At 62.5% G+C, this 54427-nt stretch carries 61 protein-coding genes (2 of these 61 cut by a window edge); 43 read left to right on the top strand and 18 right to left on the bottom strand.

The features are described from left to right. Positions 1-842, top strand: partial view of an NAD(P)-dependent oxidoreductase gene (locus NKJ26_RS18895; RefSeq protein WP_352696493.1) — the 3' portion only. It extends 76 nt beyond the left edge of the window; the window shows 842 of its 918 coding nt (coding positions 77-918); its start codon lies off the left edge, out of view; the stop codon is at positions 840-842. A gap of 90 nt (positions 843-932) precedes the next feature. Here NKJ26_RS18895 and NKJ26_RS18900 read toward each other — a convergent pair whose 3' ends face one another. Beyond that, positions 933-1871, bottom strand: coding sequence for a diacylglycerol/lipid kinase family protein (locus tag NKJ26_RS18900; RefSeq protein ID WP_352696494.1), 939 nt, complete (start codon positions 1869-1871; stop codon positions 933-935). Between the two features lie 837 nt (positions 1872-2708). Here NKJ26_RS18900 and NKJ26_RS18905 point away from each other — a divergent pair. From NKJ26_RS18905 to NKJ26_RS18915, 3 genes are all read left to right on the top strand, one after another. Next, positions 2709-3143, top strand: coding sequence for a hypothetical protein (locus NKJ26_RS18905; protein WP_352696495.1), 435 nt, complete (start codon positions 2709-2711; stop codon positions 3141-3143). Positions 3144-3149: 6 nt separating this feature from the next. Further along, complete coding sequence (locus tag NKJ26_RS18910) at positions 3150-4280, top strand: hypothetical protein (protein WP_352696496.1); 1131 nt, start codon at positions 3150-3152, stop codon at positions 4278-4280. Positions 4281-4427: 147 nt separating this feature from the next. Next, positions 4428-4934 (top strand): hypothetical protein, encoded by a 507-nt coding sequence (locus tag NKJ26_RS18915; RefSeq protein ID WP_352696497.1) that lies wholly within the window; start codon positions 4428-4430, stop codon positions 4932-4934. Between the two features lie 103 nt (positions 4935-5037). Here the strand turns inward: NKJ26_RS18915 and NKJ26_RS18920 are convergent, their stop codons facing one another. Together NKJ26_RS18920 and NKJ26_RS18925 are read right to left on the bottom strand one after the other, a co-directional pair. After that, complete coding sequence (locus NKJ26_RS18920; protein WP_352696498.1) at positions 5038-6660, bottom strand: FAD-binding oxidoreductase; 1623 nt, start codon at positions 6658-6660, stop codon at positions 5038-5040. Between the two features lie 336 nt (positions 6661-6996). Next, on the bottom strand, positions 6997-7239 hold the full coding sequence (locus NKJ26_RS18925; protein ID WP_027024515.1) for a DUF1344 domain-containing protein: 243 nt from the start codon (positions 7237-7239) through the stop codon (positions 6997-6999). A gap of 443 nt (positions 7240-7682) precedes the next feature. On the opposite strand from NKJ26_RS18925, the gene NKJ26_RS18930 reads away from it, so the two are divergent. Then, complete coding sequence (locus tag NKJ26_RS18930; RefSeq protein ID WP_352606530.1) at positions 7683-8177, top strand: YegJ family protein; 495 nt, start codon at positions 7683-7685, stop codon at positions 8175-8177. A 28-nt stretch (positions 8178-8205) separates the two neighbouring features. Here NKJ26_RS18930 and NKJ26_RS18935 read toward each other — a convergent pair whose 3' ends face one another. Next, positions 8206-9177: a hypothetical protein gene (locus tag NKJ26_RS18935; RefSeq protein ID WP_352696499.1), complete on the bottom strand. Its 972-nt coding sequence runs from the start codon at positions 9175-9177 to the stop codon at positions 8206-8208. Here NKJ26_RS18935 and NKJ26_RS18940 point away from each other — a divergent pair. Then, on the top strand, positions 9140-9442 hold the full coding sequence (locus NKJ26_RS18940; protein ID WP_352696500.1) for a hypothetical protein: 303 nt from the start codon (positions 9140-9142) through the stop codon (positions 9440-9442). The genes NKJ26_RS18935 and NKJ26_RS18940 overlap by 38 nt on opposite strands. A 54-nt stretch (positions 9443-9496) precedes the next feature. Here NKJ26_RS18940 and NKJ26_RS18945 read toward each other — a convergent pair whose 3' ends face one another. Continuing rightward, entirely contained in the window at positions 9497-10525 is a 1029-nt protein-coding gene (locus NKJ26_RS18945) for a CapA family protein (protein WP_352696501.1), read from the bottom strand. Between the two features lie 148 nt (positions 10526-10673). Here NKJ26_RS18945 and NKJ26_RS18950 point away from each other — a divergent pair, with 148 nt between their 5' ends. The 10 genes from NKJ26_RS18950 (at position 10674) to NKJ26_RS18995 (ending at position 21913) form a co-directional block, all read left to right on the top strand. Continuing rightward, positions 10674-11930 carry a hypothetical protein gene (locus NKJ26_RS18950; RefSeq protein ID WP_352696502.1) on the top strand — a complete coding sequence of 419 codons (1257 nt, stop codon included), beginning with the start codon at positions 10674-10676 and terminating at the stop codon, positions 11928-11930. A 497-nt stretch (positions 11931-12427) separates the two neighbouring features. Further along, the gene (locus NKJ26_RS18955) at positions 12428-14038 is read left to right on the top strand and encodes a DUF2778 domain-containing protein (RefSeq protein WP_352696503.1); all 1611 of its coding nucleotides are present in this window, start codon (positions 12428-12430) and stop codon (positions 14036-14038) included. A gap of 116 nt (positions 14039-14154) precedes the next feature. After that, positions 14155-17442 (top strand): excinuclease ABC subunit UvrB, encoded by a 3288-nt coding sequence (gene uvrB / locus NKJ26_RS18960; RefSeq protein ID WP_352696504.1) that lies wholly within the window; start codon positions 14155-14157, stop codon positions 17440-17442. A gap of 175 nt (positions 17443-17617) precedes the next feature. Continuing rightward, complete coding sequence (locus tag NKJ26_RS18965; protein ID WP_352605287.1) at positions 17618-18523, top strand: DMT family transporter; 906 nt, start codon at positions 17618-17620, stop codon at positions 18521-18523. 45 nt (positions 18524-18568) lie between these two features. After that, entirely contained in the window at positions 18569-18730 is a 162-nt protein-coding gene (locus NKJ26_RS18970; protein WP_352696505.1) for a hypothetical protein, read from the top strand. Between the two features lie 30 nt (positions 18731-18760). Continuing rightward, entirely contained in the window at positions 18761-20287 is a 1527-nt protein-coding gene (locus NKJ26_RS18975) for an ABC-F family ATP-binding cassette domain-containing protein (RefSeq protein WP_352696506.1), read from the top strand. A gap of 131 nt (positions 20288-20418) precedes the next feature. Continuing rightward, positions 20419-20700 (top strand): type II toxin-antitoxin system RelE/ParE family toxin, encoded by a 282-nt coding sequence (locus NKJ26_RS18980; protein WP_352696507.1) that lies wholly within the window; start codon positions 20419-20421, stop codon positions 20698-20700. Between the two features lie 13 nt (positions 20701-20713). Further along, positions 20714-21013: a HigA family addiction module antitoxin gene (locus tag NKJ26_RS18985; RefSeq protein ID WP_352696508.1), complete on the top strand. Its 300-nt coding sequence runs from the start codon at positions 20714-20716 to the stop codon at positions 21011-21013. Between the two features lie 136 nt (positions 21014-21149). Further along, a complete protein-coding gene (locus tag NKJ26_RS18990) occupies positions 21150-21332 on the top strand; it encodes a hypothetical protein (RefSeq protein ID WP_352605280.1) in 183 nt (60 codons plus the stop codon). 158 nt (positions 21333-21490) lie between these two features. Continuing rightward, on the top strand, positions 21491-21913 hold the full coding sequence (locus NKJ26_RS18995; RefSeq protein ID WP_352605278.1) for a VOC family protein: 423 nt from the start codon (positions 21491-21493) through the stop codon (positions 21911-21913). 184 nt (positions 21914-22097) lie between these two features. Here the strand turns inward: NKJ26_RS18995 and NKJ26_RS19000 are convergent, their stop codons facing one another. Both NKJ26_RS19000 and NKJ26_RS19005 read right to left on the bottom strand, forming a co-directional pair. Continuing rightward, positions 22098-23732 (bottom strand): tetratricopeptide repeat-containing sulfotransferase family protein, encoded by a 1635-nt coding sequence (locus tag NKJ26_RS19000; protein WP_352696509.1) that lies wholly within the window; start codon positions 23730-23732, stop codon positions 22098-22100. A gap of 306 nt (positions 23733-24038) precedes the next feature. Continuing rightward, positions 24039-24200 (bottom strand): hypothetical protein, encoded by a 162-nt coding sequence (locus NKJ26_RS19005; protein WP_352696510.1) that lies wholly within the window; start codon positions 24198-24200, stop codon positions 24039-24041. A 355-nt stretch (positions 24201-24555) separates the two neighbouring features. Between NKJ26_RS19005 and NKJ26_RS19010 the strand changes: the two genes are divergently transcribed. The 5 genes from NKJ26_RS19010 (at position 24556) to NKJ26_RS19030 (ending at position 25989) form a co-directional block, all read left to right on the top strand. Further along, positions 24556-24762: a cold-shock protein gene (locus NKJ26_RS19010; RefSeq protein WP_023809797.1), complete on the top strand. Its 207-nt coding sequence runs from the start codon at positions 24556-24558 to the stop codon at positions 24760-24762. A 207-nt stretch (positions 24763-24969) separates the two neighbouring features. After that, positions 24970-25239: a hypothetical protein gene (locus tag NKJ26_RS19015; protein WP_027024500.1), complete on the top strand. Its 270-nt coding sequence runs from the start codon at positions 24970-24972 to the stop codon at positions 25237-25239. Beyond that, on the top strand, positions 25236-25484 hold the full coding sequence (locus NKJ26_RS19020) for a hypothetical protein (RefSeq protein WP_352605273.1): 249 nt from the start codon (positions 25236-25238) through the stop codon (positions 25482-25484). The genes NKJ26_RS19015 and NKJ26_RS19020 overlap by 4 nt, the downstream gene beginning before the upstream one ends. Before the next feature lie 42 nt (positions 25485-25526). Then, the gene (locus NKJ26_RS19025; RefSeq protein WP_164482279.1) at positions 25527-25664 is read left to right on the top strand and encodes a hypothetical protein; all 138 of its coding nucleotides are present in this window, start codon (positions 25527-25529) and stop codon (positions 25662-25664) included. Between the two features lie 115 nt (positions 25665-25779). After that, a complete protein-coding gene (locus NKJ26_RS19030) occupies positions 25780-25989 on the top strand; it encodes a hypothetical protein (RefSeq protein ID WP_352605270.1) in 210 nt (69 codons plus the stop codon). 114 nt (positions 25990-26103) lie between these two features. Here NKJ26_RS19030 and NKJ26_RS19035 read toward each other — a convergent pair whose 3' ends face one another. Beyond that, positions 26104-26457, bottom strand: a complete 354-nt coding sequence (locus NKJ26_RS19035; protein ID WP_352696511.1) for a Kazal-type serine protease inhibitor domain-containing protein — start codon at positions 26455-26457, stop codon at positions 26104-26106. 546 nt (positions 26458-27003) lie between these two features. Between NKJ26_RS19035 and NKJ26_RS19040 the strand changes: the two genes are divergently transcribed. The 3 genes from NKJ26_RS19040 (at position 27004) to NKJ26_RS19050 (ending at position 28278) form a co-directional block, all read left to right on the top strand. Then, positions 27004-27216, top strand: a complete 213-nt coding sequence (locus tag NKJ26_RS19040) for a cold-shock protein (protein ID WP_006202520.1) — start codon at positions 27004-27006, stop codon at positions 27214-27216. A 244-nt stretch (positions 27217-27460) separates the two neighbouring features. After that, positions 27461-27673 (top strand): cold-shock protein, encoded by a 213-nt coding sequence (locus NKJ26_RS19045; protein WP_006202521.1) that lies wholly within the window; start codon positions 27461-27463, stop codon positions 27671-27673. A 182-nt stretch (positions 27674-27855) separates the two neighbouring features. Then, the gene (locus NKJ26_RS19050; RefSeq protein WP_352605266.1) at positions 27856-28278 is read left to right on the top strand and encodes a BA14K family protein; all 423 of its coding nucleotides are present in this window, start codon (positions 27856-27858) and stop codon (positions 28276-28278) included. A gap of 140 nt (positions 28279-28418) precedes the next feature. On the opposite strand, the gene NKJ26_RS19055 is transcribed toward NKJ26_RS19050, so the two are convergent. After that, on the bottom strand, positions 28419-29057 hold the full coding sequence (locus tag NKJ26_RS19055) for an MBL fold metallo-hydrolase (protein ID WP_352696512.1): 639 nt from the start codon (positions 29055-29057) through the stop codon (positions 28419-28421). Between NKJ26_RS19055 and NKJ26_RS19060 the strand changes: the two genes are divergently transcribed. After that, a complete protein-coding gene (locus NKJ26_RS19060; protein ID WP_352696513.1) occupies positions 29056-29289 on the top strand; it encodes a hypothetical protein in 234 nt (77 codons plus the stop codon). The genes NKJ26_RS19055 and NKJ26_RS19060 overlap by 2 nt on opposite strands. 5 nt (positions 29290-29294) lie before the next feature. Here NKJ26_RS19060 and NKJ26_RS19065 read toward each other — a convergent pair whose 3' ends face one another. Next, positions 29295-29609 (bottom strand): hypothetical protein, encoded by a 315-nt coding sequence (locus NKJ26_RS19065; protein WP_352605262.1) that lies wholly within the window; start codon positions 29607-29609, stop codon positions 29295-29297. 146 nt (positions 29610-29755) lie between these two features. Next, a complete protein-coding gene (locus tag NKJ26_RS19070; protein ID WP_352696514.1) occupies positions 29756-30649 on the bottom strand; it encodes a branched-chain amino acid aminotransferase in 894 nt (297 codons plus the stop codon). A gap of 261 nt (positions 30650-30910) precedes the next feature. Here NKJ26_RS19070 and NKJ26_RS19075 point away from each other — a divergent pair, with 261 nt between their 5' ends. The 4 genes from NKJ26_RS19075 to NKJ26_RS19090 all read left to right on the top strand — a co-directional run bounded on the left by NKJ26_RS19075 (position 30911) and on the right by NKJ26_RS19090 (position 34910). After that, positions 30911-31444, top strand: a complete 534-nt coding sequence (locus NKJ26_RS19075; RefSeq protein ID WP_352696539.1) for a MarR family winged helix-turn-helix transcriptional regulator — start codon at positions 30911-30913, stop codon at positions 31442-31444. Then, on the top strand, positions 31431-32150 hold the full coding sequence (locus NKJ26_RS19080; RefSeq protein WP_032919296.1) for a response regulator: 720 nt from the start codon (positions 31431-31433) through the stop codon (positions 32148-32150). Before NKJ26_RS19075 ends, NKJ26_RS19080 begins: the two co-directional genes overlap by 14 nt. A 45-nt stretch (positions 32151-32195) precedes the next feature. Then, entirely contained in the window at positions 32196-33611 is a 1416-nt protein-coding gene (locus NKJ26_RS19085; protein ID WP_352605254.1) for an ATP-binding protein, read from the top strand. 276 nt (positions 33612-33887) lie between these two features. After that, positions 33888-34910 carry a glycosyltransferase family 4 protein gene (locus tag NKJ26_RS19090; protein ID WP_352696515.1) on the top strand — a complete coding sequence of 341 codons (1023 nt, stop codon included), beginning with the start codon at positions 33888-33890 and terminating at the stop codon, positions 34908-34910. A gap of 72 nt (positions 34911-34982) precedes the next feature. Here the strand turns inward: NKJ26_RS19090 and NKJ26_RS19095 are convergent, their stop codons facing one another. The 3 genes from NKJ26_RS19095 to NKJ26_RS19105 form a co-directional block, all read right to left on the bottom strand. Further along, a complete protein-coding gene (locus tag NKJ26_RS19095) occupies positions 34983-35342 on the bottom strand; it encodes a tRNA-binding protein (RefSeq protein ID WP_352605250.1) in 360 nt (119 codons plus the stop codon). 17 nt (positions 35343-35359) lie between these two features. Beyond that, positions 35360-35860 carry a type III secretion system chaperone family protein gene (locus NKJ26_RS19100; protein WP_027024488.1) on the bottom strand — a complete coding sequence of 167 codons (501 nt, stop codon included), beginning with the start codon at positions 35858-35860 and terminating at the stop codon, positions 35360-35362. A 323-nt stretch (positions 35861-36183) separates the two neighbouring features. Then, a complete protein-coding gene (locus tag NKJ26_RS19105; protein WP_352605247.1) occupies positions 36184-36486 on the bottom strand; it encodes an accessory factor UbiK family protein in 303 nt (100 codons plus the stop codon). A 226-nt stretch (positions 36487-36712) separates the two neighbouring features. Here NKJ26_RS19105 and NKJ26_RS19110 point away from each other — a divergent pair, with 226 nt between their 5' ends. The 7 genes from NKJ26_RS19110 to NKJ26_RS19140 all read left to right on the top strand — a co-directional run bounded on the left by NKJ26_RS19110 (position 36713) and on the right by NKJ26_RS19140 (position 42851). Continuing rightward, positions 36713-36949 carry a BrnA antitoxin family protein gene (locus NKJ26_RS19110; protein ID WP_352696540.1) on the top strand — a complete coding sequence of 79 codons (237 nt, stop codon included), beginning with the start codon at positions 36713-36715 and terminating at the stop codon, positions 36947-36949. A gap of 149 nt (positions 36950-37098) precedes the next feature. Then, the gene (lgt, locus tag NKJ26_RS19115) at positions 37099-37959 is read left to right on the top strand and encodes a prolipoprotein diacylglyceryl transferase (protein WP_352696516.1); all 861 of its coding nucleotides are present in this window, start codon (positions 37099-37101) and stop codon (positions 37957-37959) included. Continuing rightward, on the top strand, positions 37956-39059 hold the full coding sequence (locus tag NKJ26_RS19120; protein WP_352696517.1) for a class I SAM-dependent methyltransferase: 1104 nt from the start codon (positions 37956-37958) through the stop codon (positions 39057-39059). Before lgt ends, NKJ26_RS19120 begins: the two co-directional genes overlap by 4 nt. 117 nt (positions 39060-39176) lie before the next feature. After that, complete coding sequence (pgeF, locus tag NKJ26_RS19125) at positions 39177-39971, top strand: peptidoglycan editing factor PgeF (protein ID WP_352696518.1); 795 nt, start codon at positions 39177-39179, stop codon at positions 39969-39971. After that, the gene (locus NKJ26_RS19130) at positions 39971-41122 is read left to right on the top strand and encodes a M24 family metallopeptidase (protein WP_352696519.1); all 1152 of its coding nucleotides are present in this window, start codon (positions 39971-39973) and stop codon (positions 41120-41122) included. The genes pgeF and NKJ26_RS19130 overlap by 1 nt, the downstream gene beginning before the upstream one ends. Positions 41123-41160: 38 nt before the next feature. Continuing rightward, positions 41161-41790, top strand: coding sequence for a hypothetical protein (locus tag NKJ26_RS19135; RefSeq protein ID WP_352696520.1), 630 nt, complete (start codon positions 41161-41163; stop codon positions 41788-41790). Between the two features lie 125 nt (positions 41791-41915). Further along, entirely contained in the window at positions 41916-42851 is a 936-nt protein-coding gene (locus NKJ26_RS19140) for a ribose-phosphate pyrophosphokinase (RefSeq protein ID WP_027024480.1), read from the top strand. Here NKJ26_RS19140 and NKJ26_RS19145 read toward each other — a convergent pair. Continuing rightward, complete coding sequence (locus NKJ26_RS19145; protein WP_027024479.1) at positions 42848-43738, bottom strand: AraC family transcriptional regulator; 891 nt, start codon at positions 43736-43738, stop codon at positions 42848-42850. The two genes, NKJ26_RS19140 and NKJ26_RS19145, sit on opposite strands and share 4 nt — an antisense overlap. 153 nt (positions 43739-43891) lie before the next feature. Here NKJ26_RS19145 and NKJ26_RS19150 point away from each other — a divergent pair, with 153 nt between their 5' ends. Then, the gene (locus NKJ26_RS19150; protein WP_352605229.1) at positions 43892-45130 is read left to right on the top strand and encodes an MFS transporter; all 1239 of its coding nucleotides are present in this window, start codon (positions 43892-43894) and stop codon (positions 45128-45130) included. A 75-nt stretch (positions 45131-45205) separates the two neighbouring features. Here the strand turns inward: NKJ26_RS19150 and NKJ26_RS19155 are convergent, their stop codons facing one another. Further along, entirely contained in the window at positions 45206-46063 is an 858-nt protein-coding gene (locus NKJ26_RS19155) for an alpha/beta fold hydrolase (protein ID WP_352696521.1), read from the bottom strand. Positions 46064-46213: 150 nt separating this feature from the next. Between NKJ26_RS19155 and NKJ26_RS19160 the strand changes: the two genes are divergently transcribed. Continuing rightward, on the top strand, positions 46214-46645 hold the full coding sequence (locus tag NKJ26_RS19160; RefSeq protein ID WP_352696522.1) for a MarR family winged helix-turn-helix transcriptional regulator: 432 nt from the start codon (positions 46214-46216) through the stop codon (positions 46643-46645). A gap of 80 nt (positions 46646-46725) precedes the next feature. On the opposite strand, the gene NKJ26_RS19165 is transcribed toward NKJ26_RS19160, so the two are convergent. Then, positions 46726-48717, bottom strand: coding sequence for a putative bifunctional diguanylate cyclase/phosphodiesterase (locus tag NKJ26_RS19165; protein WP_352696523.1), 1992 nt, complete (start codon positions 48715-48717; stop codon positions 46726-46728). 282 nt (positions 48718-48999) lie between these two features. Beyond that, positions 49000-50040, bottom strand: a complete 1041-nt coding sequence (locus tag NKJ26_RS19170) for a class I SAM-dependent methyltransferase (RefSeq protein WP_352696524.1) — start codon at positions 50038-50040, stop codon at positions 49000-49002. Between the two features lie 391 nt (positions 50041-50431). On the opposite strand from NKJ26_RS19170, the gene NKJ26_RS19175 reads away from it, so the two are divergent. The 5 genes from NKJ26_RS19175 to corA all read left to right on the top strand — a co-directional run. Continuing rightward, positions 50432-51076, top strand: a complete 645-nt coding sequence (locus tag NKJ26_RS19175) for a 50S ribosomal protein L25/general stress protein Ctc (protein WP_352696525.1) — start codon at positions 50432-50434, stop codon at positions 51074-51076. A 23-nt stretch (positions 51077-51099) separates the two neighbouring features. Then, entirely contained in the window at positions 51100-51828 is a 729-nt protein-coding gene (gene pth, locus NKJ26_RS19180; protein WP_352696526.1) for an aminoacyl-tRNA hydrolase, read from the top strand. A gap of 86 nt (positions 51829-51914) precedes the next feature. Continuing rightward, positions 51915-53018, top strand: a complete 1104-nt coding sequence (gene ychF / locus NKJ26_RS19185) for a redox-regulated ATPase YchF (RefSeq protein ID WP_352605215.1) — start codon at positions 51915-51917, stop codon at positions 53016-53018. Positions 53019-53115: 97 nt separating this feature from the next. After that, positions 53116-54021: an aromatic amino acid exporter YddG gene (yddG, locus tag NKJ26_RS19190; RefSeq protein ID WP_352696527.1), complete on the top strand. Its 906-nt coding sequence runs from the start codon at positions 53116-53118 to the stop codon at positions 54019-54021. 170 nt (positions 54022-54191) lie between these two features. Continuing rightward, on the top strand, positions 54192-54427 hold the 5' portion of the coding sequence (corA, locus tag NKJ26_RS19195) for a magnesium/cobalt transporter CorA (protein ID WP_352605207.1). The gene runs 739 nt beyond the window's last position; the window shows 236 of its 975 coding nt (coding positions 1-236); the start codon lies at positions 54192-54194; its stop codon lies beyond the right edge, outside the window.

A 54427-nucleotide genomic window follows, 5' to 3' on the forward strand; every position in this document is an offset into this window, starting at 1 on the left:
TTGCCGTCACCGTGTTCGACCGCGAGCCCACCGCCGTCGAGCGCCTCGTGGCGCTGGGCGCCACCGCTGCCCGCAGCCCCGCCGAGGCCGCCGCACGAGCGGGCAATGCCATAACCTGCCTGCCATCGCCGAAGATCAGCGAGACGGTACTCGCCGGTCCTGATGGACTGCTCAACGGCCTCCCCGCCGGCGGCACCTGGATCGAGATGTCGACCAATGGCCGCGACGAAATCGTGCGCCTCGCGGGCCTCGCCTCGTCGAAGGGTATCGAGACACTGGAATGCCCCGTCACCGGTGGCGTGCATCTGGCGGCGGCTGGAAAGATCACCGCGCTGGTCGGTGGCGATGCCGATCTCTACGAGCGCCATCGTCCTGCCATCGAAGCAATGTGCGCGAAGTCGTTCCTGATGGGGCCGATCGGCTCGGCGGCGGTGATCAAGGTCATCACCAACATGCTGGCTTTCGTTCATCTCGTCGCCGCCGGCGAGGCGCTGATGCTGGCCAGGCAAGGTGGTCTCGACCTCGCCCAATCCTATCAAGCCATCGTCGCGTCCTCCGGCAACAGCTTCGTCCACGAAACCGAAAGCCAGCTCATCCTGAACGGCTCCTACGATATCGGCTTCACCATGGACCTGGCGCTGAAGGACCTCGGCTTCGCGCTAGGCATGGGCCGGGATTTCGGCGTGCCGCTGGAACTGGCATCGCGTGTCCACGCGATTTTCGAGCAAGGCAAGGCGGCTTACGGCGGCGGTGCCTGGTCGACCCAGATCGTCAAATTGCTCGAGGATGAGGTCGGCGCCGACCTGCGCGCGCCTGGTTTTCCGTCCAAACTGGAAATCTGAATCCGGGAAACTTCAAGCGGTTTCAGATAGTTGAGCGCGCCTCCGGAATCAGGACCGGAGCGACCTGATCCAACGCCGCAGCCGCTTGATTCAATATCTGAGCATGAGCGCGCCGGGCAGGATCTCGAACGTCGCCGGTATGCGCCCGGGCGACTCGCCATCTATGTCGACCAGCGCGCCGTTCTTTTCCACATCGCCGAGTGGTTCGACAACCACTTTCCTGCCGCGCAGGATGGTGATGGCCGGATGATTGCGGTGACGGCCGCCATAAAGCAGGCGGATGTCCCAGATCAGCTTCAGCTTGCCGGCAGCGCGCAGGATGACGATGTCGAACTGGCCGTCGGTCAAATCGGCATCCGGCGCGATCATCATGCCGCCGCCGAAGAATTTTCCATTGGCCACCGCCACCAGCGCCATGCGCGCCTCGACCGGCGCGCCGTCATCGATGGTTATGCTGACAAGCTGGAAACGGTAGCGGATGAACTCGACCACGGTGCGCCAGAGAAACAGCGCCTTGGCCGACATTCGGCCCTTGCGTTTGTCGGCGTTGACCGCGCGATCGGTGGCGCCGGACAGGCCGAGGCTGGCGATGTTGATGAAGTGCCGGCTGGCCAGCGCGCCACGGTCGTCGATGTAGCTGATGCGGCCGGCATCGACTGCCCTCGCCTTCGCCCCGGCAATCCGTTTCAACGTCGCATCCACCGCCTTCGGCAGGCCGAGCCCGCGCGCGAAATCGATGCCGGTGCCGCAAGGCAGCAGACCGAGTTCGGTCGCCCGGCCGCTCTCCTCGAACGCTTGCAGCAGTCCGTCGGCCACTTCGCTGGCCGTACCGTCGCCGCCGGCCGCGATCACCAGATCGAAGCCGCTGGCGGCAAGGTCGATCGCCAACCGTTCGGCATCGCCCTCGGCCTGCGTCTCGCGCAGCTCGAAGTCGCCGAAATGCTTCTTCAACGAAGCGGCGACGTCGGGCCAATGCCGTTTCAGCCAGCCCCCACCGGCAATCGGATTGAGAACCACCCCGACTTTCAAGACGCACCTCCCCCGCAAAGCACCGGCATTGAAGCCCGCGCCCATCCGCAGAGCAAGGGGCGGTGCGGGGTCGAGCACCGAAAAGCGGGCAGGCTGTCTAAGCCAACCGGCGACGAAATTCCCGGAGTCGCGGAAATCGATCCCCGATAACCCCACTATCCACAGGCCCATGGCCATTCCCCAAGGTCCTTACCCGGCGTAGGTTTAACCCATCTCAGGCGGCTACCGATCGCCCAGCCGAAAGGCGAAAGCGAAAGGCGGATTTCCTGAGGCCCGTACGGCCCGAAGCGGAAGCAGGCTTGCCTGTTCGAGGGACGGATGCCGAGACCTACGGGGCCGCGGAAAGCGTGCCAACGCCGACGGCGGACCGATGCTGCCATGAAGGACGGCAAAAACCTTCGATGGCACGCAGGGCAAAGCCCGCAAGGGTGTAGACCGGCGTGGTCCCGAACGGACGTCACTCTCGGGTGGCGGACTGGCAGGACCGTCAAAATCAAGGCCGGCATGGCGCGACGACTTTACGGAAGTTGCTGCCGCGACCGTGTCCTGATCTGACAGGGAGGCGCTGGGAGAAATCCCGGCGCCGACTGTCTTTCTGGCCCTTGAATGTCCGTGCCGGTGATCTTGGGGCCGCGGCTTCACCCCGCGCTAAAATCGGTTAGTATCGCCCGGTCAGAGTCCGCTTGATAACGCGCTCTGCCGTGACGGATGGCGTGGTTTTCGAGAACCGAAGCGCAGCGGACATTTGGGTCCGAGGGCTTAGGCAAGCGCGGAAAATCGCGTCAGGCGGCCGGCAGAGCGGCGTTTGCAAACGGACTCTTCGAAGGGGGATACTTCATGACGCTGATCCAGAAGCTTGCCGTCGCCTATGCGTTCCTGTTCTTCGCCGTCGTCGCGATCGGCTACATACCGGCCTTCAACGATGCCAATGGCAATCTGTTCGGCCTGTTCTCGCTGCAATGGTATGACGACCTGCTGCACGCCTTCTCCGGCGTCTGGTCGCTGGCCGCCGCCTTCATCTCGCACCGCCAGGCGGTATTCTATTTCAGGCTGTTCGGCTCGGTCTACCTGTTCGACGGCGTGCTCGGCCTGGTCACCGGCTCCGGCTGCCTCGATGCCGGCATCTTCATCAACGGTTTCCGCTCCCTCAACGATATCGAATTCCCCGCCCGCTTCTTCGCCAACCTGCCGCACATCGTCATTGGCGGCATCGCCGTCTATGTCGGCTTCTGGTTGTCGAAGCGCATCTACGACCACCTCGCCACTGCCTGACCGGCCATGTTCCTGTTCCGCTGGCTGAAGCGCATCATGAAGGCGATCCTCTGGCTGATCGTCATCGCGATCCTGGTCCCGGTCGTCGGGCTGACCTATGGCTTCCTGACCACGCCGTCGCTCGACAAGGCGCCGCTGCCCGGCATCGCCGACGGTGCGCCGCCTAAGGCGCTGGCCGACAAGGTCCGCGCCGAGCTCCCCGGCTATCAGCGGCCGGAGGAATCGACCTTCCTCACTTACCCCGAATGGGCGATCGTCTATGCCGCGCGCGAATATGCCGGCTTCGTCGACAAGGACCAGCCGAGCGGCTTCCCTTACTTCGCTTACGTCGGCCGCTTCTGGCAGGACTATGCAACCGTGATCCGCGCCAGTTCTCCCTACAAGTTCAACTTCGCCAACCACCAGATGCTCGTCGTCATTGGCACCAGCCACAGCATCGAACACATATTGCAGTGGGCCTACGAGAATACTGTCGGCCGCATCACCGAGGCGATATCGGATAAGCGTACCGCCGCCGACATCTATCAGGCCAAGGTGGCGGCGGACTATGCAAGCTTTCTCGACCAGGTGCCGTGGTACCAGTTCCCCTATGCCGAAAAGCGCGCCGGCCTGTTCGCCGTGCAGCCGGCGCCGGGCGACAGCGCCATCCGCACCAGTGAACGCAAGCTCGCCTTCGGTCTCGCCGACACCATCAAGCAGGGCTATGCCGATCTGATCACCAGGGCGCTTGCCGCCACCTCCGACCCAGCCTTGCTCGATATTCACGTCTGGGCCAAGGGACCGGTCGGCGAAGCGACGCGCAACGAGCCCGACACTTTGCTCGAACGTGACTACGGCGTCGACGGCGTGATCTTCGTCACCAAGCGCTATCAGGTGTTCACCGACATGATCCCGCGCCTGATCGACAAGGGCGTTTCCTTCGTCGAGATCGGCGGCAATGACGAAATCATGGTCACCGTGCTGTCCACGGACTCGATCGCCGTTCCCGAGGGCATGCGTATTCTGTTCAGCTATCCGCTCCCGGCGGATCTGTCGACGCGCCGCACCGGCATGGTCGTCGCCGTACGCAAGCTGCATCTGGTGCTGGCGGCATTGATCAAGGCAGGCGCCAGGCTCGAACACGTCTACGATTACTGAGACCTTTCGGCCACGCCTGGCGGAGATCATGCGTTTGGAGCGTGCAGTCACGCTCATTCCACAATCGCGGCCAAATCCCGCCTTGTTCGCGCGCGATGGCGTATTGCGTGAATAAGCTGCCGGGGGGCATCTCGAAGGGACGAGACCGTGATCAAGACCGCCCTTGTCGCCATGACCATCGTCGGCTGCGACTGCGACGCCAAATTGTGCGAATATATCGGCGAGACGCCGGCCAAATGGTCGACCGTCGCGGAGTGCGAAGCGGCGATGAAGAGCCAGATTCTGCACGAGCGCAATTTCAGCTATCCGCTCGTCTCCGGCATCTGCCGCTCGAAGGGCTCGTCATCCTCCTCGCAGCTGGCCGCGGCCGCGTCCCGCCCCGAATTGAAGCCGGCCAGCCGGGCCGTTGAAAACCCTCTGCCACCTGAACTGAGCCGCCGGCCGAGCGTTCCAGTCGGCTCGCCGACGACGGCCATGGAAGCAGCCGCCGCCCGGCCCGTCGCCTATGAACAGATGGTCGAGGGCGGAACCGGCGTGCTCTACCGCACGAAAAACGGCTACGCCGTGGTCAAGACAGACCTTGGCCGCGCCGCGTCGGCCACCGCCGACATGGCGAAACGATCCGCCAACTGGCTGGCCGGACTGGTGCTGTAAGACCGGGATCAGGCTCGAAGACTGGCTGCGGACGCGACAGGCAGAACGGGTCAACGAAGCACTCTACGGAGTGCCACCTGCTCCGTATGAAGTTCTGCCCCCGCTACACCACTCCGCTCAGCGCCTTGATGGCACGGTAGAACGTCGAGGAAAACAGTTCCGTCGGGTCATATCGGCGCTTGGCGGCGAGGAAGGCCGGCAGTTCGGGATAGGACGCCAGCAATTCGCTAGCCGTGTAATGCAGCTGGTAGGGCAGGAAGAACCGCCCGCCATGCTTGATCGTGACGTCGATCAGCGCCCGGGTCAACGCCCGCATCCTGGCATTGCCGTCGGCATCGGTCGGCTGGTTGATGTAGAGCACCAGCGAATAGGCAGGTTCCGGCGCATAGGTCAGCGCGACATCCTCCTTGTGGACGATGCGTACCGATGCATTGAGCACCGGCAAGTCCTGGTTGCGCAGGATCTCGCGAGCCTCCGCGATGAATAAATTATAGGCGGCACGCGGAATAAAATATTCGTGCAGGATGTCGGTCTCGTCAGGCAGGTCGTTGAACAGATAAGGCACCGAATCGTGCATCGGATTGTTGCGGGTGACGAGGCAGGCTTCGCCTTCGGCCATGGCCGCTGTGCGTGCCACCGTGCAGCTCTCGAATTTAGGCTCCAGCGTCTTTTCGGTGAACCACTTCAGCTCCTGGAAGGCGCTGCCCCATTTCGCCATGTTCATGATCACCCGCTTGAGGCCGACACCGTCCGGTTCGCCGAGCAACGGCTGGTCGGCCGGCGACTGGTCGGCCACCTTGTCGTAGCGATAGACGATCATGTCTTCGAGGAAATTGCCCGGCGCCGTCGACAGATGGCCGTAGAACAGGCCGATCTCCTTGTTCGGCTCCAGCACCTCGACGAAGAATTTCGGGAAATCATCCGATTTGATGATCTCGCGCGAGGTCCGGTAGACCGCGTTGTCAACGATATCGAGCGTCGCCTCCAGCACCACGCCGAACAGGCCGTAGCCGCCGACGACGTGGCGGAACAGGTCGGGGTTCTCGCTTGCTGAGCAGGTGGTCACCGAGCCATCGGCCAGCATCACCCGCATCGAGCGGATCGAGCCGGCCACCGAGCCCGCCTGATGGTCCATGCCATGCGCGTTGACCGACAGCGAGCCGCCGACGGAGAAGATGTCGGTCGACTGCATCGCCTTCACCGCGAAGCGCGGATGCAGCATGCTCTGGATGTCGTGCCAGCGCGCGCCCGGCTGCAACGTCATGGTTTTTGCCGCCGCGTCGACGGTGACCTTGTTGAACTTTCTGAAGTCGAGCACCAGCGCGTTGTCGTCGAAGGCATGCCCGCCCATCGAGTGGCGGATGGCGGCCAGCGACACTTTCAAGCCATTGGCGCGCGCGAACGCCAGCGCCTTGGCGATCTGGACTTCTTCGGCGATTTCGACGACGCCATAGACCGGCGTTCTCGAGAGGCCGCTGGCATCGTTGATGTCGCCGCCCTTGGCCGACCATGGCAGCGAAGGTTCAAAGGCCGGCGGGTTGGCTATCGGCTTCAGCGGCAGGGCGATGCCATCGACATCGGCGATACGCCCGGCATCCTTCGGCCCCGAAGGCCCGCGCGCCAGCCGCGCCATAGTGGTGCCACCCCACAACACCGCGCCGCCGACCACGGCAGCACCCAGCAGCAGCCGCCGCGACAGGCGAAAACCTTTTTGTTCCTCGGCCATGAATATCCCCCCGTTGGCCAAGGGATAGCGCGGGCTTTCGGTAAAAACCATAGCGGCGGCATGAGCCACCTTCTCCGCATCGGCGTGGCGAAGCGGCACGACGCGGATTATCTCAAATGTCGGCGCTGCCCCTCACCCTTACCCTCTCCCCGTGAAGAACGGGGAGAGGGTACGCCAACGCTGGAGCTTGACCCTTCTCCCCGTTCTTCTTCACGGGGAGAAGGTGCCGGTCCACCCTCCGCAGCTGCTGCGCAGCTGCCGCGGAGGACGGGCAGGCGGATGAGGGGCGGCGCCGATCTTGACCATTGCGGCCCGCGCCAGAACTTATGCGCGCGCCTATGAAGCCTTCTTGATCGATGTCACCATGCCGGTCTTGTCATCGACCGTCACCGCCACCTTGGCGCCGACCTTCAGTTTCCCGACCGCCGCTTCCGGCGACAGCTGATAGATCTTGCCGTCATCGAGAGTGATCGATTTGGTTGTCGGGTCGACGGACTGGATGGTGCCCTGAACGGTTGCGGCGTAGGCCGTGCCGAGAAAGGCGAGCAGAGCGGCGGTGGTTGCGAGGGTCTTTTTCATCGAGTGCACTCCGTGCTGTTTCGGTTTTTCGGGCTGCCGACGTGGGAAACGACAGCGCCGAACGACCCGAAACTGGAACGAAACGCCTGGCGTCCGCAAATCACGTTGAATGAATTTTCGCAAAGGAAATCAGTGGCTTAATTCTGACACATTGCTTCCGGCCGACGCAAAGTCAAGCCGCTTCTTTCCCTCGACAGGCGCTCTTCCTTCCACGAAAAGAGTCCCTTAGCTGGATTGCGGCGGGCCGCTTTCAACCACCACGCAGCCGCCGCAATCCGCCTTGGGCGGCATCACGAAACAGCCTGCTGATTGGTCGTCGGTACAAATTTTGTTTCCTCGGTCGCCTCAACCGTCGCCTCGAACTGGACGAAACTCGCGTTCCGGTTGCAAACTCGGAATGGATGCGGGATGGTATCGACCGCTATGATGAAGGGGGGCCTTCCATGAAGCTTGCAGTCCGGACCGCGATGTCCCTGATCCTGGCGCTTGCTCCGGGATTGGCCGGCGCGCAAGGTGTCGATCCGGATGACGACAAAACGATGATCTTCGCTCCGGGAGATCCCGACATGGCGGCGGCGACGGCGCAGGCGCTCGCCAGCCTCGACGAATTCCTGGCCTTGTCCGAAGCGCCGCCAGCCGGCACCGACAGGTTCAAACTGAAGGTCAAGGTGCGGGACGGGAACGTCACCGAACACTTCTGGGTCATACCATTCCGCCGCACCGAAACGGGGTTTGTCGGTATTCTGGCGAACCAGCCGGAGGAAGTGCACACCGTCGTCCTCGGCCAGAATTTTAAATTCAAACGGGACGATATTTCCGATTGGGGATATACGAGCGACGGGCGCCAGGTCGGCAGCTTCACCGTCTGTGTGATGTTCAAGCGAATGTCGAACGAAGAGGCCGACTACATGCGCGACAAATACGGCTTCGAGTGCTGAACCGCTTCACGGTTCTGCTGGAATTGTCCTAACTCGTCGCCTCATCCCTCGCGCCGATCTTGCGCACGAGTGCCGCCGTCGCCAGCATGGCGCCCATGTCCGATATCATCGGCGCGACATGCCTGGTGTAATCGAGTGGCACCGAAATATCCGGCAGTTCGAAGAAATTCTTCGCCTGCGGCAACAGCAGGAAACCGTCGCTGCCGTTGAGAGCGACGCGGGCTGGTTCGTCCGGCCAGGTTTCGCCCAGCCATTTCAGCGCCTGCGCCAGCCGGCCGGTCACCAACGGCCGCGCCGCCTCGACATTGTCGGTGCGGAATTCATAGGCCGCATCGAGCTCCGGCACGCCGGATGACAATTCCTGCATCTTGCCGGCGAACATGCCGCGAAAGAACCCGACGACCGCATTGGTCCGCCGCGTCGCCACCAACACCCCCGGAAACGGCTCGATCGCTTCGAAAGCGACAATGACACCCTTGAAGACTGTCGATGAATCCTTGCCCGACCCTATTCGCAGTTCTGCTTCGTAAAGCTCGAACGGAAACTCTTCGTAGCGGCCCGAAACGACATCGTCGAACGACTGCCGGTTGAAGGCACCGACCGCCTCGCGCGGCAGCCGGTCGAAAGAGTTCGGCTTCCCTCCATGCTGGTAACGCATATCCGCGATGAAGCCGAAGACGATCGGCAGCAGCGTCTCGCGGAACGATTGCTGCAGCCGCGTCGCCGGTTTCATGGCCTCGAAATAGAGCACGCTCGAAGCCACCAAGCCGATGCCATAGAGAAACACATGCGGCGTCGAGAACCATTGCTCGTTGGGATCGGCGACCTTGTTGAACAGCCAGGCGACCAGCGCCACGAACACCAGCGCCAGGCCGACGAACAGCGGCACCCGCCAGCGCACCTGCCGCACCGCCGAGCCCCGCGCCGCCTCATAGCTCTCGATGTCTTTCCGGATGCCGGCCGTGACCGCCTCGCTCGGCATGAAGTCCGCTGTTTCCATCGCCGCCCCCGCAAGCCTCGACAAGGTCATGATAGCTGGTTTTGTGCACTGTATCGACGGCAATGCTGCGATACGGTGCCTGTTAGAAGAACGTCGCGCCGCCCCTCATCTGCCTGCCGGCATCTTCTCCCCGTATAGCGACGGAGAGAAGGACGCTTCCGCGAAGGATTTCGCCAATTTCCAACGTTGCAGAAAGGGTGCCGAGGTTGCGGTCAGCCCCTTCTCCCCGTCGCTATACGGGGAGAAGATGCCGGCAGGCAGATGAGGGGCAGCGCCATAATAGGCGATTGGCGAATGCACCTGCCCTTCCGCTGCAACACTACGGAAAGATCGCGCCCAGCCGCCTCTCGACCTGTCCCCTCATCGCACCCTCCAACCCCTCCACCGGCACCAGCCGCTCATGATCCCCGCTCCGCAGCCGCACAAAGGGATGCAGCCGATATGACGCGATCCTGCCGCGGGTGCCGGCATCGGCGCTGACATCGACGACGAATATGCCACCGATACGACCGGGCCATGGCTGGCGGGCAAAGGCGGTCCCAAGGAAATCGCCAAGTCCATAAGCGGCGACCGTGCCGTCGATCTGCTCCACCGGCTGAAGGACATGGGCATGATGACCGGCGATCAGCCCGACGCCCTGCCCGGCAAGACGCCTGGCCAGCGCCTGCGTCTCGGCGCGCGGAAAATGCCGGAACTCCCAATCCCAATGCGGCACCGCGCAGAGAAGATCGACAGCATCGTGCGGCCAGTGCGTTGGATCGCAGTCCATCGACACGCGGGCGGCGAACAGGCTTTCATCAGCGTTGCGCCACACCGTGAAGGCGGCGAAGCCGACATCCAGCGGCCCGACCGCGAAATGCTGCACCGGGCCACCAGCAGCCAGGCCGATGGTGCGGATGCCGAGCCGCTTCAGTGCCGCCACCGTCTCGTCGAAGCCGGCGACGCCCTGGTCGAGCACGTGATTGTTGGCCAGCGACAACACGAGTTTTTCGCGAGCAATGCCTACCGCCGCCAGCGCCTCCGTCAGAAACCGTTCGGTCATCGCATGGCGCGTGCCAAGCCGGGTGCCAAGCACAGCGCTCGGCCGGTCTACGATCGGACTTTCACAATTGCCGATCACCAGATCGGCGGAGCCCAGCAGCTTCGCGATCACCGGATCGCTTTGCGGCGCGCTGCGGTTGGCCACCGCCGAGATGTCGCCGATGAAGGCGAGCCGCACCGTCCGATCTGGCAGGGTTGCCATCAGCGTCCCCGCCGCCGGCGCAAACGCATCGATGTCACCGCCAAGCGACGGCTTCAGGAAACGCGGCAGCCAGGACAGCTTGTAGGAGAGCGGATAGTTCGACACGCCATGTCCAATTTGTTTGCCCTGTTTAGACCGTCCGTCGCACAGGTTGAAGCGCATCCGTCGACAATCGTACCGCAGCACCGCCAGCGAGGCGCGATGGCGGAAATCTGTGTATGGTCGTTCACGATCGATGCATGGGAGGGGAAAGATGGCACGAATAGCAAGCCTGCTGGCATCGGCTTTCATGGTGCTCGTACCGCTGTCGTACGCGTCGGCGGCCATGCCCGAAGCGGCAACCGCTTTGTTCGAGGCAAAGACCGTGGCCGCGCGCGACAGCGCCCTGTCTACGCTCGAGGCCGCCGCCCCAAACGATCCCGCATCGGCCTATGCCGCCGGCGCGGGCGAATTCTTCACCGCGCTGGAACTGCTGGCCAGCGGTCTGCACCGGCATGGTTTCGAAAGCCCGCAATCCTTCATGCTGCCCTTGATGCGGCTGCCGGTGCCGGACAATCCCAACCCCGAACCGCTGACCTACGAACAATTCCGCGCCATTCTGGTGGCTTTCCGCGACCGGCTGGAAAAATCCGCCGCCACGCTTGGGGCGGTGCCGGCCAATGCCGATATCGGCATGGTCATCGACCTCACCCATGTCGGCATCGACCTCGACGAGGACGGCACGATCGCGCCGGATGAAAGCATGGCCGCGATCATCGCTTCGCTGTCGCGCGGCGGCAGCGCGCCGGACGATGCGGCGCCCGGACTTACCTTCCGCTTCGACCGCGCCGACGGTTATTGGTTGCAGGGATACGCCGAGTTCCTGATGGCGCAGGCCGACTTCTGGCTGGCGCATGATTTCAAAAGCACCTTCGACGGCTCCTTCCACATGCTGTTCCCGCGCGCCAAACTGCCGTTGCAGGATATCCTCGTGCCGCCGAGCGGCGACATGGGCAGCAGCATCTTCTCCTCGGAATGGCGGATCGCCGATTTCATTTCGCTGGTACATCTCGTCAACTGGCCAGTGGTCGAGCCGGAGCGCCGGCAAGCGGCGCGCCGCCATCTGCTCGAAATGATCCGGCTGTCGCGCGAGGACTGGAAGGCGATCCGCGCCGAGACCGACAATGACCGCGAATGGCTGCCAGGCCCGCAGCAGAAGGGCGAGAACCAACTGACGGGCCTCGAAGTCGGCGAAGAGCAGGTCGCGGCCTGGCTCGCCGCCTTGACCATGGCCGAGGACCTGCTCGAAGGCCGCGTGCTGCTGCCGCACTTCCGCATCGCCGGCAAGGGCATCAATATGAAGCGCTTCTTCGACGAACCGAAGCCCTTCGACCTGGTGCTGTCGATCACCGGCCCAGCCATCGCGCCTTATCTCGAAAGCGGCAGGATTCTCTCGAGCGACGACTTCGACCAGATCCAGCGCGAGTTCGGCGGCAGTGGGTTCCTGACTTTTGCGCTATGGTTCAACTAGCGCCTCGCCGCAGAAATTTCGACACCTGTCGGCCGCCTTGGTGCCGGTCAATTTCCTGCTCTGTCCCCAGCCGTCCCGCTGCGGAACTTGTAGCCCGCGGACAACGGTTTCCCCGGTGCGGCGACGTTTTCAGCGATGCGGATTGGCGAGCGTTCCTGGCTGCATGACTCGCCGGACCACCCTCCGCTATATATTAGTATATATTAGCGATGACTGTTTTGCTTGACTTGGGCGTCAAAAGCAGGCAGCAAAACAGCCTTGGAAGGGCTGCAATACCGCGTTCATGGTCGTGGACAAGCCTTCTTCGGCACAAAGTCCACGTCTCTCGTTTGGTTTTGAGAGGGATTGGTTAACCAACTTTGTCCATATTTTGAAGCAGTCGGCAACTAACGACAGGCGCGACAAACGCGTCGGGGACCACCTGGGATCACTCACAGAATGGTCGTCGCGGCTATCACAGCCGCGGACGTGGGAGCCGATTGGAGCAAGATTGGTGTATGGCGTTCTTGAGTAAGAAAATTGTCGGGGACGAGCATTGGCAGGGCGAGACGGCTTGCGACGCGCCACGTTCCTCTTCCTTCACCGCTGAACGGATCGTCCGCTGGATCGCGGTGCCTGGCGTCAGCGCCGCCGTGGGCCTGTGGCTGATCGGCACCATGGTTGGGCTGAGTTCCGTCGGCGCCTCGTTGTCGGCGACATCAGGCGGCCTGCCGCAGACGCTGTCGACGCCGGGATCGCTGGCCCTGGCCGATCCGCTGAAGCAGCGTTTCCTGAGATCCTCGGCACCGTTCGTGCTGGCCAATGCCCATGGCGGCGCGCAGGCCTTGCACGACCATGCCGTGCAATGCGGCGCCAGCTGCTTCAAGCTGGCCCGGCTGAGCCCTCATACCGAAAAATCCGCGCGCCTCGTGGCGCAGGCAAAGCCAGCCCCTGTGGCAAAGTCGAAATCGCAGGAGCGTTTCGAACGCATGGAAGCGTCGCTGTCGCCGAGCAAACTCGCCGCTGCCTTCGCCAGTACCGGCAAACCTGCCGTCACAGCCGACGCCCGACCCCTGATTTCCCGCGCCGCGCCGCAAGTCGCGCAGGCGTCCCTGGGGCCACCCGCCAACATGGTGGCCAGCCTGTCGGACGATATGCCGGCTCCGGCAGCGGAACGCTTCGCGCGGATGGACACCGGCTCCGTCGTCGTGCAGACCGCGCCCTTGCCTACGGGCTTTGCCCAGTCGGAAACGCCAAGCGACTCGCAATTGGCGCTCGCTCTCGTCGAATCGCTGCCGGTCGAGGACGAGGCGTTCGCCTCGCCGCTGCCGATGACCGAATCCTCGGCCGATATCGCGGTTTCGCCTGTCGAAACCCAGCAGAACCAACCCGGCGATGCCGCCTCGCTGCCGGACGCGCTCACCGACGATGTGCCGCTGCCAACCCGTCGCCCGCAATACGACAAGCCGGAGCCACCGAAGTCCGTGGAGCAGGACAAGCCGGCTCAACAGCCCAAGGTCGCGCAGCAGAAGCCGGAGCCTCAGGCAAAGCCGGTCCAGCAAGCCCAGCCGATAAAGCCGACCCGGCAAGGCAGGCCGGCCGATGGCGGCGACGCGTTGGCTTATGCCAAGCCAGACACGCCTGCGGGCGGCCTCGGCAGGGCATTCAAGAACCTGTTCAACTCGCCAGGGTCCACGAGCGGGGCCAGCAATGGCGTCGCCGTCTACGACATCAGCGCCGGGACCGTCTACATGCCTGACGGCTCGAGGCTCGAGGCGCATTCGGGCGTTGGCGCCATGGTGGACCAGCCGCGCTATGCCGACCAGAAGAACCGCGGACCGACACCGCCCAACACCTACAATCTGTCGCTGCGAGAGTCGCGCTTTCATGGTGTCGAAGCCTTGCGCCTGACACCGGTCGATGGCCGCAACAAATACAATCGCGACGGCTTTCTGGCCCATACCTACCTGCTTCGGGGCCGTTACGCCCAGTCCAGCGGTTGCGTCGCCTTCAAGGACTATGCGCGCTTCCTCGCCGCCTTCAAGAAGGGCAAGATCAAGCGCCTCGTCGTCGTGCCGCGCCTGTCGTCTTCGCCGACGCGGGTCGCGTCCGCCGCCAGGGGCGCGTAATACCGACAGGCATTCCCGCCTGCTCCTGACAGCCTACTGTCAGGAGCCGAGTTGTTCGGTACGCCTCTCGCCACCGCGCTCTTTCCATTTTGGCCAAGACCTCCCATATTCGGCACATGGTCAAATCCCCTGGTAAAAGGACGCCGCCGACGGCGAATGACGACCGCGCCGCGCCGAAGCGGCGCAGCCCGCTGACCGATTTCCTCGACGCGTCGGAGCCGTTGCACAAGGGTGGCTTCGCCGAGATGCCGCAGCCCGAACTGTCGGGCACGCCGCTGACCGGCTCGATCGCGGATTGGGCCGACCAGATCGAGCAGGAAGCCGAACGCGAGGGACACCTAATCTCCCCCCTCGAGGGGGAGATGTCGCCGAAGGCGACAGAGGGGGTCGGCAAAGGAAGCGCTCGACACAAAGAAGCGTCGAGCCCGGTCGAACCGACCCCACCCGGCGGCTCCGCCGCCACCCTCCCCTCAAGGGGGAGGGACAGCGGCAAGTCTAAGAAGATCCCCGAGCGCTCGGCCGCACCCGGACGCACGGCGCGCGGCACATCGATGGGCGGCGCCGCCTCGGCCAGGGAGCGGGCGGCCGCCGGCCTCAACCCCGTCGCCGGCCTCGATGTCTCGCTGGAAGAAGCCGAGACGATGACGTCGAGCGGCATCACCGCGACGGTGGCTGCGCTGTCGGCATTGATCGAATCGGGCAATCCGCTGCACAAGGACGGCGTCCTTTGGACGCCGCACCGCCCGGACCGACCCGAGAAATCGGAAGGCGGCATCGCCATCAAGATGGTGTCGGACTTCGAGCCGGCCGGCGACCAGCCGACCGCCATCAAGGATCTTGTCGAAGGCATCGACAACAACGACCGCACCCAGGTGCTGCTCGGCGTCACCGGCTCGGGCAAAACCTTCACCATGGCCAAGGTGATCGAGGAGACGCAACGCCCGGCCCTGATCCTGGCGCCCAACAAGACGCTGGCCGCGCAGCTCTATTCCGAGTTCAAAAAATTCTTCCCGGAAAATGCGGTGGAGTATTTCGTTTCCTACTACGACTATTACCAGCCGGAAGCCTACGTCCCGCGCACCGACACCTTCATCGAGAAGGAATCCTCGATCAACGAGCAGATCGACCGCATGCGCCATTCGGCGACGCGCTCGCTGCTCGAACGCGACGACGTCATCATCGTCGCTTCCGTGTCCTGCATCTACGGTATCGGCTCGGTCGAGACCTATACGGCGATGACCTTCCAGATGCAGATCGGCGACCGGCTCGACCAGCGCGCTCTGCTCGCCGACCTCGTCGCCCAGCAATACAAGCGCCAGGACATCAATTTCGTCCGTGGCTCGTTCCGCGTGCGCGGCGACACGATCGAAATCTTTCCCGCCCACCTGGAAGACCGCGCCTGGCGCATCTCGATGTTCGGCGACGAGATCGAGGCGATCACCGAGTTCGACCCGCTGACCGGCCAGAAGACCGGCGAGCTGAAGAGCGTCAAGATCTACGCCAACTCGCACTATGTGACGCCGCGCCCGACCCTGAACCAGGCGATCAAGTCGATCAAGGAAGAGCTCAAGCAACGGCTGGTCGAACTCGAGCGCGCCGGCCGCCTGCTCGAGGCACAACGGCTCGAGCAGCGCTGCCGCTTCGACGTGGAGATGCTGGAAGCGACCGGCTCCTGCGCCGGCATCGAGAACTATTCGCGCTATCTCACCGGCCGCCAGCCGGGCGATCCGCCGCCGACGCTGTTCGAGTACATCCCCGACAATGCGCTGGTCTTCATCGACGAAAGCCATGTCACCGTGCCGCAGATCGGCGGCATGTATCGCGGCGACTTCAGGCGCAAGGCGACGCTGGCCGAGTATGGCTTCCGGCTGCCGTCCTGCATGGACAACCGGCCGCTGCGCTTCGAGGAATGGGACGCCATGCGGCCGCTCTCCGTCGCCGTCTCGGCGACGCCGGGCGGCTGGGAGATGGAACAGGCCGGCGGCGTCTTCGCCGAGCAGGTCATCCGTCCGACCGGCCTGATCGACCCGCCGGTCGAGGTGCGTCCGGCGAAAAGCCAGGTCGACGACGTCGTCGGCGAGATCCGCGAGACCACAAAGGCCGGCTACCGCACGCTGGTCACTGTGCTGACCAAGCGCATGGCCGAGGACCTGACCGAGTACCTGCACGAACAGGGCGTGCGCGTCCGCTACATGCACTCCGACATCGATACGCTGGAGCGCATCGAGATCCTGCGCGACCTGCGCCTCGGCGCCTTCGACGTGCTGGTCGGCATCAACCTTTTGCGCGAAGGCCTCGATATCCCCGAATGCGGCTTCGTCGCCATTCTCGACGCCGACAAGGAGGGCTTTTTGCGCTCTGAGACCTCGCTGATCCAGACCATCGGCCGCGCCGCCCGCAACGTCGACGGCAAGGTCATCCTCTATGCAGACCAGGTCACCGGTTCGATGGAGCGGGCGATGGCCGAGACCAACCGCCGTCGCGAAAAGCAGATGGAATGGAACGCGGCCAACGGCATCACCCCTGAATCGGTCAAGTCGCGCATCTCCGACATTCTGGACTCGGTCTATGAAAAGGACCATGTCCGCGCCGATATTTCGCAGTTCACCGACAGCGCCGGCGCCATGATGGGCAACAACCTCAAGGCCCATCTCGACGCGATGGAAAAACAGATGCGCGACGCCGCCGCCAATCTCGACTTCGAGAAAGCGGCCCGCATCCGCGACGAGATCAAGCGGTTGCGCGAGATGGAACTGTCGATCTCCGACGATCCGCTGGCCAAATATGCCGACATGGAAAGCCCGGTCTCGGGCCGCGAAAAGGGCAAGCACAACAAGGGCGTGGCCAAGCATCGTACAGCAGAGGAACAGGAGCGTTTCCGCAAACTCGACGAAGCACGCGCCGGCGAAGAGGCAGCCAAGGCTGCCCGGCCCAACCTCTTCCGCAAGCCGGCGCTCGACGAAATGGGCGCCGATGGCGCGGTGCCGGTGAAGAAGCCGCTGTTCGCCAAACCCTCCATTGACGACATGGGTCCGGGCACCGACATGCCGACGCCGGCCGGTGCGGTCTCCCGTTCGCTGTTCAAGAAACAGTCGGCCGAGGAAGCACACGGGTCCGACTTCGGCATTCCCGGTGACGCCACCAAACCGCTGTTCAAGAAGAACTCGCTCGATGAAATGACCGTGCGGCGGACCGAAAAACCGGTCGAAGGAAAGGTGCCTGCCAAGCCACAGCCAATCTCCCCCCTCGTGGGGGAGATGTCGGGCAGGACAGAGGGGGGCGCGAAGGAACGCGACGACAAACCAATCGTGCGCCAGCGCGCCGGCATCGGCTCCTACGAAGATCCGGGCGATGCCCGCCGCGAGAAACGGCGGCCGGGGAAGACGGGCAGGCCGGGACGGTAGCGATCCTTCGCGCCCCACGCTGTCCTGCCAACATAGCCTCTCTTCAACTAGCGTAACCGGCAACTCCCCTCCTGCACGATGCGCACGCCCTTGCAGCGAGCATGCGGAAACGGTAGGTCGACCGCACCCGGTGGCTTCCACTCCGGAAGCCAACCTCTCACCAGCCACCACACCCATGAAACCCAAGGACATCGCCGCCTACGTCTTCCTGGCCGTCACTTGGGGATTGTCGTTCCTGGTGCTGCTCAAAGTGGTGCATGCCTTTGGCTGGGTCGGCGCGGTCACGCTGCGGTCGCTGACCGCCGGCATCACGCTCTTTCTGCTTGCCGCCGCGACCCGGCGCAGGCTCGATTTCAGCGCCGGCTGGCGGCACTTCGCCGTGGTCGGCGCGACGACGGTCGCCGCGCAGCTGATCGGCCTGTCCTATGCCACGCCGCGCATCGGGACGGCCATGGCGGCGATCCTCGTTACCGCGATCCCGCTGTTCTCGATGATCATTAGCCAGTTGTGGGGGCTTGAGCGCATCACCATTCGCGGGCTGGCTGGGCTTCTGCTCGGTGCCACCGGTATTGTCGTTCTGGTTGGCTTCCCCGCAATGCCGGTCACCGCCTCCTTCGCGCTCGGCTGCGCCGCCTCGCTTTTCAGTTCGTTCTCGGCCGCCTTCGGCAGCAACTACGCCAACCGTCATCTGCGCTCGGCGGGCTCACTCGAACTCACCAGCGCCGCCTTCCTGCTCGGCGGGCTGATGACCCTGCCGCTGCTTCTCGCCGTGCCGGTGCCGGCGATGCCGCGCGCCATCGACTTCCTCCATCTTGCCATTCTCGCCTGCGTGATGAGCGCGATGACCTACGTCGTCTATTTCCGGCTGGTTGCCAGCATCGGCGCCACCAGGACGATCAGCGTCGAGTTCGCGGTCACCGTGATTGCGGTGCTGGTCGGCACGGTCGTGCTCGGCGAGTCGCTAACCATCGTCCAGGGCTTCGGCGCGGCGGCGATCATCGGCGGCTGCATACTGGTGCTGGATCCCTTCCCGCGGCGCGTGAAAGCGGCACCCTTGCCCTCCGCCCCGCCTTTGGTATAACCAGTCACCACACTCAAACGTCTTGAAAGGAGGGCTGCGTGTTTATTGATCACCATCGTCAGCGTGGCCCAATTTCTGCCCTGCGAGCTTGCTTGCAGGGCTGACCAGGGACGGTCCGGGTTTTCCCGCTTCGATTTTTTGGTCTGCCTTCGTGGTGCCGCAACGCCGAGCCTGCTGGCCGGCACGCGCACCGTCAAAGTGCATTGAGCCGGATTCCGGCAAGACCAGAGAAATCAAATGGCCCTGATCAGCCTCAAATCCCTCGGCGTCACCATGAGTGCGCCGCTCTTCTCCAATCTCGATCTCACCATCGGCAGCGGCGACCGGCTCGGCATCGTCGCCGCCAATGGCCGCGGCAAGTCGACCTTGCTGAAATGCCTGACCGGCGAGATGGAACCGACCTTTGGCGACATCACCCGCACGCGAGGGCTGCGCGTCGGCCATGTCGAGCAGTCTGTTTCCCCCGCCCTGCTTGGCCGCACCTTTCACCAAGTGGTGGCCGATGCCTTGCCGCCGGACCAGGCCGAAAGCGAGATGTGGCGGGTCGATGTGGTGCTGGATTCACTCGACGTGCCCGCACCGATGCGCGAGCGGCCAATGCAGGCGCTGAGTGGCGGCTGGCAGCGGCTGGCGCTGATCGCCCGCGTCTGGGTTACCGATCCCGACGTCCTGCTGCTCGACGAGCCGACCAACCATCTCGACCTTGCCCGCATCAGCCAATTTGAAACTTGGCTGAATACGCTGCCGCGTGAAGTGCCGGTCGTCATCGCCAGCCACGACCGTGCCTTCCTCGACGCCACCACCAGCCGCACCCTGTTCCTGCGCCCGGACCAGTCGCCGGTGTTTTCCCTCCCCTACTCCCGCGCAAGGGATGCAATGGACGAGCTAGACGCCTCGACCGAGCGCAAATTCCAGCGCGATATGAAGGTGGCGCAGCAACTGCGCCGGCAGGCCGCCAAGCTTAACAACATCGGCATCAATTCGGGCAGCGATCTGCTGACGGTCAAGACCAAACAGCTCAACCAGCGGGCGGAGCGGTTGGAGGACGCCGCGGCGCCGGCGCATCGCGAAAAATCGGCGGGCGCCATCAGGCTCGCCAATCGCGGCACGCACGCCAAGGTGCTGATCACGCTCGACGACGCGGCGGTGGAAACGCCCGACGGCACGCTGCTGTTCAGGACCGGCAAGCGCCACATCTGCCAGGCAGACCGCATCGTGCTGCTCGGCCGTAACGGCGTCGGCAAGTCGCGCTTCGTCACGTTGATCCGCAACGCCATCGTCGATCCCGACACGGTGCGGAACGTCAAGGTGACACCGTCGACGGTGCTCGGCTACAGCGACCAGGCACTGTCCGGCATCAGCGGCGACGACACGCCGCTGGCGATGGTCTCGCGCCGCACCGATGTCGGCGAGCAGCGTGCCCGCTCGCTGCTTGCCAGCGCCGGGGTTAGCATCGAGATGCAGGAGCGCAGGATCGGTGTGCTGTCCGGCGGCCAGAGGGCGCGGCTGATGATGCTGGTGCTGAGGCTCGCCAACCCCAACTTCTACCTGCTCGACGAGCCGACCAACCATCTCGACATCGACGGCCAGGAAGCGCTGGAAGCCGAACTGCTCGCCCACCAGGCAAGCTGCGTGCTCGCCTCGCACGACCGCTCCTTCATCCGCGCCATCGGCAACCGCTTCTGGCTGATCGAGAAGCGGCGGCTGACCGAAGTCGAGGACCCCGAGCAATTCTTTCGTTCGGTGGCCGAAGCAGTTAGCTGAGCGGTAGCAAAATGCCATGCCGACATGAAAATCCCACCTGTCCTTGACAGGTGGGATTTCGTATCGTTGTATGAGACGTTTCTTGACCCAGAGAACGTATCGTGCGAAGATACGTCTATCGGATCCGGCAGATGATACGCTCGTTCAAGGACAAGATCAGCGAATCCGTGTCGAACGGCAAGGCTCCAAAGGGCTTCCCGTCGGATCTTGTCCGGTCAGCCCAGCGGAAGCTGTTCATGATCGACAACGCCGTCGAACTGTCAGACCTCAGGACGCCTCCCGGGAACAGACTTGAGGCGCTCAAAGGCAATCGTGCCGGTCAGCATTCGATCCGCATCAACGACCAGTTTCGCGTCTGCTTTCGTTGGGTGGACGGGCGAGCCGAGGATGTCGAGATCACCGACTATCATTGAAGGACGGTTTCAAATGCTTGCTATCACCCCCCCTGTCCATCCCGGAGAAATTCTCCGCGAAGAATATCTCATACCGCTTGGCCTGAAGCCTTATACGCTCGCAAAAAAGCTGCATGTGCCGCGCACTCGCATCGAGCGGCTGGCCGGCGAGATCACACCGGTAACGCCCGACACCGCGCTGCGCCTTGCGAAGTTTTTCGGAACCACGCCGCAGTTCTGGATGAATATGCAGGCGAGCTATGACCTCGCCGTCGAGGGAGAGGCGAAGAAAGCCGATCTCGACACGATCGAGCGCTTGGAAGTTGCCGCTTGAGTTAGCCGCGCAGACCACCCGCCACGAATCTACCGCTGTTGCGGCAAAAATTTCGACGATCTGTCGGATCGCTCCGGCCTAGCACGTCCTTGGGATGCCGACACGATAATGCCGGCGCCAACCAGGGAGAACTACCATGTCGGTCCTGTCATCCATCGGTCGCATCGCAACCCAATATGCGGCGGCGCGCGCCCGCCACCGCAGCGAACGCATCCTGCTTTCGCTGCCCGCCGAATTGCGCAAGGACATCGGCTTTCCGGATATTCTCGACACGCGGAACAGCCGGCGCGCAACCATCTTCTCGGCCAAGGTCATATGATCGCGTCCAGCCGACAAAGGTGCCCGTCGTTCAATCCCGCCGCTTGCCTGGTCTCTCCCGGCCCGGGCTTCGAAATTAGTTCGGCGACCATGTAGGATTGCCGCGGACTCATCCGTCTTTTGGTGGCAAGGCCAAACCAACGTGAAGAGGAACACGCAATGACCGACCAAACCCCCGTTCAGCCAAGCGCCAAGGTGCTCGGCGGATTGACCCCCTATCTCCAGGTGGACGGCGCCTTCAAGGCCGCCGAGTTCTACCGCGAGGCCTTCGGCGCCGAGCAGGTCTTTGCCTATCCGGCCGACGAACAGGGCCGCACCATGCATATCCATCTCTATGTCAACGGCTCGACGCTGATGCTTTGCGATGCCTATCCCGAGCACGGCCATCCGCATCAAAAGCCGCAGGGTTACACGCTGCAGCTGCATCTCCAGGACGACAACATCGATGCCTGGTGGCAACGCGCCGTCGATGCCGGCTGCGAAATCGTCACGCCGCTGCAGGTGATGTTCTGGGGCGACCGCTGGGGTCAGCTGAACGATCCGTTCGGCGTGGCCTGGGCGATGAACGCACCGGTGAAGTAAGTTCAACGAGCAGCATTCCCTGTCCCCGGGGAGCGATCTGCTCGCCAGCGCCGGGTTGCATCCCTGCCGGCCCGGCGCTCGATTTCAGCAAAAGGACCAACTGGCGCAACGCGAGGGTTGCCAGATCGTAGACGTTGGAGATTGGCCTGAGCCTCCATCGCTTCGGCCAATCTATGACAAGTCGCTAATCCAGCTTGTCCAGCAGCGGCTTGAGCCGATCGCCATAGCGCTTCCACAGGTCGACCGATCCCTGATACATCGGCTGGCGGACTTGCGCGGCGGAAGCGGTGCGCACCGGGCGGGCGGTCTCGTGGAACGACAGCACCGCATCGTTCCAAGGCAGGCCGAGATGAGCAATGAGCGCCCGTGTCTGCCCTTTCTGGTCGGCGACGAAATCCTCGTAGCGCACATCGTGCACGACGCCGGGCAGCACGGCGCGCCAATGCGCCATGATGTCGGTGTAGAGGTTGTGGAAATCGGCGAGTTCGCTGAGATCGTAGCCGTAGCGGTGGCTGTCGCCGCGGAAATGCACCTTGTAGATCGACAGGCACGTCGCCGCCGCGTCGCGCGCGCAATGGACGATCTTCGCCTTCGGCAGCATCAGGTGCAGGAAGCCGATCAGCAGGAAGTTGCCAGGCATCTTGTCGGTGACATGCTTGAAGCCGGGATAGCGGGCATGCAGCATGTTGAGATAGGCCTCGCCTGCCTCGGCGAATACCTTGTCGGGCATGTCGGCGATGCCTGCGGGGAAGCCGCCCTTCATGGTCGGTGGAAACTGCTTGCCGACCGCCGTCTTTAGGATGCTAAGCTCGCCCGCACCATAGACCTGGGGGTGGCTGGCGATGATCTGCTCGATCAGCGTCGTGCCGGAGCGCGGCATGCCGACGACGAAGATCGGCGTGTCGTCGCTGATTGAACTCGGCCTGTGCTTTTCGAAGAAGGCGGCGTCGAAAGTCGCCTTCATCGCCTCGAATTCGGCCCGCGTCCTGGCCTTGTCGTAGTCGATGCCCTTGCGGCGGATCGCGTTGCCTTCGGCGAAATAGTCGAAGGCGCGCGGATAATCCTTGAGGTCGTCATTGGCCTTGCCGAGACCGAAGGAAAGCTGCATGCGCGCCACGCTATCCTGCGGCGCCTTCGCGTGTTGGGCCTCCATGCCGGCCAGTTCGGCGTCGCGCTCCTTCTGGCGCTTGACCTGCGTCAGCATCAGCCAGGCTCTCGCCATGCCGGGGTCGACCGCCAGCGCCTGCCGGAACAGATCGGCCGCCTCGTCTAGCTTGCCCTTTTCCATCAGCCCGACGCCCAGCCCGTGCAGCAAGTCGGCATCCTTGGGCCGGATCGACAGCGCCTCGCGGAAGACAGCCAATGCCTCGTCCAGGCGCCCGGCTTCCTGAAGCGTCTCGGCAAGCCCGATGCGCGCGCGGACATGGAAGGGATTGCGCCCGACTGTGCCGCGATAAATATCCTCGGCGCCCTCGAACTGGCCGAGCTGCTTCAGCGATGAGCCGAGATTGTCGCGCGCCGCCAATTGGTCGGGCCGCAGCGCCACCGCTCTGCGGAAGCAATCGACGGCGGCGGCCACCTGGCCGAGGTCGCGCAGCACGGTGCCAAGATTGTTTTGAAAGTCGGGATTCCCCGGCTGCAAGCGCACCGACTGCTCGATGAGATCCAGCCCCTCGGCGCCGCGTCCGGTCTGGTGCAGCAGCAATCCCAGGAAATGCGCCGCGGCGGCGTGATTGGCCTTGCGCGCCAGCACCTGCCGGTAGATTGCCTCGGCCTCAGGGCGCTGGCCAGCCTGATGCAGCTGCAGCGCCTGCTGCACATACTGGTCGAGCCCCAGCGGCGGTTGACCGCCTGAGCCTGAATTGGCGCCCGCCGCTCTTCTCTGATCTCTGTTGATGGGAAACCTGCCGTGTTTTTCCGCCTGCCGCGATCTAAAGCAATTCCAGGAAAAGTGTGAAACGCTTTTCCCGGGAAAAGCGCACAGCGCTTTCCCTTGGGAATTGCGCCAAAACAAAGAGCTAGAGCGGTTCGGCGTTTCAGTGAAACGATGAACCGATCTAGGCCATTGCCGCGGCAGGTTCAAGGCTTCGCTTGATGTCTCGCCCTTTCCGTCAACCGGAAGAGATCAAATCAGCCGGTTGGTCTCCGCTACCTGCCTAGCGCGCCGGACCGTTCCATCGGTGTCGGCAATCCTTTGCCTTGCCGCCTCGTCGCTCCTGACAGCCAGCCGCAGCGACTGGATTACGGCCGGTTTTACCATCGCCGGATTTGCGGTCGGCGTGATCATTGCGGCGGGGCCCGCCGGTGCTCTTACGGAAATCATAAGACTCATCCCTTTCATCGAAGAATAAAATTAAAATATATTGAGAAATATTTCTGCTTTATCTTCAAACAATTTCTTGAAGTTGCCGGATTTATATCATCATTTTTCTAACGTTTACACCAAGAATTTTTTTAAAAAAATCCGATTTTCTTTCAAATCGCCTTGATTAAATTACGACAAGAGCCTATCTTCATAAAATCGCTTTGGCCAGAATTGGCATCTCGCGGCGTCAGAAATTGTCGATCCGCCAGTCTCACTCCAGATCATCGATACCGGGCGCGCGGCTCGGCGATCATCTCTCATTCTTCGAAAGACACCCATGAACACCGGAACCGTAAAGTTCTACAATGGCCAGAAGGGCTTCGGCTTCATTCAGCCGACCGATGGCGGCAAGGACGTTTTCGTCCATGTCAGCGCGCTGGAGCGCGCCGGCTTTCCCGGCCTTGCCGAAGGCCAGAAGCTGCAATTCGAGTTGGAACGTGACACCAAGGGCCGCGAGTCGGCCGCCAATCTGCAACTGATCTGATCAGGCCGAATTCGATGAACGCTGACCACGGATGTACTGGCAGCTCTCGAAAGCGGCCTATTTCCAGCGATTGCCGGAAATAGGAAAGCGGGGAACGTCCCCGCTTTTTTGCTTTCAGTACCGCTGCATTACATGCCGCCGCGAGGCGTAAGACACCTCCGACTGACACCGGGAAAGCATCAACCCCGGAGAATATCACGGTAAGACATGCCGGACCGCACCACCCATTCCATCGCGCATTTCGCAGCACCCTTCGTGCTTGGCGGACTGGAAGGACAGCTGCCGGCCGGCGACTACGACATCGATCACGACGAAGAGCTGATCGAGGGCATGTCGCGGCTTGCCTGGCGCCGCGTCGCCACCTTCATCCATCTGCCGGCTAGGGCGGTGAAACGATCGACCACCAGCCAGCTTGTCGCCATCGATTACCTCGAACTCGAAACAGCGCTGAAGCGCGACCGGGAGAACGCAGCATGATCCGTTTCCAGCAGAATGCGCGCCCGCGCACCGACACACCCGCACACCTCTTCGTCATCGGCCAGACAGTGCGCATGAAGAGCCGCACCGGCCTCGTCCAGAAGACCGCGGAACTGTTCCAGATCAAAAGCAGGCTGCCGGTCAAGGACGGCTCGCCGCAATACCGCATCCGCAGCGAGCAGGAGACGCACGAGCGGGTCACCACGGAAGACAATCTCGAACCGGTCGACAATCCGGTTGTCTGAGGCCCCACCGTACGCCAAGTCAACACGCATCAGGAGCGCCAAATGTCCAAGGGTCAACAGCGAAGCAACCGCGAAACGCGCAAGCCGAAGAAGGATAAGGTCGTGGCCAAGCCTGCCTCCCCGTTTGGTTCGTCAGTCAAGCAGGCCGAGAGCAGCCTGAAGCCGAAGTCCAAGGGCTGACAGCCCCAGGGGCGCCAGGAGCGCCTCGTGTGGGCGCGCTTCGTGCCCTCTCCGTCGCCAACTGTTGTGAGGCGGCGGACTACGAACTGCCCGCGCGCGCTACCACGGAGCCTACTTGAACTTCGTCAGCGAGTTCTACCGATCGCGCGACGCCAACGAAGCCACGCCCGACAGGGTGTCGCTGGAAGTGCCGAACCTGCGCAAGGGGCCATCGCACTATTTCACACTCTGGCCATGCCGCAGGATCCTCGACCGCCTGCGCATTTCCGATGAGAACGGCGGAGAGCTGTATGCCGGCCCTGCCGATGAGGCCTGTCCGGCGTAGAGAAGCGACGTTTGCCGCATGGGCCCCATAAACTTCATACCGGAGAAGATCTATCGGACCGTAACCAGCATCTGCCTTCTCCGGAGTTTCGGAGAAGGCAAGGCAGACCGCCTCTCAGCATGGTCCATCGCCGACGATGCGGTAATCCGCGGCGCGGGCTTCGCAGGCGTTGGGGAAGCTGCGCAGCTCGCCATGCCGGCGGGCGCACACCGGAGCGTATTCGCGGGTGCAGAACGTCTGCTCTTCGCCACCGCCACCATCGCGGCACGGACCATCGCGCACGATGCGGTAGCCGGCACGGTCGGCAAGACAGCTATTGGCGAAGGTCTGGCGATCGCCGCCGCGCCTTGCGCAGACCGGCTCGTATTGCTTGGTGCAGTATTGCGGTTCGGGCCTTGGCGGACGCGGGCGCGGTCCCGGTCCATCATCGACGACCACTGTGCAGGCGGCAAGAATTGACGACAGCAACAGGATGGCAAAGCTTTGCTGGGAAAAATTGCCGTCGGAAATTTCATGTTGATCTCTCCCTCTATTCCGTCCCCGATCGCGATCCTCGCCATTCTCTTGCCGAATGCAATCCTCTTTGAAGTTCGCGGAAGCTGCGGCTGGAGCCATGGCGCGCATCGGTCGCGCGTTCGCCAGCCATCCTGGCCCATGCGTGATTGTGCCCGTGGGCCGATGACCCATCCGGCGCAGGGGCCTATCTGCGGCCGGTCGACGCTCGGACCGGTCGATTTATGCGTCGGGATACGCCTATTAGGGCAGCCCGCGGCGCTATCTTGCAACCTTCACGTTTCCGTGCGATAAATTCCGTGTTCGGGCATTTGCGACCCGGAGAGCGGAACGTTTTGGACGACCTTTCCCCGATACTGTGAATCTCTGACGGCCCCGTTTTTCGGCGGGGGGTTTGACCATGCGCCAATGCATGACTGCCGAAGCAACCACCGGGAACTGCCCTCGACGCCAGGTGGCGGGCAGGACCACCAAGACTGAACGGGTGAAGGAGTTTCCCCAATGGCCCAGACCGGCACCGTTAAATTCTTCAACGCGACCAAAGGCTTCGGTTTCATCACGCCCGACGGCGGCGCCAAGGACGTGTTCGTCCACATTTCAGCGATCGAGGCCTCGGGCCTGCGCACGCTGGTCGACGGCCAGAAGGTCACCTTCGACGTCGAGCCGGATCGCATGGGCAAGGGCCCGAAGGCGGTCAATCTCCGCGCAGCCTGAGCACCGGCGCGCCGCACGTCCTGTGGGATGTGCGAACGAGACTCCAGGGCCTTGACCAAGGCTTGGACACGCGAACAGATTTTTGAAAGGCGCGGCGATTTTCGGCGCGCCTTTTTCATGTCGCGGCGCAGCATAAGTGCCCGCAAAACTTTCTCTTGCCGATGACGCTAAAATAAAGGACAAATTTCCATTCGGGCATCTGCCGGCCCGAGACTGGAGTTTATGGGATCAAAGGGAGCTTCCCATGCCGCAGACCGGCACCGTCAAATTCTTCAACCACGCCAAGGGCTTCGGCTTCATCACACCGGATGATGGCGCGAAGGATGTCTTCGTCCATATTTCGGCCGTGCAGGCGTCGGGTCTTCCCGGTCTCGAAGATGGGCAGAAAGTCACATTCGACACCGAGCCGGACAAACGCGGCAAGGGTCCGAAGGCCGTCAATCTGTCGATCGGCTAAGCCGAACGACGTCGCTCCAGCGGGCCAGGGTCCGCTCCCCGGAGCGTAATTTTTCGTCATATGGCGGGCGTGACAGATAAAAACCCGTTCAGCCCCCGTTCAGCCACGGTCTCATATTAGTCCTTCGTAAAGCCGGACCGCATCCCCGAAAGTCATAGGGGGCCGGCACGAAGGAGATCGATATGAACCGGATTTTCAAGACAGCCGTGCTGTCGGCTGCCGTGGTTGCCACCACGCTCGCCACCCTGCCCGTGGCCAACGCGGGTGACTGGCGCCGTCACGGCCATCACGGCGACGGCGATGCGATTGCCGCCGGCGTCCTCGGCCTCGCGGCCGGCGCGCTCATCGGCGGCGCGTTGGCCAATGACCAGCCGCCCAGCTACGACAACGGGTACGACGACGAATATTATCGCGAAGTGCGACCGCGCCCTGCCCCGGTCCGCCGCTACTATGCGGAGCCGAGGGTTGTCTACAATGAAGGTTACGCCGAGCCGTGGACGCGTGACTGGTACGATTACTGCTCGGACCGCTACCGCACGTTCAACGCCCGCACCGGCACGTTCACCGGCAATGACGGCGAGCAGCATTTCTGCACTGCCAACTAAGCTAGGGCTTCCCTGCCCCAAAACAAAAAAGCGCTGTCCGCGAGGTCAGCGCTTTTTTTGTTGTTCGGCTCCATGAGCGGAAGGAGATGTGGATGCCGGCAGGCAAGCAAGGGACAGAGCCGACCTTCCAAAACAGGAATTTAGGTCAGAAACGGATTGGTCCGCCGCTCCTCGCCGAAACGGCCGCCGGGGCCATGGCCGCAGATGAAGCCGACGTCATCGCCGAGCGGCAACAGTTTTTCCTTGATCGAGACGATGAGCGCCGCGTGATCGCCGCCCGGCAGGTCGGTTCGGCCGACCGAACCGCGAAACAGCACGTCGCCGACATGGGCGAACTTGGCCGCGCGATTGTAATAAACGACATGGCCGGGCGCATGGCCGGGGCAATGCAGCACCTCGAACACATGGCCGCCGAACGACACCGTCTCGCCCTCGGTGAGGAATCGGTCGGGCACGCAATTACGCGAGCCGTCAATGCCATAACGCCTGCCTTGGGCTTCCAGATTGTCGAGCAACAGCTTGTCGGCTTCATGCGGCCCGATGATCTCGATGCCGAGCGCCTCTTTCAGCTCCATGGCGCCGCCGGCGTGGTCGATATGGCCATGCGTGATCCAGATCGCACCGGCCGAGATTGCATTGTCCTTCAGCACCGTCAGCACCTTGTCGATGTCGCCGCCCGGATCGACGACGACGCCCTGCTTGTCGTCCATGTCGAACAGAATGGTGCAGTTCTGCTGGAACGGCGTGACCGGCACGATGCCGGCATTGAGCTGACCCATGATCGTCCTTTCGATAACCCTTGGCCGTGATGTAGAGCAATTCCAGGAAAAGTGTGAAACGGTTTTCCGTCCGGAATTGCGTCAACAAAGAGGTAGAGCGGTTCGCCGTTTCCGTAAGACCATGGAACCGCTCCGGCGGGTTACGGGCACCCACCCGAAAGACGAACATTCGATCAGTCCAAAAACAGAAATGGGCGGCCGAGGCCGCCCATTTGAAAGAGCCAAGGATTGAATGGCTTACTTCTTCATGGCACCCATGACCGCACCGAGAATGGCGGTCAGGATCGCGCCGCCGCCGGCTCCGCCGACGATGTTTTGCAGGTTGAGCGCGCTGCCCAGGCCGCTCGTGGCAGCCGCTGCCGCCGCCGGCTCGACCGCGCCGCCAAGCAGGCTGCCGAGGATCGCCGCGCCCCCGACGCCGCCAATGGCTCCGGCCAGGATTTTAGGAAGCTGCCCCATCGCCGCCGTCTTGATCGCCGCGCCGACCGCCTGACCACCAATGATGCCTGTAATGATCTGAACGATGATCGGAAGAAGCGTGTTCATGTCCATATTACCAGTCCCTCCATAGCTGCCAGCCTCCCGGGCCGACACCATTATGGAGACGCCGAAATCGAGGAAAGTCAAATGCAGAAACGCTGAAATAAAAGGGGCGGCCCGAAAACCGCCCCTGCTTGCGCGAAAAGCTGTGACTTTCGTTATTCTGCGGCGATCGCGTGCTTCGGCTGAACGGCGGCAGAATAGTCATTCATAAGGTTCTTGGCGATTTCACCGACTTCGAATCGGTAAGGTCCGATCTCCGAAACCGGCGTTACTTCCGCTGCCGTTCCGGTCAGGAAGCACTGTTCGAAGCCTTCGAGTTCTTCCGGCAGGATGGCGCGTTCGATCACCTCCAGGCCGCGATCCTTGGCAAGGCCAATAACCGTGCGGCGGGTGATACCGTCGAGGAAGCAGTCGGGCTTGGGTGTGTGGATCGTGCCGTCCTTGACGAAGAAGATGTTGGCGCCGGTCGCTTCCGCGACCTGGCCGCGCCAGTCGAGCATCATGGCGTCGGCATAGCCCTTGGCTTCCGCGGCGTGCTTGGACATGGTGCAGATCATGTAGAGGCCGGCGGCCTTCGATTTCGACGGCGCCGTGCGCGGGTCGGGCCGGCGCCATTCCGCGATGTCGAGGCGGATGCCTTTCAGCTTCTGCGCCGGATCGAAGTAGCTCGGCCACTGCCAGATGGCGATGGCGCAGTTGATGCGGTTGTTCTGCGCCGAAACGCCCATCTGTTCGCTGCCGCGCCAGGCGATCGGCCTGACATAAGCGTCCTGAAAACCTTGCTTCTTCAGAAGCGTGGCGGACGCATCGTTGAGTTCTGATACCGAGTAGGGAATCTTGAAGCCGAGCAGCCGCGCCGATTCATGCAGGCGCACTGTATGCTCGTTGAGCTTGAAGATCTCGCCGCCATAGGCGCGCTCACCCTCGAAGACGGCGCTGGCATAATGCAGGCCGTGGGTCAGCACGTGGATCTTGGCGTCGCCCCATTGGACGAACTCGCCATTCATCCAGATGAAGCCGTCCAATTGGTCGAAGGGAACGGATGCCATGGTAACCTCCCGCGAGCCGCGGCCCGCATATCATTGTATCGTTACGTGTTCTTTTTTGACCGCGCCATGTGGTTGGAGACGCCGGCCGGTGTCTCGAAGCGTAAGCGGATAATCGCGCCCTGGCAAACTCAGGAAGTTCCGGAAAAACCGGCTTGGCTTGCCTTTTCGTTCGCAATCCGCCCAAAAGCTTGTCAAAAATTACCATTGCGGGGAAATTACGTCAATAGTACTGACATAATCTCTCTTCCCCATGGAGAACCGATGACGGATCGAAGCCAAGCAGCCGGGAAACCGATCAGGACCGCGATGTCAGTCGAGGACGGCATCGATTTCGCCCTCATTGAGCTGTTTTTCTTCGCCTATCGCGATTTCACCTCCGACCCGGATCAGATCCTGGCCGATTACGGCTTCGGCCGCGCCCATCACCGGGTGCTGCATTTCGTCAACCGCAGGCCGGGCCTGACGGTCGCCGAACTGCTGGACGTGCTCAAGATCACCAAACAGAGCCTGGCGCGCGTACTCAAGCAGTTGATCGACACTGACCATGTCGTGCAGTTGCAAGGTCCGCGCGACCGCCGCCAACGCGAACTCTATCCAACGGCCAAGGGCCGCGCGCTGGCGCTGGCGCTGGCGCGGCCACAGTCGCGCCGCATCCGTGCTGCATTGGAAGATTCCGGATCCGCCGAACGGGCCTCGGTGGAACGCTTCCTCGAAGCGATGGTCAATCCGGAACTGAGAACTCAGATCGACGTTGGGTCCGCAAAAATGTCAGGGAAAAACCATGGAGAGCATTGAAAGGCCCGATCATGCGGTCGCACCCGATGACGACGCGCCGCATCTGCTTGTGGTGGACGACGACACCCGTATCCGCAACCTTCTCAAGCAGTATCTGACCGAAAACGGCTTTCGCGTTACCGTCGCCGGTAATTCCGACGAAGCCCGCCGCAAGCTCGCCGGTCTCGACTTCGACCTGCTTGTGCTCGACGTCATGATGCCGGGCGAGACCGGCGTCGACCTTACCAAGGCGCTGCGGGCCGAAAAGAACGTGCCGATCCTGATGCTGACCGCCCTGTCGGAAACCGACAGCCGCATCAACGGGCTCGAGGCCGGTGCCGACGACTATCTGCCCAAGCCGTTCGACCCGCGCGAGCTGATCCTGCGCATCAACAACATCCTGCGCCGCGGCGGCCCGGCGACGACGCCCAAGGTGGAGCAGCTGGTCTTTGGCCCCTACACCTTCCAGATCGCCAGGCGCGAACTGAAGCGCGGCGGCGAGGCGCTGAAGCTGACGGACCGCGAGCAGGAGATCCTGGCGATCTTCGCGGCACGCGCCGGCGAGACGATCCCGCGCCACGAACTCGTCGGCGACGATTCGGAGGTCGGCGAGCGTACCATCGACGTCCAGATCAACCGGCTGCGCCGCAAGATCGAGCGCGATCCCTCCAACCCTGTCTGGCTGCAGACGGTGCGCGGTATTGGGTATCGGCTCAGCGTGGAATAGAGTGCCGACCGCGGCCCGGACGGCCGCGGCGAGTGAAATGAGCCAATGGCGACCACGGAATTGGAACAGCCGGGACCTGATGGCTTGAGCGCGCGTGCGACACGTCTGCTCAAGGCGGTGCCGCGCGTCTGGAACCGGTTCTGGCGCCTCGTTTCGCTTTATATGCCCAAGCGCCTCTATGCGCGCTCGCTGATCATCGTCATCGCGCCGATGATCCTGCTGCAATCGGTCGTCGCCTTCGTTTTCATGGAGCGCCACTGGGCAACGGTGACGCAACGCCTGTCGCAGGCCACCGTGCGCGACATCGCCGCCATCATCGACATGATCGAGACCTATCCGCACGATGCCGACTACGCCAACATCATCCGCGTCGCCCAGGACCGCATGCAGCTGAAGGTCGACCTCTTGCCGCCCGACCCGCTGCCGCCGCCCGGCCCCAAACCGTTCTTCTCGATCCTCGACGACGTTCTCTCGTCCGAGATCACCCGTCAGATCAACCGACCGTTCTGGATCGACACGGTCGGCAATTCCAACATCATCGAGGTGCGCGTCCAGCTTGAGAACAGGGTGCTGCGCGTCTTCGTGCGCCGCAGCCAGGCCTATGCCTCGAACACTCACATCTTCCTCATCTGGATGGTCGGCACGTCGCTGGTGCTGCTGATGATCGCCATCCCCTTCCTGCGCAACCAGATCCGGCCGATCCTGACCCTTGCGGAAGCCGCCGAAAGCTTCGGCAAGGGCCGGCCGATGCCACGCGATTTTCGGCCGCGCGGCGCCGAAGAGGTCCGCCGCGCCGGCTTTGCCTTTATCCAGATGCGCGAGCGCATCGAGCGCCAGATCGAACAGCGCACAGCCATGCTCACCGGCGTCAGCCATGACCTTAGAACCATTCTCACCCGCTTCAAGCTGCAGCTGGCGCTGGCCGGCGGCAAGGCCGAGACGAAGGCGGCACTGAACCAGGACATCGACGACATGCAGTCGATGCTGGAAGGCTATCTCGCCTTTGCCCGCGGCGAGGCTTCCGAGGACACCGGACGTTTCGATCTGGAAACCTATTTCCAGAAGCTGGGCGAAGAGGCGCGGTTGCGCAAATGCAAGCTGACGACGGCGCTCTCGGGCGACCCAATCGTGCACGTGCGGCCCAACGCCTTCGCACGGCTGCTGTCCAACGTCATCGGCAACGCATTCCGCTATGCCAAGACAGTGGAGGTCAACGCCAACCATGGCCGCGGCTCGCTGCTGGTCACCATCGACGACGACGGTCTGGGCATTCCGGCCGACAAGCGCGAAGACGTCTTCAAGCCCTTCTTGCGGCTCGACGAGGCCCGCAATCTCGACGCCAGCGGCACCGGGCTTGGCCTGTCGATCGCCCGCGACATCGCCCGCAGCCATGGCGGCGACATCACGCTAGAGGACAGCCCGCTCGGCGGATTGCGGGCGGTGATCAAGGTTCCGGCCTGACCGGAGCATGATCCCAAAAAGTAGAACCGGGTTTCTCGGACAAACGGAAACCGTTTGTCCAGAGATCATGCTCAACCAACGACTGCTTCATCCGCCCGTCATGAAATCATGGTGAAGAGCGCGCATGAAGCGCGCGACATCAGTTGATTCGGCCTTGCCGCCACACTTCGATCCCGTGCCCGCCCGGGTGCGCTGGAGCGAAGCGAGGGCGGCAAGCTGGTCGCCGTTCCGGCATCCTTTCAAGGTAACAGTCGACCTTTCCAGCAAAGGGCCGCCATGCGCATATTGATGGTAACCGACGCTTGGCGCCCGCAGGTCAACGGCGTCGTCCACACGCTGGAGCGGCTCACCGAGACGCTGAAATCCTTCGACGTCACGGTCGATTTCCTGACGCCGAACATCTTTCGCACCTTGCCCTTGCCCACCTACCCCGACATCCGGCTGGCGCTGACCACGCCCGGCCACGTCGCGCGCCTGATCGACGCCTACAAGGCCGACCACATTCACATCGTCACCGAGGGTCCGCTCGGCATCATGGCGCGGCGCTATTGCCGCAATGCCGGCCGTCCGTTCACCACCAGCTATCACACGCGCTTTCCCGAATATCTCAGCGCCCGCCTGCCGGTGCCGGAAAGCTGGACCTATCGCTGGCTGCGAGATTTCCACAATTCCGGCCAGGGCACGCTGGTCGCCACCCAGTCGCTAGCCGACGATCTTTCGGCGCGCGGCTTCAACAAGCTCAGGCCGTGGACGCGCGGCGTCGACACCGACCATTTCCGGCCCGACAAGAGGAAGGACCTCGGCTTTCCCGGCCCGGTATTCCTCTGCGTCGGCCGCGTCGCCATCGAAAAGAACCTCGCCGCCTTCCTCGACCTCGATTTGCCTGGCAGCAAGGTGGTCGTCGGCGAAGGTCCGGAATTGGCCAGGCTCAAGGCCAAATACAAGCAGGCGCATTTCCTTGGCCACCGTCCCAATGACGAACTGGCGGAGATCTACGCCTCGGCTGACGTCTTTGTCTTCCCCAGCCGCACCGACACGTTCGGCAACGTCATCATCGAGGCGCTGTCCAGCGGCACGCCGGTCGCCGCCTATCCGGTGACCGGGCCGATCGACATCGTCGGCGACGGCTTTGGCGGCGCGGTCTCGAACGACCTGCGCGAAGCATCACTCGCAGCTCTCAATGTCGACCGCGCCGAGGCCCGCGAACGCGCCATGCGCTACAGCTGGAAAGCCTGCGCGGAAATGTTCCTCGATACAGTCCAGGAAGCGCTGGGCACGACGCGGGAGCTAGCCGCCTGACCGAGCGTCGCAGGCTCGCGGAGCCGCTCCTTACTTCGTCATCCACGGGTGGAGCGTAGCGGACGCGCAGAGCTAAAATAACCTGCCGCCATCCGGCACCTTGCGCTCGATGGCGCCGAGCACCACCGCGCCTTCCTCGTCGGGAAAGCCGAGAGTCAGCACTTCCGACATGAACGGCCCGATCTGGCGCGGCGGGAAATTGACCACCGCGAACACCTGCCGGCCGACCAATGTCTCCGGCGTATAGTATTTGGTGATCTGCGCCGACGACTTCTTGATGCCGATATCAGCGCCGAAATCGATCTTCAGTTTGAATGCCGGCTTGCGCGCTTCCGGAAACGGCTCGGCCTCGACGACCGTACCGGCGCGGATGTCGACACGATCGAAATCGGCAAAACTGATCTCGGGCTTGCGCCCGCTGCTCGAACTCATTTTTCGTCTACCGTGGTTCAGGCGTTGCCGTAGGTCTCGAACAGCACACCGGCCAACGCATCCTTGGCCGAGGTTCCCGACCAGACGACGAACTGGAATGCCTGGAAATAGCACTCGCAGGCTTCCAGCGCCGACGACAGCAACACCTCGACCTGCTGGCTCGAAGGCTCGACCCCGCCGGCCAACAGCAGCGACTGGCGGAACATGATCGCACCCTCCTGCTCCCAGAGGTCGAAATGGCCGAACAGCATCTGCTCGTTGATGAGCGACAAGAGCCGCATCACTTCCAGCGCGCGGGTCTCCGGCACTTTGATGTCGAAGGCGCAGGCCAGATGCAGCGCCTCGAAATCCTCCATCCAGGAGAAGGAAACGTGATAGTCCGTCCAGCTGCCGGCAACCGAGATCGAGATCTCGTCGTCGCCGGCCCGTTCGAAGGACCAGTCATTGTTGTTGGCCACCTGCTCTATGACATCCACCGGATGAATTTCGCGGGAGAATTCGAGTTCGAGAAGTTCCATGGAATGCTTCCTGTCGTTCTGAGGAGCGCCGCCACACGCTCCGCGGGAGGGCACACACAACGAACAATCTTGTCTTGAACTCGGACGGCCAGGACTTCTAAACGCAAAGACCCCAGACCGGACCCCACCGCCCGGCCGCATGACCCTGCTCCGAATCATGCAACAAATTCAGTCTATTGATCGGGAGTCGCGTGAACAGCCCAATTTTTCGCACCGCGTCATTCGCATGTGGAAAGCCGCTGTCACAAAGATTCATGCAACGCCGTTAAGCGATTCACGGCAAAGCGATTTTCGGGATCGCGCCATGTGGAAAAGTTTAACGATTATTTTTTCGCGCGCGGCTTTGCCGCCGCCGCTGGTGCGGCGTCGCCGGCCAGTTCGGCAAGCCTGGCCTCGAGCGCTTCGATGCGGGCGGCAAGCCGGGTGTTTTCTTCCCTGGCCTTGGCGGCCATCTCCCGCGCGGCCTCGAATTCCTCGCGCTGCACCACGTCCATCGAATTGAGAATACGCTCCGCCTGCCCCTTGAAGGCGGTCTCCACCTCACGACGCACGCCCTGGGCGGCACCCGCGGCATCGGTCATCAGCTTGGCGAATTCATCGAGAATGCGGTTCGGGCCGGTCGACATGGCAAATCCTCGCTTGCTGCAATTGACCTAGTGGTGCCGCGTGCGGAATGCAAGAACGTTGAGGCTTGGCGCGGCCTCTGCGTTGCTATGGCGCATGACCGCATGAGGAGTACCGCGCCTATGGAAAGCTCTTAGACGGTCCTGAGCTGTACTTGATAGCGCCAAGTCGCGTATTGTGATGTCTTCGTCTCATTCGCGTCAAGCACGCTTCAATCAGGGTCAATCAATGGCAACGCCCCCGCGCCGACCGACAAATCCGATGGCAGCCGCCGAAGCCGCCTTCAAGCCGGTCAAGAAGCCGGCAGCTCCACCTCGCGAACCCTCAACCGCGCCGAACGTCAGAGAGCTTGTTTCCATCAGGATAGATCGCGCCGTGCTGGATTATTTTCAGCAAGACGGTCCCGGCTGGCAGGACAGGATCAACGATGCGTTACGACAATTGGTGACCGCCAAGCGAGGTTGAGCACGGCCACCCGCGGGGATACTGCACGGCGCAATGGACCTTAAGCGCTCTTGTTCCCTGATGATTGATGGCTTCCACCTTGCCTTGACCCTGCCAAAACCCTGCCGCATGGTCCGCGGCCGAACGCGATCGCAACCGAGAGCTTCCCGTTGAACGAATATTTCCTGCTGCCCCTGTCCTCGCTGCCTTTTCCCAACATCAACCCGATCCTCGTCCATATCGGGCCGCTGGCGGTGCACTGGTACGGCGTCGGCTACATCGTCGGCATCCTGTTTGCCTGGTGGTATGCCAAGCGGCTTGCCGGCAATGCGAGGCTGTGGCCCGACGGCATCGTGCCGATGAAGCCGGAGGACCTCGACGAGTTCATCGTCTGGGCGGCCATCGGCGTCGTGCTGGGCGGCCGCACCGGTTATGTGCTGTTCTACGACCTGGCGCGTTATATCGCCCAGCCGCTCGACATCTTCGCGGTCTGGCAAGGCGGCATGTCGTTCCATGGCGGGCTGCTGGGCGTCATCCTCGCCATGACGCTGTTTTCGATCAAGCGCGGCATCCGCACGTGGTCGCTGTTCGATGTGGTGGCCGCCGGCGTGCCGGTCGGCCTCGGCCTGGTGCGCGTCGCCAACTTCATCAATTCCGAACTCTGGGGCCGGCCGACGGATGTGCCCTGGGCGATCGAATTTCCCAATGGCGGCCCGTTCACCCGCCATCCGAGCCAGCTCTACGAGGCCCTGCTCGAAGGGCTCGTTCTGTTCATCGTGCTGCGCATCCTCACCCATTGGCGCCTCAAGCTGAAGACGCCGCGCTTTGTCGGCGGCGCCTTCATCTGCGGCTATGGACTGTCGCGCATCTTCGTCGAGTTCTTCCGCGAACCCGACCAACAGCTCGGCTATCTCCTTGCCACCAACTGGTTGACCATGGGCATGATCCTGTCGTCGCCAATGGTGCTGGCCGGCATCTGGGCCATGGCCACCGCCAAGCCGGTGACGCAATCGCAGCCGCAGGCGACATGACACGGCTGAAGACACGTATCGTCGACCTGATCGGGGCCTTGGGGCCGATTCCGGTCAACGAATACATGGCGCTGTGCCTGTTCGATCCCAAGGACGGCTACTACACGACGCGCGAACCTTTCGGGGCCGATGGCGACTTCGTTACCGCGCCCGAGATCAGCCAGATGTTCGGTGAGCTCGTCGCCGTCTGGCTCCACCAGGCCTGGGTGGCAGGTGGCCGGCCGATGCCGGTCAGCATCGCCGAGATCGGCCCCGGCCGCGGCACGCTGATGAAGGACATGCTGCGCACCTTGTCGCGGCTTGATCCGGAACTGGCCAATGGTGCTGGGTTCGCCATGATCGAGACCAGCCCGCGCCTGACAGCGGTCCAGAAACAGACGCTTGGCGCGACACCGTTCGCGGTTCGTTGGCATGAGACCATCGACACGCTGCCGCGAAAGCCGCTTCTCATCGTCGGCAACGAATTGTTCGACGCCCTTCCCATCCACCAGTTCGTCCGCGCCGGCGCCGGCTGGCGCGAGCGCATGGTCGGTCTCGACGACGCGGGCGACCTTAGCTTCTTCGCCGGCGTCGGCACGGTCGACCCGGCGCTGCTGCCCGCCGACGCCGCCGGCGCGCCGCAAGGAGCGATCGTTGAAATCGCTCCCGCCCGCTCGGCCCTGATGGCGGCCATTGCCGAGCGCATATCCAGCGACGGCGGCGCCGGTTTGTTCCTCGATTATGGCCACCTGCAGCCAGGTGTCGGCGACACTTTGCAGGCTTTGCGCAGGCACGATCACGAAGATGTGCTGGCCAATCCGGGCGAAGCCGACCTCACCGCCCATGTCGATTTTTCCGTCCTTGCCGCAACTGTGCGCGCCTATGGCCTCGATGCCCATCTGTCGACCCAGGGTAATTTCCTGCTCGGCATGGGCATTCTCGAGCGCGCCGGCCGGCTCGGCGCCGATGTCGGCCAGGCCGCGCGCGATAAGATCGCCGGCGATGTCGAACGCCTGGCCGGTCCGCAAGCCATGGGCGAGCTGTTCAAGGTGCTTGCCGTGCTGCCGCGCGGCGTGGCCGCCCCACTCTTTGCCCAGACACGCTTTGCCACGGCGGATTGACTTTTCACTGCTGCGCCTTCCAATCTCCTGTCCCGCCAATGAGCGGCCGAACCTCACCCCGGGCCTGGTCGGGAACTTCACCTTGACGAAAGCGCCCACACGGACAACAACGCCCGCATGCTGATTCAGACCAAACCGGATCCCGTTCGGTCGCCGCTGCTGGACAAGGCGCAGGCACAAGGCATCCGCCACGGCTATTTCACCCGCGCAGGCGGCGTCTCGACCGGTATCTACCAGGGCCTCAACATCGGCACCGGATCGAATGACGACCAGGCGCTGGTAGCCCAGAACCGCGCCCGCGTCGCTGCCTGGATGGGTGTTCCGGCGAACCATCTCCTGACTGCCTGGCAGATCCATTCGCCCGACGTCATCGTCGTGAGGGAACCCTTTGCCGGCGAGCGGCCCAAGGCCGACGCCATCGTCACCGACCGGCCCGGCATCGCCATCGGCGCCTCGACCGCCGATTGCGGCCCGGTGCTGTTTGCGGATGCCGAGGCGCGCATCATCGGTGCCGCGCATGCCGGCTGGAAAGGCGCTTTCACGGGCGTGCTCGAAAACACCCTTACGGCCATGGAAACGCTCGGCGCCCGGCGCGAGCGCATCGTTGCCGTGCTTGGTCCTTCCATCGGCCCGGAAAACTACGAAGTCGGGCCGGAATTCGTCGGCCGCTTCGTCGAAGCAGATGCTGAAAACATCCGCTACTTCGCACCTTCGGCAAATCCCGGCCATGCGATGTTCGATCTCAACCGCTACACGGTCGACCGGCTGGCCAAGGCCGGCGTGACGGCCGAGAGCCTCGGCCGCTGCACCTATGCCGAGGAAGATCTGTTCTACTCCTACCGGCGCACCACGCACCGCAAGGAACCCGATTACGGCCGGCAGGTTTCGGCAATCGTTTTGGAGAAGCAATAATGGCGCTGCATTTTGAACGATCGGAGTTTGACGCGCGGCGCGACCGGCTGATGATCGAGATGGCCGAAAAGAAGCTCGACGCCATCCTGCTGTTCGCGCAGGAGAGCATGTATTGGCTGACTGGCTATGACACGTTCGGGTTCTGCTTCTTCCAGTGCCTGGTGGTGAAGGCCGACGGTTCGATGGTGCTTCTGACCCGCTCGGCCGACCTGCGCCAGGCGCGCCACACCTCCATCATCGACAACATCGTCCTGTGGACCGACCGGGATGGCGCCAATCCGGCGATCGACTTGCGCAATCTGCTCAACGATCTCAACCTGCTCGGCGCCCGCATCGGCGTCGAATACGACACCCACGGCCTGACCGCCTACAATGGCCGCCGGCTGGACGAGCAGTTGCAGACCTTCGGCCAGATCGCCGATGCTTCCGGTATTGTCGGCCGGCTGCGGCTGTTCAAGAGCCCGGCCGAGGTCGCCAAGGCCGAGAAAGCCGCCAATCTCTCCGACGACGCACTGGACGCGGCGCTGCCGCTGATCAAGCAGGGCGGCGACGAGGCTCTGGTCCTGGCCGCCATGCAGGGCGCGATCTTCGCCGGCGGCGGCGATTATCCGGCCAACGAGTTCATCATCGGTTCCGGCGTCGACGCGCTGCTCTGCCGCTACAAGGCCGGCCGCCGCAAGCTCACCAAGAACGACCAGCTGACGCTCGAATGGGCCGGCGTCTTCAACCACTACCATGCGCCGATGATGCGCACGGTGCTGACCGGCAAGGTTTCGAAGCGCCATCAGGAGCTGTTCGACGCGGCGCGCGCGGCACTTCTGGCCGTCGAGAAGGCTATGACGCCGGGCAACACTTTCGGCGACGTCTTCGACGCCCACTCCCGCACCATGGAAGCACATGGCCTGACCAAGCACCGGCTGAACGCCTGCGGCTACTCGGTCGGCGCACGCTTCACCCCTTCCTGGATGGACATGCCGATGTTCTACCAGGGCAATCCCGAGCCGATCGCGCCCAGCATGACGCTGTTCGCCCACATGATCATCATGGATTCCGAGACCGAGACGGCGATGACGCTTGGCAGGACCTACCTGACCACCGAATCGCAGCCGAAGCCGCTCTCCCGCCATGATCTCGACTTGATCGTGCAGTGAATCCACATTGCGTTGTTCGCCAAGGAGTTAGAAAGCAAATGAGACGATCGCATGTGACGACCGTGTCATTGCTTGTGGCATCGGCCCTGACCGCCTGCACCAATGCAAAGGACGTGCTCGAACCTTCCGCCATCACTCCGCCGGCGGTCTCGTCGCAGCCCGCTCCGGCAGCCCAGGGCGGCACGGCAGCCGTTGTTCCCGCGCCGGCGCCATCACCAGCCGCATCTGCCGCCGCGGCATCGGCAAGCCCGGCCCCGCCCGCCCAGAGTGCCGCCATCCTCGCCAGGACGCGCCTGCAGATCGCGCCGATCGTCGGCGCTTCGGTGGAAGCCGCCACACCGCTGACGGCGGAATTGCAGACGCGCGCCAGACAACGTGGCATCACGCTAGCCGGCAGTGCCGACCAGACCCCGACCCATGTGCTCAAGGGCTATTTCTCGGCGATGTCGGAAGGCAAGAATACCACCATCATCTATGTCTGGGACGTCTACGACCCTGCTGGCAACCGTCTGCACCGCATCAACGGCCAGCAGAAGGCGCCCTCGGTCAATTCCGCCGACAGCGGAGGCGGCGATAGCTGGAAGGCGGTGGCGCCGGCCACCATGCAAGCGATCGCCGACCAGACCATCGACCAGTTCGCGGCGTGGCTCGGCGGCAAGGCGGGCTAGAGTGTGGCCGCCTGGCGATGGCGCGAAGTTTTCCTAGGATTAGCCGGCGGATTCCCGATCTCGGCGCTTGCAATACCGGCGCGGACCGCTAAAAGCCCGGTGAAAGCCTCCACCAGGAACGGTGCATGAAACTCTTCGCGGGCAATTCCAACAGGGTGCTGGCCGAAGCGGTCGCCCGCTATCTCAACGTCCCGTTGGGCAAGGCCAGCGTCAGGCGCTTTGCCGACCAAGAGATTTTCGTCGAAATCCAGGAAAACGTGCGCGGCGAGGATGTCTTCATCCTGCAGTCGACCTCGTTTCCGACCAACGATCATTTGATGGAACTGCTCATCATGATCGACGCCTTCATGCGCTCGTCGGCCAAGCGCATCACGGCGGTGATTCCCTATTTCGGCTATGCCAGGCAGGACCGCCGTGCCTCCGGCCGCACGCCGATCTCGGCCAAGCTGGTCGCCAACATGATCACCCGCGCCGGTGTCGACCGCGTTCTGACGCTCGACCTGCATGCCGGCCAGATCCAGGGCTTCTTCGACATCCCGACCGACAATCTGTTTTCCGTGCCGGTCATGGCCCGCGACGTGAAGGCGAAGTACAAGCAACTCGGCAATGTCGTCGTCGTATCGCCCGACATCGGCGGCGTGGTGCGGGCCCGCGCGCTGGCCAAGCGCTTCGACGCGCAACTTGCCATCGTCGACAAGCGGCGTGAGCGTCCCGGCGAATCGGAAGTCATGAACATCATCGGCGCGGTCGCCGGCAAGGATTGCCTGCTGATCGACGACATCGTCGATTCGGGCGGCACGCTGTGCAATGCCGGCGATGCGCTGCTGGCCAACGGCGCCACCAGCGTCACCGCCTACATCACGCACGGCGTCTTGTCGGGCGGGGCAGTGGCCCGCATCAGCAGCTCGAAGCTCCAGGAATTGGTGATCACCGATTCCATCCAGCCGACGCAAGGCGTGCTCGACGCGCCCAACATCCGCGTCATCTCGATCGCCGACCTGATGGGCGAAGCGATCTCGCGCACGGCGACCGAGGAATCGGTGTCGAGCCTGTTCGACTAACCGCTCGACGGCAGCAATCTGGTTCCGGCATCGGGCGCCGACCGCCGAACACCTTCGCCGCTGTCGCGCGCGCCGCGCATATAGCCGCGCGGCGAGGCACCCAACATGCGCTTGAACATGGTGATGAAGGCCGGCACGCTGTCATAGCCGAGATCGAGCGCCACCCGCGTGATCGGCTCGCCATCAGCGAGCCTCGGCAGCGCCGCGAACAGGCACGCTTGCTGGCGCCATGTCGACAGCGACAATCCGGTCTGGCGATGGAAGGCGCGCGTGAAGGAGCGTCGGCTCATGCCGGCGGCATCCGCCCATTCGTCGATCGTCGCGTGCGGCGAAGGAGCCGCCACGAAACGCCGGCACAGCGCCGCCAGCCTGGGATCGGACGGGAAAGGCAGGCCGAGCGGCCGCTCCGGCAGTGTCGGGATTTCGTGCAGCAGGAGATTCATGATCAGCCCGCCTCGCCCTTCCAGCACGCCGCCTTGCGGCAGTTTTTCCGATTCCACGATCAGGCTGTGCATCAGGTCGGTGATGCCGACCACGCGCAGCCCTTCCGGCAGCCCGGGGATCGCTCCCGGCATGACGTAGACCGAGCGCATCGAGACATCGCCCAGCATCTCGACGGAATGCTCGGTACCCGCAGGAATCCACATCGCGTGGTCGGGCGGCACCATCCAGCGCCCATGCCGCGTCGTCACCAGCACGACACCGACCAGCGCATGCAGCAACTGGCTGCGGCTGTGGCGGTGTAGCGGGACATGGTATCCGTCGGGATATTCGGTCGGCAACGCCACCGCCGGCCCGGCCACTTGCTCCAGCCATTGCCAGCGACGCTCGTGCAACTGCTCGAGATCGGCGTTGCCAGCGTGAAAGATTTCCCTGCCGTGCGGCATTGGCTATGGCCCACTTGCGAAACTATTGGACCAAACCACGAAAGAAGTCGTCCCGCAAGCAGCCTATAAGGCAACCCGTCCCCTTAAGGCGGCCGCGGAGCGTCCGCCAGCTTGCCTGCGGTTGTAACCGCCAAAAAGACTACGGAGCCTGCCTTGACCGATACGACAGCCACCAGCGTCGCGCCACCAGCAGCCAGCCACGCTTCAGCCCAGGCGACGGCCTTCACCGTCATCCTGGCGGTAAGCTTCTGCCATTGCATCAATGACATCATGCAGTCGCTGCTGTCGGCCATCTATCCCTTGCTGAAAGAGAACTACGGCCTCGACTTCTGGCAGATCGGCCTGTTGACCTTCACTTTCCAGGTGACCGCCTCTCTGTTGCAGCCGCTGATCGGCATGATCACGGACAAGCGGCCCATGCCTTATTCCTTGCCCTACGGCATGGCATCCTCGCTGATCGGCCTGATCGTGCTGGCCTATGCCGGGCACTATTCGCTGCTTCTGATCGGCGCCTCGCTGATCGGCATCGGCTCGGCAATCTTCCATCCGGAATCCTCGCGCATCGCCCGCTTCGCGTCCGGCGGCCGGTTCGGTCTGGCGCAATCGCTGTTCCAGGTTGGCGGCAATTTCGGCCAATCCATGGGGCCGTTGCTGGCTGCCTTCATCGTCGTGCCCTTCGGCCAGACCAGCATTTCCTGGTTCGCCGTCGGCTCGCTGATCGGCATCGTCATCCTGTGGCAGGTCGGTGGCTGGTACAGCCGGTTGCGCGCAACGCAGGCCAATCGCAAGACGGCCAGCTTCGTCTCACCCTTTCCGCGCCGCAAGGTGATGGGCGCATTGCTGGTGCTGACGCTGCTGGTGCTGACCAAGAACGCCTACATCTCGAGCCTCGCCAGCTACTACACCTTCTATTCCATGCATAAATTCGGCGTTTCGGTGCAGATGTCGCAGGTCATGTTGTTCCTGTTCCTCGGCGCTTCGGCGCTGGGCATATTGCTCGGCGGCCCGTTCGGCGACCGCTACGGACAGAAGGCGATGATCTGGTTTTCGATCGTCGGCGTGCTGCCCTTCACGCTGGCCCTGCCCTACGCCAACTTCGAATGGACCATGGTGCTGACAGTACTGATCGGACTGATTCTGTCGTCAGCCTTCTCCAACATCGTCGTCTTCGCGCAGGAACTGGTGCCGGGCCGCGTCGGCATGATCGCCGGCATTTTCTTCGGCTTCGCCTTCGGCATGGGCGGTATTGCGGCTGCCGTGCTCGGCGTCGTCGCCGATCTGAAAGGTATCGATTTCGTCTTCCAGATCTGTTCGTATTTGCCGCTGCTCGGCCTGCTGACCGTGTTCCTGCCGAACATGAAGGAAGCCAGAAAGGCGGAGGCGATCGCGTAGATCGAGTGGACCTGAATCCGCGCAAAGAAAAAGCACCTGGCGACGGGTGCTTTTTCTGCTTCGTTCGAAAATTTCCTAAGCCTTGAAGAAGGCCAGCAGGTCGGCATTGATGATTTCGGCATGGGTGGTGGCCATGCCATGCGGGTAGCCCTTGTAGACCTTGAGTTCGCCTTTCTTGAGCAGCTTGATGGTCAGCAGCGCCGAGTCGGCTATGGGCACGATCTGGTCGTCGTCACCGTGCATGACCAGCACCGGCACGTCGATCTTCTTCAGGTCCTCGGTGAAGTCGGTTTCCGAGAAGGCCTTGATGCAGTCGTAATGTGCCTTGGTGCCGCCCATCATGCCCTGGCGCCACCAATTGTCGACGATCCCTTGCGATACCTCCGCGCCCGGGCGGTTGAAGCCATAGAACGGGCCGGCCGGAACGTCGCGGAAAAACTGGGCGCGGTTGGCCGCCTGGGCGGAGCGGAAACCGTCGAAAACCTCGAGCGGCAGACCGCCGGGATTGGCCGCGGTCTTGAGCATGATCGGCGGCACCGCGCCGATCAGCACAGCCTTGGCGACACGGCCGCCGGAACCGTACTGGGCGACATAGCGCGCCACCTCGCCGCCGCCGGTGGAATGGCCGACATGGATGGCGTTCTTGAGATCGAGATGCGCGACAAGCGCCGCTACGTCGGCCGCATAGGTGTCCATCTCGTTGCCGGTATCGGTCTGGGTCGAGCGGCCATGGCCGCGCCGGTCATGGGCGACGACCCGGTAGCCCTTCTCCAGGAAGAACAGCATCTGGGCGTCCCAATCGTCGCTGCTCAATGGCCAGCCATGATGGAAGACGACCGGCTGACCGGTCCCCCAATCCTTGTAATAGATCTGCGTTCCGTCATTGGTGGTGATCGTACCGCTGCCGGAACTGGGCTTGGTCTGCGAAGTCATCTCAATCTCCTCTATTGGTGTCGCGATAAACGATATCGCGATAACAATAAGAGTAGCGCGACTCGAAACCGCTGTCCACGGAAATATGTATCGCGATACCATTTTTCGTGATATCGAATTGCATGCCCATTCGGCAACAAGGAATGCGCCGTGCCTCTCCCGTTGGACGATCAGCTCTGCTTCACGCTCTACGCCACGAGCATGGCGATCAACCGCACCTACAAGCCCATGCTGGACCAGATGGGGATAACCTACCCGCAATATCTGGTGCTCAACGCGCTTGCGGAGGCTGACGGCATGTCGGTCGGCACGATCGCGCACCGGCTCGCTTTGGAATCGAGCACGGTAACGCCGCTGGTGAAGCGGATGGAACAGGCTGGATTGGTGACCCGCCAGCGCAGCCAGACCGACGAGCGCCAGGTGCAGGTCGATCTGACCGCAGCCGGTCGTGCGCTCCTCGTCCAGTGCAACTGCCTGAACGAGACCTTGGTCGAACGCTCGGGAATGACCCTGGCACAGCTTGATGCGCTGAACCGGCAGATCCAGGCGTTGCGCAATGCGTTGAGCGGCGGCCAATCATAGCCGAAACAGTCGCATGGCGGTCATGCAGCGGCTGAAACCGGCGTCGCAGCCAAGCCATAAGGCCTAGCGCGGCGCCACTGTCATGCGGATTTGAGGACAGCAAATGGGCGTTTGTGGACAGCCCGCTTTGCCTGGAAACTTCCGGCGGGAGCGGGACGGCCGACACGAAAACCCTGCACTTTGTCAATGCCGAATTCGCGCATAAGATCCATCTGCTCGTCGGTTTCCACCCCTTCGACCAGGATTTTGTGACCACGATTTCGGACCAAGGCAATGATGTCCTGGAGCATAGCCACGCCCCTCGACGTATTGCAGTCGTGAAGAAACGAGCGGTCGATCTTCACCGTATCAAAATCGATCAGACGGAGCCACGACAGGCCCGCGAAGCCCGTCCCGAAATCATCGAGCCATATCTTGATCCCCAGCAGCTTCAGGTCGCTGATGCAGCGAAGGATATCTGAATGCATCTCCATCTCCAGCCCTTCGGTAATTTCCAAGGCCAGCCTGCTGCCGGCGACGCCGGTCTCGCCCAAAATGGTCGCAACTGATGTTGCAAAACCGGGCGTCTTGAGCTGAATTGGCGATACGTTGACGCTGACAACACGGACATGATCGTCCGCCAGGAGTTCGGCGCACACTGTTCTTATCGCCCAGCGCCCGAGTTCCAGGATAGCGCCGGTTCGTTCGGCGACGGGAATGAACAGGCTCGGCGGAACCGATGTGCCGTCCAGCATCTTGAGGCGCATAAGAGCTTCCACGGCCTCAACCCGCCCCGACGCGACATCCCGGATAGGTTGATAGACCAAGGAGACGAGATCCTGGCCGATCGCGATCTTGAGCAAAGCCGCGATGTTCTCGCTCTCGTCGCTGCTCTGGGGATCGGTTGGATCGAACAGCCGGGCACAATTTCTGCCACCGGCTTTTGCCAGATAGAGCGCACGATCGGCCTCGTGGATGATCTTCTCCAGCTTGGCGCCGGTCTGCATCCTGGTGAATGCCGCGCCAACGCTCACTGTTACCACCGAGGTACCGTCCCGCCGCAGCTCGTGCGTAAGCGCCAGGTTCTCCACGGTGCGGCAAATGGCTTCCGCGATCTCTATGACCTGGTCCTTTTTCTCCATGCGGGCCAGGACAATGAATTCCTCGCCGCCGTAACGGCCGATCGTGCCATTGTATTCCTTGATCAGATCCCTCAGGGCATTGGCGACATGGATCAGGCAACGGTCGCCTTCCTGGTGCCCGTAGCAGTCATTGAACTTTTTAAAGAAGTCGACGTCGATGAGGATCGCCACGAAACTCGTGCCGACCCGTTGCCAGTCATTCCAGTAGTCCCGCAGCTTCTCGTCGATCGCCCGCCGATTCTCCAGACCCGTAAGCGGGTCGGTCCGCGACAGCCTTAGCAGTGCCTTGCCGCGTTCGGTCGCTTCGTTGTGCTGAATTCTGGCTTCCAAGGCATTCAGGAAGACGTTGTAGCGCTCCTCATTCAGCTTCCAATTAACGTACGAGGTGAACGTGAAACACGAAAGGTAGAACGTGCCCATTGCGATCTGATAGGAACTGGTCGCTGGAAACAAATACAGAGCGACGAAGAAGGCCATCAGGACTATGCCGGACGACACAATCGAAAGGAGAAACTGGAACCGGAAGAACAGGTTGGCACCCATCATGAAGATGGCACCAAAAATCATGAAATAGGAGAAATTCTGGGTATATCCCGTCATGATTGCCGGAATCAGCCAGCCTACATAGCCCGAGACCAAGGCCCCCGCGCAGGCAAGCTCAACTGATTCCGTCCTGAAATTCATGCGAGCTTGTATTTCGACGACGACAAGCGCCGTCACGCTGACCGCGAAGCGCGCGATGATGGTGTAAGCGGCAACATCCGGAATCAGCAGTATGTCGATAACGGAGAACTGCAGATAGACCGCGACCGCCAGCCAAAGCCCCTGCCGGGCAGCCTTTCTGCGGGCATGCTCACCTTCCTGTCGGTAGAGCTTGCGCACCTCCGACGATGTCTCTACCCTTTGCTGAAGGACGTCGTCCTCAACCAAATCGGCCAACGTTTCGGTCATGTACCGATCCTAGTTTCGCCTGGCCAAACGGGAATTCACCGCCCCGTCTTCAATCGATGGCCCCGAATTCCGCATCGCAGCCGCGCCAAGCCCTCCCAAGATCAGCACCATAGTGCATCGCGCTTACGGAATGTTTTGTACGATACACGCAATTTTCCTAAATTATGATTGACTGTTTAATGATGACCGTTGTCCGACTCCCCTGAAGGCCTATGAGCTTCGACAGGCAATATCTTCGTCGACCCACCGCTAAGCAGGCATCGACGTCCGAATCCCAAGGGGTCACACTTTCCGGACTTTGCCGTACACGATGTTTCGGTTTGATCCATAGAAGACTTCAGCTTCGACATGATTCATGTCGACCGCTCCTTTGATGATGTCCCACATATCGTGAGCCGATCGTAAGATCAGCGGCCAATCCATGAAGGTTTCCATGTAACCGTCCGTCGTGATCTCATCGCTGAAATTGGCAAAAAGGAATTCACCACCGGGCTTGACCATTTCCATGGCGCGCTGAAACAGGCGGATCCCAATGGGCGCCGGAAGGTAATCGTAAAGACCCGACGCATAGACGAGATCAAACGTGCCAAGGTTGTAGGCGCGGCGGAGAAGGCCACGCACGGAGCCATCTACCGCCTCGACCGCGGTACCGGCCTGATCGCGGTTGACGATGGCTACGCTCATCGGATCCTGGTCCAATCCGATCCAGCGCTTCAATTTGCCCCCCGCGAGCGCTTCGGAGAGTTCCGCTTCGCGAAGATGGCCGCAGGCAATCGCAAGCACTTCGGCATTCTCGACACGGCGGGCTGTTTCGTCCACCGTTCTGGCGAGGATGTCGCGACGCTCGCGTCCAGCCGCGGAACTCGCGGCCTCGCTGGTGTAGGCGTAAATCTCTCGGCCAAGCGGGGTCGAAGAAGCCACCTCCTGGTCTGCGGCTGGGTGCTTATAGTAAATGTCCAGCAGGCTTGCGTCGCCCGAATACCCTCGCGGCTTTTCGAACGACCAGCGTGTGAACGGATCCTGCATCAGATACTCTGTAATGCGGTGCTGCTGGGCCAAGGGAATGAGTTGCTGCCAGATCGCGGCGGCGGAATGCCTGCGAAGCTCGTGGAGCCGGCCCGCTAAACGGTCGACTATCAATCCAGCCGGTCCCTGCCTCCCGAACGCCTGGTAAGCAAGATCCAACACAAGTGCGAGTTCCGCAGATCGCTCTTTTAGTTCGCCCGCATCGACAATATCGGGCGATGTCCCGCGATGCCTCTTAACCAGTTTCGACGTTATCAGGCTCTGCTCGTCGAGCTTCGCGTCTACGTTTCGCGCCATGCAGCATCCCCTTTTTGGTCCCGGCACCAACTGTAGACACTTAAATGATACTAAACATTTTAATTAAGGTTTAACTAATGGGCCAGATTCAGCATTCGAAATGCCCGGAAATAACATTGAGGATCGGAACTTCAGGTACAGTTCTGCCCCATTGCCTCAGGCCGATTGCCTCAGGCTTGCACCTCCCGCCGCCTTCCGCTATAGAGCCGCCACCCGCGTAGACACCCTTGGAGGCAACGCGGCGGAAGGCTGCCTTCCCTTGTGATCCCGAACAAAGGTCCGCTTTACGCGGCTGCCGGCTTTCGGACATCCAGGTCTGGCGGCTTTCGACGTTTACGGTCAGGCAATTAGCCAACCGTGAGCGCTCCAGAACAAACCGAAAGGAAATGCCATGAGCCACGACACTTACGAGCTCAAGGCCGAAGCACGCGAACAGGTCGGTAAGGGGTCCGCCCGTGCAGTTCGCCGCAACGGTAAAGTGCCTGCAGTAATCTACGGTGACAAGCAGCCTCCCCTGGCGATCGCGCTCACCTACAAGGATATCTACTACAAGATCCATGGCGGCGGGTTCCTGACCACGATCGCCACGATCGATGTCGACGGCAATAAGATCCAGGTCCTGCCGAAGGACTTTCAGCTCGACCCGGTCAAGGATTTCCCTGTCCATGTCGACTTCCTGCGCATCGGCAAGGACACCGAAGTGAATGTCGACGTGCCTGTCCACTTCATCAACGAAGACAAGTCGCCCGGCATCAAGCGCGGCGGTGTGCTCAACATCGTGCGTCACGAAGTCGAGTTCCACTGCCCGGCCAACGCGATCCCGGAATTCATTACCGTCGATCTCACCGGCGCCGACATTGGCGACTCGATCCATATCTCGTCGGTCAAGCTGCCGGCCGGCGTCAAGCCTGTCATTTCCGACCGCGACTTCACCATCGCGACCGTCGCCGGTTCGTCGGCGATGAAGCCGGAGACGGAAGAGACGGCCGAGGCTGCACCTGAGGCGGCTCCCGCCGCCCCCGCCGAAGAGAAGTAACTTTTTCACGCCCGGAGCTGACGATGCCGCTTGTCTTTGCAGGCCTCGGCAATCCGGGCGCGAAATACGTGAACAACCGGCACAATGTCGGCTTCATGGCGGCGGACGCGATCGCCCGCCGCCATTCTTTTTCGCCCTGGTCGAAGAAATTCCAGGGCCTGATCGCCGAGGGTACGCTCGCCGGCGAGAAGATCATCCTGATCAAGCCGCAGACCTTCATGAACCTGTCCGGCCAGTCGGTCGGCGAAGCGCTGCGCTTCTACAAGCTCGACCTTTCCGCGCTCACCGTTTTCTACGACGAGATCGACCTTGCCGAGGGCAAGCTGCGCATCAAGACCGGCGGCGGCGCCGGCGGCCATAACGGCATCCGCTCGATCGACGGCCATGTCGGTAACGCCTATCGCCGCGTGCGCATCGGCGTTGGCCACCCTGGCGTCAAGGAAATGGTCCAGCATCACGTGCTCGGCGATTTCGCCAAGGCCGACCGCGAATGGCTCGATCCATTGCTGGACGCGATCGCCGACAACGCAGCCATGATCGTCAAGGGCGACGAATCCGGCTTCATGAACAAGGCCGCGCTCGCCGTTCAGGGCAAGGCAGCGGCCGAGCCGGAAAAGCCGGCGCAGAGACAGCCGGCCCCAAAACAGCAGAGCCACGTCCGCCAGGCACGGCCGCAACAGGCACCCGCCAAACTGCCGGAATCCGGGCCGATGGCCGCCATGTTGAAGAAACTGTTCGGCGGCAAGGATTGAACCCGGAGGACGAAGGGCTTGACGTTGATCGCCCCTATCGCCCATAGCCCTCATCAAATTTCGATTTCCCGATAGGACCGGAAAAAATGGGTTTCAAATGCGGCATCGTTGGCTTGCCCAATGTCGGCAAGTCGACGCTCTTCAATGCGTTGACCAGGACGGCGGCGGCACAGGCCGCCAATTACCCGTTCTGCACCATCGAACCGAACACCGGCGAGGTGGCGGTGCCCGATCCGCGCCTGCAAAAGATCGCCGCGATCGGCAAGTCGAAGGAGATCATCCCGACCCGCATCTCCTTTGTCGACATCGCCGGCCTGGTGCGCGGCGCCTCCAAGGGCGAAGGGCTGGGCAACCAGTTCCTCGCCAATATCCGCGAGGTTGACGCCATCGTCCATGTCCTGCGCTGCTTCGAGGATGACGACATCACCCATGTCGAGGGCCGCATCGATCCCGTCGCCGACGCCGAGACCGTCGAGACCGAGCTGATGCTCGCCGATCTCGAGAGTCTCGAACGTCGCATCGCGCAATTCCGCAAGCGCGCGTCCGGCAAGGACAAGGAAGCCATGGCCGTGCTGCCGATGATGGAGGCAGCACTCGAGCTTCTACAGGCGGGCAAGCCGACCCGCATCCTGCTCAACGGCATCTCGGCGGAAGACCTGCGCATCCTGCAAGGGCTCAACCTTCTGACCTCGCATCCCGTGCTCTATGTCTGCAACGTCGCCGAGGCCGACGCCGCCGCCGGCAACGAGCACACCAGGGCCGTGGAAAAGATGGCTGCGGCGCAAGGTGCCGGCACCGTCGTCATCTCGGCGGCGATCGAGGCCGAAGTCGCCCAGCTCTCCGACGAGGAAGAGATGGAATTCCTGTCCTCGCTCGGCCTCGACGAGCCCGGTCTGAACAAGGTGATCCGCGCCGGCTACGAGCTTTTGCATCTCATCACCTATTTCACCGTCGGGCCGAAGGAGACGCGCGCCTGGACCATCCACAAGGGCGACAAGGCCCCGCAAGCCGCCGGCGTCATCCACACCGATTTCGAACGCGGCTTCATCCGCGCCCAGACCATCGCCTACAATGATTTCGTCACGCTTGGCGGCGAGGTGGCGGCCAAGGAAGCCGGCAAGGCGCGCGACGAAGGCAAGGAATATGTCGTCCAGGACGGCGACATCATGCTCTTCAAGTTCAACACTTGAACAGGCGAGACGGCGTTGCATTGCCGGCCGGGTGAGGCCGTACGCGACTGCACCGGCCCGGCTTTTCTGCTAGCCCGGTGAAAACGAAAGGGCGCGCATGAAAAGAACAATCCCGACCCTGGTCGGCTTCTCAGCCATTCTGACCTGGTCGTTCCTCGCGCTGCTTTCGACCGCCGCGGGGCCAATCCCGCCCTTTCAGCTGGCGGCAATGACATTTCTGCTCGGGGGCTCCGTCGGAGCGGCCAGTTGGGTTGTCCGCCCGTCCGCGCTGAAGTCGTTGCGCCAGCCATGGCAGGTCTGGGCGATCGGCACGGCAGGGCTGTGCATCTATCACTGCGCCTACTTTTTTGCCATCCAGTCCGCCCCGCCCGTCGAGGTGAGCCTGATCGCTTATCTCTGGCCATTGCTGATCGTCGTCTTTGCCGCCTTCCTGCCGGGAGAGCGGCTGAGGCCTTACCACATAGCGGGTGTGATCCTCGGCCTGGCGGGTGCCATCGTCGTGATCACCAAGGGCGGCAGCGTGGGGCTTGCCGACGGCGTGAAGCCGGGCCACGTCATTGCCCTGTTCTGCGCATTCGTGTGGTCCGGCTATTCCGTCCTGTCGCGCCGTTTCGGCCAGGTGCCGACCGACGTGGTGGCGGTGTACTGCCTGATCACCGCGGCGGTTGCCTTCACCCTCCATCTCGCGCTCGAGACCACGGTCTGGCCGCAGACACTGACGCAGTGGAACGCCATCGTCATTCTGGGTGCGATACCTCTCGGTGCAGGCTTCTACGCATGGGATTACGGCTGCAAGCACGGAGACATCATGATCCTGGGCGCGCTCTCCTATGCCGCGCCGCTGTTCTCGGTGATCGTGCTGCTATTGGCCGGATTTGGCGTCTTCCACTGGTCCGTCGCGCTCGCTTGCGTGCTGATCACCGTCGGCGCGCTGACCGCAGCCAAGGACATGGTGTTCAAGCCGCGAAGAGAACCCGCTGCGAAGGAAACAGCGCGCGCCTAGATTTGACGGATGTTGGTATCGCCTTGGCCGGCAAACCCCTGTCCGGGCTTGTCTTGATTTTGTCACGTCGCGAGTCTAAGCGGCAGACGCACGCGACGAAGAACCGTGCAATCCGGCACGACGCGTCGATCCGAACGCACACCCTTTAATCCAGCAAGGGAGACCCGGCGATGATCAAGGCCTTCGTCGTGGACAATGATCGCCTGCGCGTCGTCGACGATCTCCTGGCAAACGGCGACACCATTGTCTGGGCCGACCTGCTCAATCCGACAAGGGAAGAGGAAGTCGCCATCGAGAGCTGGCTCGGCGTTGCAATTCCAACGCGTGAGGAGATGGAGGAGATCGAGATCTCGAGCCGCCTCTATGTCGAGGATGGCGCCTACTTCATGACCGCCACTCTGCCCGC

Origin of the sequence: Mesorhizobium sp. M0152, from assembly GCF_040322415.1 — a bacterium.
GTDB lineage: Bacteria > Pseudomonadota > Alphaproteobacteria > Rhizobiales > Rhizobiaceae > Mesorhizobium.

What these genes read in the sequence shown, in the direction of transcription:
- NKJ26_RS18905 (WP_352696495.1), top strand. Translation starts at nt 2,709, where the DNA reads ATGACGCTGATCCAGAAGCTTGCCGTCGCCTATGCGTTCCTGTTCTTC.
- NKJ26_RS18910 (WP_352696496.1), top strand. Translation starts at nt 3,150, where the DNA reads ATGTTCCTGTTCCGCTGGCTGAAGCGCATCATGAAGGCGATCCTCTGG.
- NKJ26_RS18920 (WP_352696498.1), bottom strand. Translation starts at nt 6,660, where the DNA reads ATGGCCGAGGAACAAAAAGGTTTTCGCCTGTCGCGGCGGCTGCTGCTG.
- NKJ26_RS18925 (WP_027024515.1), bottom strand. Translation starts at nt 7,239, where the DNA reads ATGAAAAAGACCCTCGCAACCACCGCCGCTCTGCTCGCCTTTCTCGGC.
- NKJ26_RS18930 (WP_352606530.1), top strand. Translation starts at nt 7,683, where the DNA reads ATGAAGCTTGCAGTCCGGACCGCGATGTCCCTGATCCTGGCGCTTGCT.
- NKJ26_RS18935 (WP_352696499.1), bottom strand. Translation starts at nt 9,177, where the DNA reads ATGGAAACAGCGGACTTCATGCCGAGCGAGGCGGTCACGGCCGGCATC.
- NKJ26_RS18950 (WP_352696502.1), top strand. Translation starts at nt 10,674, where the DNA reads ATGGCACGAATAGCAAGCCTGCTGGCATCGGCTTTCATGGTGCTCGTA.
- NKJ26_RS18955 (WP_352696503.1), top strand. Translation starts at nt 12,428, where the DNA reads ATGGCGTTCTTGAGTAAGAAAATTGTCGGGGACGAGCATTGGCAGGGC.
- uvrB (WP_352696504.1), top strand. Translation starts at nt 14,155, where the DNA reads ATGGTCAAATCCCCTGGTAAAAGGACGCCGCCGACGGCGAATGACGAC.
- NKJ26_RS18965 (WP_352605287.1), top strand. Translation starts at nt 17,618, where the DNA reads ATGAAACCCAAGGACATCGCCGCCTACGTCTTCCTGGCCGTCACTTGG.
- NKJ26_RS18975 (WP_352696506.1), top strand. Translation starts at nt 18,761, where the DNA reads ATGGCCCTGATCAGCCTCAAATCCCTCGGCGTCACCATGAGTGCGCCG.
- NKJ26_RS18980 (WP_352696507.1), top strand. Translation starts at nt 20,419, where the DNA reads ATGATACGCTCGTTCAAGGACAAGATCAGCGAATCCGTGTCGAACGGC.
- NKJ26_RS18985 (WP_352696508.1), top strand. Translation starts at nt 20,714, where the DNA reads ATGCTTGCTATCACCCCCCCTGTCCATCCCGGAGAAATTCTCCGCGAA.
- NKJ26_RS18990 (WP_352605280.1), top strand. Translation starts at nt 21,150, where the DNA reads ATGTCGGTCCTGTCATCCATCGGTCGCATCGCAACCCAATATGCGGCG.
- NKJ26_RS18995 (WP_352605278.1), top strand. Translation starts at nt 21,491, where the DNA reads ATGACCGACCAAACCCCCGTTCAGCCAAGCGCCAAGGTGCTCGGCGGA.
- NKJ26_RS19005 (WP_352696510.1), bottom strand. Translation starts at nt 24,200, where the DNA reads ATGATCACGCCGACCGCAAATCCGGCGATGGTAAAACCGGCCGTAATC.
- NKJ26_RS19010 (WP_023809797.1), top strand. Translation starts at nt 24,556, where the DNA reads ATGAACACCGGAACCGTAAAGTTCTACAATGGCCAGAAGGGCTTCGGC.
- NKJ26_RS19015 (WP_027024500.1), top strand. Translation starts at nt 24,970, where the DNA reads ATGCCGGACCGCACCACCCATTCCATCGCGCATTTCGCAGCACCCTTC.
- NKJ26_RS19020 (WP_352605273.1), top strand. Translation starts at nt 25,236, where the DNA reads ATGATCCGTTTCCAGCAGAATGCGCGCCCGCGCACCGACACACCCGCA.
- NKJ26_RS19025 (WP_164482279.1), top strand. Translation starts at nt 25,527, where the DNA reads ATGTCCAAGGGTCAACAGCGAAGCAACCGCGAAACGCGCAAGCCGAAG.
- NKJ26_RS19040 (WP_006202520.1), top strand. Translation starts at nt 27,004, where the DNA reads ATGGCCCAGACCGGCACCGTTAAATTCTTCAACGCGACCAAAGGCTTC.
- NKJ26_RS19045 (WP_006202521.1), top strand. Translation starts at nt 27,461, where the DNA reads ATGCCGCAGACCGGCACCGTCAAATTCTTCAACCACGCCAAGGGCTTC.
- NKJ26_RS19050 (WP_352605266.1), top strand. Translation starts at nt 27,856, where the DNA reads ATGAACCGGATTTTCAAGACAGCCGTGCTGTCGGCTGCCGTGGTTGCC.
- NKJ26_RS19060 (WP_352696513.1), top strand. Translation starts at nt 29,056, where the DNA reads ATGATCGTCCTTTCGATAACCCTTGGCCGTGATGTAGAGCAATTCCAG.
- NKJ26_RS19055 (WP_352696512.1), bottom strand. Translation starts at nt 29,057, where the DNA reads ATGGGTCAGCTCAATGCCGGCATCGTGCCGGTCACGCCGTTCCAGCAG.
- NKJ26_RS19065 (WP_352605262.1), bottom strand. Translation starts at nt 29,609, where the DNA reads ATGGACATGAACACGCTTCTTCCGATCATCGTTCAGATCATTACAGGC.
- NKJ26_RS19070 (WP_352696514.1), bottom strand. Translation starts at nt 30,649, where the DNA reads ATGGCATCCGTTCCCTTCGACCAATTGGACGGCTTCATCTGGATGAAT.
- NKJ26_RS19075 (WP_352696539.1), top strand. Translation starts at nt 30,911, where the DNA reads ATGACGGATCGAAGCCAAGCAGCCGGGAAACCGATCAGGACCGCGATG.
- NKJ26_RS19080 (WP_032919296.1), top strand. Translation starts at nt 31,431, where the DNA reads ATGGAGAGCATTGAAAGGCCCGATCATGCGGTCGCACCCGATGACGAC.
- NKJ26_RS19085 (WP_352605254.1), top strand. Translation starts at nt 32,196, where the DNA reads ATGGCGACCACGGAATTGGAACAGCCGGGACCTGATGGCTTGAGCGCG.
- NKJ26_RS19090 (WP_352696515.1), top strand. Translation starts at nt 33,888, where the DNA reads ATGCGCATATTGATGGTAACCGACGCTTGGCGCCCGCAGGTCAACGGC.
- NKJ26_RS19095 (WP_352605250.1), bottom strand. Translation starts at nt 35,342, where the DNA reads ATGAGTTCGAGCAGCGGGCGCAAGCCCGAGATCAGTTTTGCCGATTTC.
- NKJ26_RS19100 (WP_027024488.1), bottom strand. Translation starts at nt 35,860, where the DNA reads ATGGAACTTCTCGAACTCGAATTCTCCCGCGAAATTCATCCGGTGGAT.
- NKJ26_RS19105 (WP_352605247.1), bottom strand. Translation starts at nt 36,486, where the DNA reads ATGTCGACCGGCCCGAACCGCATTCTCGATGAATTCGCCAAGCTGATG.
- NKJ26_RS19110 (WP_352696540.1), top strand. Translation starts at nt 36,713, where the DNA reads ATGGCAACGCCCCCGCGCCGACCGACAAATCCGATGGCAGCCGCCGAA.
- NKJ26_RS19120 (WP_352696517.1), top strand. Translation starts at nt 37,956, where the DNA reads ATGACACGGCTGAAGACACGTATCGTCGACCTGATCGGGGCCTTGGGG.
- pgeF (WP_352696518.1), top strand. Translation starts at nt 39,177, where the DNA reads ATGCTGATTCAGACCAAACCGGATCCCGTTCGGTCGCCGCTGCTGGAC.
- NKJ26_RS19130 (WP_352696519.1), top strand. Translation starts at nt 39,971, where the DNA reads ATGGCGCTGCATTTTGAACGATCGGAGTTTGACGCGCGGCGCGACCGG.
- NKJ26_RS19135 (WP_352696520.1), top strand. Translation starts at nt 41,161, where the DNA reads ATGAGACGATCGCATGTGACGACCGTGTCATTGCTTGTGGCATCGGCC.
- NKJ26_RS19140 (WP_027024480.1), top strand. Translation starts at nt 41,916, where the DNA reads ATGAAACTCTTCGCGGGCAATTCCAACAGGGTGCTGGCCGAAGCGGTC.
- NKJ26_RS19145 (WP_027024479.1), bottom strand. Translation starts at nt 43,738, where the DNA reads ATGCCGCACGGCAGGGAAATCTTTCACGCTGGCAACGCCGATCTCGAG.
- NKJ26_RS19155 (WP_352696521.1), bottom strand. Translation starts at nt 46,063, where the DNA reads ATGACTTCGCAGACCAAGCCCAGTTCCGGCAGCGGTACGATCACCACC.
- NKJ26_RS19165 (WP_352696523.1), bottom strand. Translation starts at nt 48,717, where the DNA reads ATGACCGAAACGTTGGCCGATTTGGTTGAGGACGACGTCCTTCAGCAA.
- NKJ26_RS19170 (WP_352696524.1), bottom strand. Translation starts at nt 50,040, where the DNA reads ATGGCGCGAAACGTAGACGCGAAGCTCGACGAGCAGAGCCTGATAACG.
- NKJ26_RS19175 (WP_352696525.1), top strand. Translation starts at nt 50,432, where the DNA reads ATGAGCCACGACACTTACGAGCTCAAGGCCGAAGCACGCGAACAGGTC.
- pth (WP_352696526.1), top strand. Translation starts at nt 51,100, where the DNA reads ATGCCGCTTGTCTTTGCAGGCCTCGGCAATCCGGGCGCGAAATACGTG.
- ychF (WP_352605215.1), top strand. Translation starts at nt 51,915, where the DNA reads ATGGGTTTCAAATGCGGCATCGTTGGCTTGCCCAATGTCGGCAAGTCG.
- yddG (WP_352696527.1), top strand. Translation starts at nt 53,116, where the DNA reads ATGAAAAGAACAATCCCGACCCTGGTCGGCTTCTCAGCCATTCTGACC.